Origin of the sequence: Actinoplanes sp. NPDC051411, assembly GCF_040682075.1 — a bacterium.
Classification (GTDB): Bacteria; Actinomycetota; Actinomycetes; order Mycobacteriales; family Micromonosporaceae; genus Actinoplanes.
The window spans coordinates 1-55,897 of the sequence record NZ_JBFBAD010000030.1; the positions used below are offsets into that span (position 1 = coordinate 1).

At 69.9% G+C, this 55,897-nt stretch carries 55 protein-coding genes (1 of these 55 cut by a window edge); 23 read left to right on the forward strand and 32 right to left on the reverse strand.

Annotated elements, in window-relative coordinates:
- From AB0M88_RS18345 to AB0M88_RS18365, 5 genes are all read right to left on the reverse strand, one after another.
- On the reverse strand, positions 1–6,079 hold a 6,079-nt coding region (locus AB0M88_RS18345; protein WP_364102967.1), incomplete at its 3' end, for an RHS repeat-associated core domain-containing protein.
- 42 nt (positions 6,080–6,121) lie between these two features.
- The gene (locus AB0M88_RS18350; RefSeq protein WP_364102969.1) at positions 6,122–10,807 is read right to left on the reverse strand and encodes a LamG-like jellyroll fold domain-containing protein; all 4,686 of its coding nucleotides are present in this window, start codon (positions 10,805–10,807) and stop codon (positions 6,122–6,124) included.
- 116 nt (positions 10,808–10,923) lie between these two features.
- The gene (locus AB0M88_RS18355; RefSeq protein WP_364102972.1) at positions 10,924–12,012 is read right to left on the reverse strand and encodes an alcohol dehydrogenase catalytic domain-containing protein; all 1,089 of its coding nucleotides are present in this window, start codon (positions 12,010–12,012) and stop codon (positions 10,924–10,926) included.
- Positions 12,009–13,415 carry an aldehyde dehydrogenase family protein gene (locus tag AB0M88_RS18360; RefSeq protein ID WP_364102975.1) on the reverse strand — a complete coding sequence of 469 codons (1,407 nt, stop codon included), beginning with the start codon at positions 13,413–13,415 and terminating at the stop codon, positions 12,009–12,011. The genes AB0M88_RS18355 and AB0M88_RS18360 overlap by 4 nt, the downstream gene beginning before the upstream one ends.
- Positions 13,399–14,034, reverse strand: coding sequence for a TetR/AcrR family transcriptional regulator C-terminal domain-containing protein (locus AB0M88_RS18365; protein WP_364103221.1), 636 nt, complete (start codon positions 14,032–14,034; stop codon positions 13,399–13,401). The genes AB0M88_RS18360 and AB0M88_RS18365 overlap by 17 nt, the downstream gene beginning before the upstream one ends.
- 71 nt (positions 14,035–14,105) lie before the next feature.
- Between AB0M88_RS18365 and AB0M88_RS18370 the strand changes: the two genes are divergently transcribed.
- Together AB0M88_RS18370 and AB0M88_RS18375 are read left to right on the forward strand one after the other, a co-directional pair.
- Positions 14,106–15,278: an acyl-CoA dehydrogenase family protein gene (locus tag AB0M88_RS18370; protein WP_364102978.1), complete on the forward strand. Its 1,173-nt coding sequence runs from the start codon at positions 14,106–14,108 to the stop codon at positions 15,276–15,278.
- Positions 15,275–16,822, forward strand: coding sequence for a long-chain fatty acid--CoA ligase (locus tag AB0M88_RS18375; protein ID WP_364102981.1), 1,548 nt, complete (start codon positions 15,275–15,277; stop codon positions 16,820–16,822). The genes AB0M88_RS18370 and AB0M88_RS18375 overlap by 4 nt, the downstream gene beginning before the upstream one ends.
- On the opposite strand, the gene AB0M88_RS18380 is transcribed toward AB0M88_RS18375, so the two are convergent.
- Positions 16,787–17,224 (reverse strand): (deoxy)nucleoside triphosphate pyrophosphohydrolase, encoded by a 438-nt coding sequence (locus tag AB0M88_RS18380; protein WP_364102984.1) that lies wholly within the window; start codon positions 17,222–17,224, stop codon positions 16,787–16,789. The two genes, AB0M88_RS18375 and AB0M88_RS18380, sit on opposite strands and share 36 nt — an antisense overlap.
- A 183-nt stretch (positions 17,225–17,407) precedes the next feature.
- Here AB0M88_RS18380 and AB0M88_RS18385 point away from each other — a divergent pair, with 183 nt between their 5' ends.
- Entirely contained in the window at positions 17,408–17,719 is a 312-nt protein-coding gene (locus tag AB0M88_RS18385) for a pterin dehydratase (RefSeq protein WP_364103224.1), read from the forward strand.
- Between the two features lie 24 nt (positions 17,720–17,743).
- Complete coding sequence (locus tag AB0M88_RS18390) at positions 17,744–18,106, forward strand: PH domain-containing protein (RefSeq protein WP_364102987.1); 363 nt, start codon at positions 17,744–17,746, stop codon at positions 18,104–18,106.
- Here AB0M88_RS18390 and AB0M88_RS18395 read toward each other — a convergent pair.
- From AB0M88_RS18395 to AB0M88_RS18410, 4 genes are all read right to left on the reverse strand, one after another.
- Positions 18,094–18,837: a peptidase E gene (locus AB0M88_RS18395; RefSeq protein WP_364102990.1), complete on the reverse strand. Its 744-nt coding sequence runs from the start codon at positions 18,835–18,837 to the stop codon at positions 18,094–18,096. The two genes, AB0M88_RS18390 and AB0M88_RS18395, sit on opposite strands and share 13 nt — an antisense overlap.
- The gene (locus AB0M88_RS18400; RefSeq protein ID WP_364102993.1) at positions 18,834–19,652 is read right to left on the reverse strand and encodes a nucleotidyltransferase domain-containing protein; all 819 of its coding nucleotides are present in this window, start codon (positions 19,650–19,652) and stop codon (positions 18,834–18,836) included. The genes AB0M88_RS18395 and AB0M88_RS18400 overlap by 4 nt, the downstream gene beginning before the upstream one ends.
- A 71-nt stretch (positions 19,653–19,723) precedes the next feature.
- A complete protein-coding gene (locus AB0M88_RS18405; RefSeq protein WP_364102996.1) occupies positions 19,724–20,545 on the reverse strand; it encodes a G5 domain-containing protein in 822 nt (273 codons plus the stop codon).
- A gap of 409 nt (positions 20,546–20,954) precedes the next feature.
- A complete protein-coding gene (locus AB0M88_RS18410; protein WP_364102999.1) occupies positions 20,955–21,524 on the reverse strand; it encodes an NAD(P)H-dependent oxidoreductase in 570 nt (189 codons plus the stop codon).
- A gap of 86 nt (positions 21,525–21,610) precedes the next feature.
- Between AB0M88_RS18410 and AB0M88_RS18415 the strand changes: the two genes are divergently transcribed.
- Genes AB0M88_RS18415 through AB0M88_RS18425 form a run of 3 tightly spaced genes read left to right on the forward strand, consistent with a single transcriptional unit; the run spans position 21,611 to position 22,949 of the window.
- A complete protein-coding gene (locus AB0M88_RS18415) occupies positions 21,611–22,096 on the forward strand; it encodes a MarR family transcriptional regulator (protein ID WP_364103002.1) in 486 nt (161 codons plus the stop codon).
- Between the two features lie 30 nt (positions 22,097–22,126).
- On the forward strand, positions 22,127–22,471 hold the full coding sequence (locus tag AB0M88_RS18420; RefSeq protein WP_364103005.1) for a metalloregulator ArsR/SmtB family transcription factor: 345 nt from the start codon (positions 22,127–22,129) through the stop codon (positions 22,469–22,471).
- Positions 22,461–22,949, forward strand: coding sequence for an SRPBCC family protein (locus AB0M88_RS18425; protein WP_364103008.1), 489 nt, complete (start codon positions 22,461–22,463; stop codon positions 22,947–22,949). The genes AB0M88_RS18420 and AB0M88_RS18425 overlap by 11 nt, the downstream gene beginning before the upstream one ends.
- A gap of 3 nt (positions 22,950–22,952) precedes the next feature.
- Here the strand turns inward: AB0M88_RS18425 and AB0M88_RS18430 are convergent, their stop codons facing one another.
- The 3 genes from AB0M88_RS18430 to AB0M88_RS18440 all read right to left on the reverse strand — a co-directional run bounded on the left by AB0M88_RS18430 (position 22,953) and on the right by AB0M88_RS18440 (position 25,833).
- Positions 22,953–23,633 carry a hypothetical protein gene (locus AB0M88_RS18430; RefSeq protein WP_364103011.1) on the reverse strand — a complete coding sequence of 227 codons (681 nt, stop codon included), beginning with the start codon at positions 23,631–23,633 and terminating at the stop codon, positions 22,953–22,955.
- Positions 23,634–23,838: 205 nt separating this feature from the next.
- A complete protein-coding gene (locus AB0M88_RS18435) occupies positions 23,839–24,333 on the reverse strand; it encodes a methylated-DNA--[protein]-cysteine S-methyltransferase (RefSeq protein ID WP_364103014.1) in 495 nt (164 codons plus the stop codon).
- Between the two features lie 72 nt (positions 24,334–24,405).
- Positions 24,406–25,833 (reverse strand): AlkA N-terminal domain-containing protein, encoded by a 1,428-nt coding sequence (locus AB0M88_RS18440; protein WP_364103018.1) that lies wholly within the window; start codon positions 25,831–25,833, stop codon positions 24,406–24,408.
- Positions 25,834–25,932: 99 nt separating this feature from the next.
- Between AB0M88_RS18440 and ychF the strand changes: the two genes are divergently transcribed.
- From ychF to AB0M88_RS18455, 3 genes are all read left to right on the forward strand, one after another.
- Positions 25,933–27,036 (forward strand): redox-regulated ATPase YchF, encoded by a 1,104-nt coding sequence (gene ychF, locus AB0M88_RS18445; protein WP_364103021.1) that lies wholly within the window; start codon positions 25,933–25,935, stop codon positions 27,034–27,036.
- 333 nt (positions 27,037–27,369) lie between these two features.
- The gene (locus tag AB0M88_RS18450) at positions 27,370–27,765 is read left to right on the forward strand and encodes a TIGR02391 family protein (RefSeq protein WP_364103024.1); all 396 of its coding nucleotides are present in this window, start codon (positions 27,370–27,372) and stop codon (positions 27,763–27,765) included.
- Between the two features lie 19 nt (positions 27,766–27,784).
- The gene (locus AB0M88_RS18455) at positions 27,785–28,384 is read left to right on the forward strand and encodes a hypothetical protein (RefSeq protein ID WP_364103027.1); all 600 of its coding nucleotides are present in this window, start codon (positions 27,785–27,787) and stop codon (positions 28,382–28,384) included.
- A gap of 41 nt (positions 28,385–28,425) precedes the next feature.
- Here AB0M88_RS18455 and AB0M88_RS18460 read toward each other — a convergent pair whose 3' ends face one another.
- From AB0M88_RS18460 to AB0M88_RS18480, 5 genes are all read right to left on the reverse strand, one after another.
- Entirely contained in the window at positions 28,426–28,656 is a 231-nt protein-coding gene (locus tag AB0M88_RS18460; protein ID WP_364103030.1) for a hypothetical protein, read from the reverse strand.
- Positions 28,653–28,844, reverse strand: a complete 192-nt coding sequence (locus tag AB0M88_RS18465) for a hypothetical protein (protein ID WP_364103033.1) — start codon at positions 28,842–28,844, stop codon at positions 28,653–28,655. Before AB0M88_RS18465 ends, AB0M88_RS18460 begins: the two co-directional genes overlap by 4 nt.
- A 67-nt stretch (positions 28,845–28,911) precedes the next feature.
- Positions 28,912–29,859, reverse strand: coding sequence for a helix-turn-helix transcriptional regulator (locus AB0M88_RS18470; protein ID WP_364103036.1), 948 nt, complete (start codon positions 29,857–29,859; stop codon positions 28,912–28,914).
- A gap of 85 nt (positions 29,860–29,944) precedes the next feature.
- Positions 29,945–30,412: a hypothetical protein gene (locus AB0M88_RS18475; protein ID WP_364103039.1), complete on the reverse strand. Its 468-nt coding sequence runs from the start codon at positions 30,410–30,412 to the stop codon at positions 29,945–29,947.
- A 286-nt stretch (positions 30,413–30,698) separates the two neighbouring features.
- Entirely contained in the window at positions 30,699–31,262 is a 564-nt protein-coding gene (locus tag AB0M88_RS18480; protein WP_364103042.1) for a YbhB/YbcL family Raf kinase inhibitor-like protein, read from the reverse strand.
- A gap of 36 nt (positions 31,263–31,298) precedes the next feature.
- On the opposite strand from AB0M88_RS18480, the gene AB0M88_RS18485 reads away from it, so the two are divergent.
- From AB0M88_RS18485 to AB0M88_RS18495, 3 genes are read left to right on the forward strand one after another with little or no spacing between them, the layout of a single operon-like run.
- Positions 31,299–31,724 carry a MarR family transcriptional regulator gene (locus AB0M88_RS18485; protein WP_364103045.1) on the forward strand — a complete coding sequence of 142 codons (426 nt, stop codon included), beginning with the start codon at positions 31,299–31,301 and terminating at the stop codon, positions 31,722–31,724.
- A gap of 15 nt (positions 31,725–31,739) precedes the next feature.
- Positions 31,740–34,253, forward strand: coding sequence for a valine--tRNA ligase (gene valS, locus AB0M88_RS18490; RefSeq protein WP_364103048.1), 2,514 nt, complete (start codon positions 31,740–31,742; stop codon positions 34,251–34,253).
- A 22-nt stretch (positions 34,254–34,275) separates the two neighbouring features.
- On the forward strand, positions 34,276–34,824 hold the full coding sequence (locus AB0M88_RS18495) for a hypothetical protein (protein ID WP_364103051.1): 549 nt from the start codon (positions 34,276–34,278) through the stop codon (positions 34,822–34,824).
- Here the strand turns inward: AB0M88_RS18495 and AB0M88_RS18500 are convergent.
- On the reverse strand, positions 34,821–35,621 hold the full coding sequence (locus tag AB0M88_RS18500) for a hypothetical protein (RefSeq protein ID WP_364103054.1): 801 nt from the start codon (positions 35,619–35,621) through the stop codon (positions 34,821–34,823). The genes AB0M88_RS18495 and AB0M88_RS18500 overlap by 4 nt on opposite strands.
- 53 nt (positions 35,622–35,674) lie before the next feature.
- Between AB0M88_RS18500 and AB0M88_RS18505 the strand changes: the two genes are divergently transcribed.
- Positions 35,675–36,811, forward strand: a complete 1,137-nt coding sequence (locus tag AB0M88_RS18505; protein ID WP_364103057.1) for a DNA recombination protein RmuC — start codon at positions 35,675–35,677, stop codon at positions 36,809–36,811.
- Here the strand turns inward: AB0M88_RS18505 and AB0M88_RS18510 are convergent.
- Positions 36,804–37,778: a 4-hydroxy-3-methylbut-2-enyl diphosphate reductase gene (locus AB0M88_RS18510; protein WP_364103060.1), complete on the reverse strand. Its 975-nt coding sequence runs from the start codon at positions 37,776–37,778 to the stop codon at positions 36,804–36,806. The genes AB0M88_RS18505 and AB0M88_RS18510 overlap by 8 nt on opposite strands.
- Before the next feature lie 44 nt (positions 37,779–37,822).
- Here AB0M88_RS18510 and AB0M88_RS18515 point away from each other — a divergent pair, with 44 nt between their 5' ends.
- The 4 genes from AB0M88_RS18515 to AB0M88_RS18530 are packed head-to-tail and all read left to right on the forward strand — an operon-like array spanning position 37,823 to position 40,450.
- The gene (locus AB0M88_RS18515; protein ID WP_364103063.1) at positions 37,823–38,338 is read left to right on the forward strand and encodes a hypothetical protein; all 516 of its coding nucleotides are present in this window, start codon (positions 37,823–37,825) and stop codon (positions 38,336–38,338) included.
- Between the two features lie 49 nt (positions 38,339–38,387).
- Positions 38,388–38,987, forward strand: coding sequence for a hypothetical protein (locus tag AB0M88_RS18520; protein ID WP_364103066.1), 600 nt, complete (start codon positions 38,388–38,390; stop codon positions 38,985–38,987).
- Between the two features lie 9 nt (positions 38,988–38,996).
- Positions 38,997–40,244, forward strand: a complete 1,248-nt coding sequence (gene xseA / locus AB0M88_RS18525; protein WP_364103069.1) for an exodeoxyribonuclease VII large subunit — start codon at positions 38,997–38,999, stop codon at positions 40,242–40,244.
- Positions 40,241–40,450, forward strand: coding sequence for an exodeoxyribonuclease VII small subunit (locus AB0M88_RS18530; protein ID WP_364103072.1), 210 nt, complete (start codon positions 40,241–40,243; stop codon positions 40,448–40,450). Before xseA ends, AB0M88_RS18530 begins: the two co-directional genes overlap by 4 nt.
- Positions 40,451–40,457: 7 nt before the next feature.
- Here the strand turns inward: AB0M88_RS18530 and AB0M88_RS18535 are convergent, their stop codons facing one another.
- A complete protein-coding gene (locus AB0M88_RS18535) occupies positions 40,458–41,282 on the reverse strand; it encodes a hypothetical protein (protein WP_364103075.1) in 825 nt (274 codons plus the stop codon).
- A 23-nt stretch (positions 41,283–41,305) separates the two neighbouring features.
- The gene (locus AB0M88_RS18540) at positions 41,306–41,851 is read right to left on the reverse strand and encodes a DUF4245 domain-containing protein (protein WP_364103078.1); all 546 of its coding nucleotides are present in this window, start codon (positions 41,849–41,851) and stop codon (positions 41,306–41,308) included.
- Between the two features lie 95 nt (positions 41,852–41,946).
- On the opposite strand from AB0M88_RS18540, the gene glpX reads away from it, so the two are divergent.
- Positions 41,947–42,990: a class II fructose-bisphosphatase gene (gene glpX, locus AB0M88_RS18545; protein ID WP_364103081.1), complete on the forward strand. Its 1,044-nt coding sequence runs from the start codon at positions 41,947–41,949 to the stop codon at positions 42,988–42,990.
- 79 nt (positions 42,991–43,069) lie between these two features.
- On the opposite strand, the gene AB0M88_RS18550 is transcribed toward glpX, so the two are convergent.
- The 4 genes from AB0M88_RS18550 to AB0M88_RS18565 all read right to left on the reverse strand — a co-directional run bounded on the left by AB0M88_RS18550 (position 43,070) and on the right by AB0M88_RS18565 (position 47,056).
- Positions 43,070–43,741: a rhomboid family intramembrane serine protease gene (locus tag AB0M88_RS18550; RefSeq protein WP_364103084.1), complete on the reverse strand. Its 672-nt coding sequence runs from the start codon at positions 43,739–43,741 to the stop codon at positions 43,070–43,072.
- A 36-nt stretch (positions 43,742–43,777) separates the two neighbouring features.
- Entirely contained in the window at positions 43,778–44,566 is a 789-nt protein-coding gene (locus tag AB0M88_RS18555; RefSeq protein ID WP_364103087.1) for a serine protease, read from the reverse strand.
- A 73-nt stretch (positions 44,567–44,639) separates the two neighbouring features.
- Entirely contained in the window at positions 44,640–45,350 is a 711-nt protein-coding gene (locus tag AB0M88_RS18560) for a lytic transglycosylase domain-containing protein (protein ID WP_364103090.1), read from the reverse strand.
- Positions 45,351–45,631: 281 nt separating this feature from the next.
- Positions 45,632–47,056, reverse strand: a complete 1,425-nt coding sequence (locus AB0M88_RS18565) for a PhoH family protein (protein ID WP_364103093.1) — start codon at positions 47,054–47,056, stop codon at positions 45,632–45,634.
- Positions 47,057–47,297: 241 nt separating this feature from the next.
- Between AB0M88_RS18565 and otsB the strand changes: the two genes are divergently transcribed.
- Positions 47,298–48,107 carry a trehalose-phosphatase gene (otsB, locus tag AB0M88_RS18570; protein WP_364103096.1) on the forward strand — a complete coding sequence of 270 codons (810 nt, stop codon included), beginning with the start codon at positions 47,298–47,300 and terminating at the stop codon, positions 48,105–48,107.
- A gap of 33 nt (positions 48,108–48,140) precedes the next feature.
- On the opposite strand, the gene AB0M88_RS18575 is transcribed toward otsB, so the two are convergent.
- From AB0M88_RS18575 to AB0M88_RS18595, 5 genes are all read right to left on the reverse strand, one after another.
- Positions 48,141–48,911: an isoprenyl transferase gene (locus tag AB0M88_RS18575; protein ID WP_364103099.1), complete on the reverse strand. Its 771-nt coding sequence runs from the start codon at positions 48,909–48,911 to the stop codon at positions 48,141–48,143.
- A gap of 32 nt (positions 48,912–48,943) precedes the next feature.
- Positions 48,944–50,059: a geranylgeranyl reductase family protein gene (locus AB0M88_RS18580; RefSeq protein ID WP_364103102.1), complete on the reverse strand. Its 1,116-nt coding sequence runs from the start codon at positions 50,057–50,059 to the stop codon at positions 48,944–48,946.
- A 78-nt stretch (positions 50,060–50,137) separates the two neighbouring features.
- On the reverse strand, positions 50,138–50,929 hold the full coding sequence (locus AB0M88_RS18585; RefSeq protein ID WP_364103105.1) for a DeoR/GlpR family DNA-binding transcription regulator: 792 nt from the start codon (positions 50,927–50,929) through the stop codon (positions 50,138–50,140).
- Positions 50,929–51,288: a DUF4406 domain-containing protein gene (locus tag AB0M88_RS18590; protein ID WP_364103108.1), complete on the reverse strand. Its 360-nt coding sequence runs from the start codon at positions 51,286–51,288 to the stop codon at positions 50,929–50,931. Before AB0M88_RS18590 ends, AB0M88_RS18585 begins: the two co-directional genes overlap by 1 nt.
- A 124-nt stretch (positions 51,289–51,412) precedes the next feature.
- Positions 51,413–53,206 carry a phosphoenolpyruvate carboxykinase (GTP) gene (locus tag AB0M88_RS18595; protein WP_364103226.1) on the reverse strand — a complete coding sequence of 598 codons (1,794 nt, stop codon included), beginning with the start codon at positions 53,204–53,206 and terminating at the stop codon, positions 51,413–51,415.
- A gap of 300 nt (positions 53,207–53,506) precedes the next feature.
- Here AB0M88_RS18595 and AB0M88_RS18600 point away from each other — a divergent pair, with 300 nt between their 5' ends.
- From AB0M88_RS18600 to AB0M88_RS18610, 3 genes are read left to right on the forward strand one after another with little or no spacing between them, the layout of a single operon-like run.
- Complete coding sequence (locus AB0M88_RS18600; protein ID WP_364103111.1) at positions 53,507–54,271, forward strand: sigma-70 family RNA polymerase sigma factor; 765 nt, start codon at positions 53,507–53,509, stop codon at positions 54,269–54,271.
- Positions 54,272–54,296: 25 nt separating this feature from the next.
- Entirely contained in the window at positions 54,297–54,866 is a 570-nt protein-coding gene (locus tag AB0M88_RS18605; RefSeq protein ID WP_364103114.1) for a GtrA family protein, read from the forward strand.
- 27 nt (positions 54,867–54,893) lie between these two features.
- Positions 54,894–55,445 (forward strand): GtrA family protein, encoded by a 552-nt coding sequence (locus AB0M88_RS18610; RefSeq protein WP_364103117.1) that lies wholly within the window; start codon positions 54,894–54,896, stop codon positions 55,443–55,445.
- Here the strand turns inward: AB0M88_RS18610 and AB0M88_RS18615 are convergent, their stop codons facing one another.
- Positions 55,446–55,897 carry the 3' portion of a PH domain-containing protein gene (locus tag AB0M88_RS18615; RefSeq protein ID WP_364103120.1) on the reverse strand. 115 nt of this gene lie beyond the right edge of the window, so the window shows 452 of its 567 coding nt (coding positions 116–567); its start codon lies beyond the right edge, outside the window; it ends in the stop codon at positions 55,446–55,448. It lies immediately after the preceding gene.

A 55,897-nucleotide genomic window follows, 5' to 3' on the forward strand; every position in this document is an offset into this window, starting at 1 on the left:
CCGCACCCCTACCGAAGGCGCCTCGGGACAGGCCGCTGACGATCGCGCCGGCTTCCTTCTTCGCCGCCGATCTTCCCGCTGCTGCCGCCGCCTTGGCGCCCGCACCCTCCATCAAGGACGAGAAGCCGGCCTTGACCGCCTTGCCGCCGATCGAGCCGAGGCCGCCCATGACTCCGCCGACGACGGCGCCTTCGATGCCGGTGCCCACCAGGCCGCCGAGACTGAAGTTGCCCTTGTGTTCGACTTCCGTCTCGACCGTGTACTGGACCATGTTCGCCGCGGCGCCCGCGATGGCGCCGCAAGCGACCGCGCCCACGCCGGTCACGCCGAGCGCCGCCTCGCAGCCGATGCCGACGACGATGCCGGCGACCGTGCCTGCGATCGCCGCCTTGTGCTCGTCGGCCCAGTTGACCGCCTGGGTGAAGTGGTGCTTGAGGCCGCAGAAGTGGTGGCACGAGCTCTTCTTCTGCGACGACGGCGCATCGGTCTGGGCCGGGTCGCGGACGCTGGTCGAGTTCGGGGTGTACGGGTTCTCCGACTCCGGGGTGCCGCTGGTTTCGCCCTTGGGGAACATCTGGCCCGACGGGTCCGCGTGCACGATCGGGTCGTTGTCCGAGTAGGCGTAGCCCTCCATCGACTGCGGGTCGTTGGCGTCCAGCACCGGGTCGACCGAGATGAAGCGGCCGAGGCCGGGGTCGTACTCGCGGGCGCCGAGATGGGTGAGGCCGGTCGGATCGGCCGTCCCGCCGATGAAGCCCTTGTCGTTCGCCCAGGTCACCGCCGGGCCGCGCGGGGTGCCGAAGGGAGTCTGGCGCCGGATGGTCGCGGTCTGCGTCTTCTCGTCGAGCGAGACGTCCTGGGTGCCCTGGTGGTCGCTGGCCAGCCAGGTAAGCCCGGCGGACGTGCGCTGCGCGACCGTCCCGCCCCCGAAGGAGTAGTAGCGCGTGCAGCTCAGAGCCGACGTGCTGTTGGTGTAGCGCAACTCCTCGTTCGGCAGGTAGAGGGTCTTGCCGGTGGTGTCACGGCTGATCAGGCGGTTGCCGTCGGCGTCGTACAGGTAGCTGACCGAGCCCGAGGTGTCGGTGACGCTGGCCAGGTTGCCCTCGGCGTCCCAGTTCAGGGTCTGGGTGCCGTTCGCGCCCGGCCGGGTCTTGGTGTTGCCACCCTTGTCGTACGTGTACGCCGCGTTGTGCGTGCCCGTGTTGTCGGTGACCGTCGTACCCCGCAGGGCGTGCGGCTGCCCGGTCGTCGCGTCGGCCGGCGTGCTGTCGGTGTACGTGTACTTCGTCGTCACGTCGCCGTTGGGTGTCGCGTGGTCGACCAGCGACGCTCGCGCCCCGCCCGTGGTGTAGGTGTAGCTCTGCCAGTACGGCGCCGGCCCGCCCAGCACGGCCGCCGTCGGCGTCGAGGCACAGTCGTCGGCCGTCGGTGTCCACGCGTCCTGCAACCGCAGGTACCGGTCGTAGTTGAAGCACTGGATGTCGCTGTAGCCGCCGCCGGTCGGGGTGTCGGCGATCTCGGTGACGTTGCCCGCGTCGTCGTACTTGTAGTGCATGTCGCTGACCGTGTTCGGCGAGGCGCCGTCGCGGTGGACGCTGATCTCGTTGAGCCGGCCGGTGGTCGAGTCGGTGTCGTAGTTCAGGTACGCCCGCGACCCCTTGTCGCTGAACATCCCGGTGTACAGCGTGTATTGGGTCGCGTGCGCGAGCGAGTCGTACTGGCTGTCCGAGACGATGCTCGACTCGGCCTCGGTGCCGTACTGGTCGGCCAGGTCGAGCGGCTGGTCGTAGTCGTTATAGCCGTACAGCGCGTCCTCGGACAGCAGGTTGCCGGTCGCCGGGTAGCTGACCCCGCTGACACTCCCGTCCGGGTTGTAGCCGGTGGCGAAGGTGTACGTACCGCCGAGGCCGGTCTCGGCGCTCGGGATCGTCACGGAGGACTGCAGTGGCCGGTAGTCCTGGTCGTACTGGTCGACGGTGGTGACGTACCGGCGGTTGGAGTCGATCCGGCTGGTCTTGTAGAGCTGGCCGATCACCGGGGTCTTGCCGTCGGCGAAGGTCGACTGGTCGTAGTCCCACTGCGCGAGCTGCCCGGCCGACGTGACGCTGGCGCCCTTGTAGAGTCCGGTCTTGCGGTCCAGCGCGTCGTACGTATAGGTCAGCTGGTTGCCGTTGCCGTCCGTGCTGCCGGTCATCCGCCCGGCGACGTCGTACTTGCTGGTGCTGGTGCCCGCATCCGGGTCGCTCGCGCTGGTCTGGCGGCCGCGCAGGTCGTAGCCGTAGGTCCAGGTGCTGCCGTCAGGCGTGCTGACCGAGGCGACCAGACCCTTGCGGTTGTAGGCGTAGTCGGTGTGGTCGTAGTCGGTGCCGGTCGCCGACCGGGTCGGGTACTGCCGCACCTGGACCGTGTGGTCGCGACCGTCGGTCCAGGTCGACGACGCGGTCGCGCCGGCCGGCGGCTCGACGTCGGTGTGGTCGCCGCCGTAGACCGTGGTCGTACGCCACCGCTCGACGCCCTTGGGCTGGAAGATCGAGGAGATCGGCCGGCCGGCACCGTCGTAGACCATGCGGGTCTGATTCGGTACGTCCTGCTGGGTGAGCGGCTGCACCAGCTCGGTGCCGGGCTGCCCGGTCTTGTCGTAGTAGGCGCCGTAGTCGAGCACCTCGCGACCGGCCGCGTCATAGAACGTGTCGGTCAGAATCCGGCCGCCCTTCGGCGACGCCGTCTGCGTCTGCCGCGGCCTCAGGAGGCCGTCATAGAGCGCGTACGACTTGGTGACGCCACCTTTCGGGTTGAGGTGGGTGGTCGTCACCGCGTTCACGCCGTCGGGGCGGATCAGATAGCTGTACGCGACGTCCGCCGCGTCCGAGTTCGGGTCGCGCCCCGGAGACCACTCGCCGGTGAGCCGGCCGAGCCCGTCGTACTTCAGGGTGCTGCGCAGTCCGTTGACGTCGACCGTCGAAGTGGCCAGGCCCCAGGCCGGCTCGGTCACGGTGCTGGTGGTCCAGCCCATCGGATTGGTGTCGACGGTCTGGGTGACCGGGCCCGTGGTGGCCGGCGTGTAAGCGGTCGCCGAGTGGTGGTTGAGCGCGTCCCACGACTCGACCGAGCGGCCGAGCACGTCGTACGCGGTCTTGGTCACCGGGACGAAGGTCGGGTTGCCGTTGTTGTAGGCCGACATCTGGTCGGATTCGGTGATGTCGCCCTTGGTCGGTGCCACCCCGTACGCGTGGCCGTCGTACAGCGTCTCGGCGTCACCGATCACATCGGCTTCGGTGACCGGCTTGGTCGCCTCGTCGCCGCAGGTCATCGCGAACGTCCGGACCCGTTGCGGCATCGTCAGCAGCCAGGCCGAGGTGTTCCGCGGTTCGTAGTCGGTCACCGTGCACTGCTCGTCACCGGTGACCGCGTCGTCGCCGAAGTCGTCCTCCTTCGTGACCATGCCGTACTGGTCGAAGGACATCTTCGTGGAGGTGGTCCGCACCCAGGGGGCGTGGTCGAGGGTGACCCGCGAGTGGGTGCCCTGCGTGTCGACGAAGCGGGCGTACACCGTGGCGCCGGCGATCGTGCGGCTGGCGGTCGGTTCCGATTCCCACGGGTCGTCGATCTCACCCGACACCTCGGCGCCGTTGGGACCGCCGAGCAAGGTACGCGTCTCGCGCGTCATGCCGGAGAACGCGTCGTCGTCGCGTACGGAACCCTGCTGGGAATCGGTGACCGTGACCGACCGCTTGCCGGTCGGCAGGTGGTCGCCGTCCATGCCGCGGAAGAAGGTGGTCTCGGTGTAGGTCTGGGCGCCCGGATCACCGGTGGTCACGCCGACCTTGCCGTAGCCACGCCACTGCGACCAGGTCTTGGCGTCGTCCTGGATCAGGCCGTCGTCGTCGGTGTAGTGCCAGGCCGGCGTCCCGTAATACGTGTACTGGTGCAGGATCCGGGTCGATCCGCCGGTGCGGTCGGTCTCGGTGACCGCGTTGACCACGTACCGGTTGAAGTAGTCGGTCTGCTTCGGGAAGCCGGGCGGGGCCCACTTCACCGGATAGCAGCGCTTGTCGTTGTTCTCCGGTGACGACGGCATGCTCTTGCCGGCGACGCAGTCGGTGTCCAGGTAGTCGATGTGGACGATCGCGCCGGTCTCGGAGTTGATGTCGGTGACCCGCGGCCAGTTCATCGGCGGCGCGTTGTCCACCGCGTCGACCCGGTTCGCCATCGGCTTCCCGGTGAACGTGACGTCCGGCAGCGGGGTGGCCGCCCCGACCAGCCCGGAGTGCCCGACCTTGTCGAGCCAGAGACCGGCCCGGGTGCCGTCCTGCGGATTGGGGAACGACTGGGAGAGCGTCCACTGCTCGACGTTGCGGAACTTGCCGGTGAGCACCTCGTACGTGCTGGTGGTGATCGTGGTCAGCCGCTTGGTGCTGTAGAAGGACGGCATCCGGGCGTCGCACGAGGTGTCACTCGAGCAGGCCAGGTCCCACGGGGTGTCCGGCCAGTGCGTGGCGTCGTGGTTGGTGCAGTCGCTCTTGCACCGGTCGCCGTACGCGAAGTCGACCCGCGCCGCGGCGTGCCCGGTGAAGACGGTGTCCTTGCCGGTCGCCAGGTCGGGCTCCACGCGGGTGCCGTAGCTGACGTGGTCGAGAGTGCCGGCCCGGACGTACGACTTCACCTTGCCGGTGCCGGACTGGTAGCTGTTCGGGTCGGTCTTGTACCAGTACGACATGGTGTTGCCGTGCGGGTCGACGACGTAGTCGAGGTTCCACCGCCAGGCCTGGGTGCACGACGAGGTGGCGAACGTGTCGCCGTGGCAGGGCTCGTTCGGGTTGTTGCCGAAGACCGGAACGGTCCAGGTCGAGTTGGTCGTGTCGCCGCTGGTCCAGCCGGGCAGCTTGTTGCGGCCGAACCAGTACTGGGTGCCGTTGGGCGTGGTGACGACCCACCACTCGCCGCCCTGGGCGCCGTTGTCGGCCCCGGTCTTGTGTTCGACCCGGGAGCCGTCGTCGTTGCGCAGATGCCAGAGGTTCGGGTTCGTGGCGTCCTTGATCAGATCGCCGCCACTGCCGTTGAGGCTCAGCGTGGCGTTGTCGGTCGCCCAGCATTCGTCGTCGAAGTTCTTGTCGGCGTCGCCCGAGTTGTTGCCGCCGTCGGTGTCATCGCTGCAGGTCTTGTACCGCCGCTCGATGTAGCCGCTGGTCGACAGATCGAAGCCCTCACCGACCTCGGACGGCTGGTTGTTCGACGCCTCCATCAGACCATCGACCGACTGCGAGGAGTAGCCGAGTTCGACCGTCGGCGTCGGGCCGCCCATCGCGGGCGGCACGCGCATCGGGTACGAGTAGGAGAAGTTGCCCGACGAACTGCCGGCCGACCACGTGCCGGACGCGTTCAGCGAGGTCGCGCCGTAGCTGCCGGCCGGTCCGCTGGGCGCCGCGGCGAGCGCGAACAGCTGGCTGCCCCCGACCGAAAGGTTCGCGGTGGCCTCCTTCGCGACGACGTTGTTGGTCGTCGGCACGTCGGTGGCCCGGCAGCCGGCCTGCTGCGGTGTGCTCAGCGCACACTCGGGCAGCCGCGTCAGCCGGAGCCGCGTCGACCAGTCCGCGCCGAACGCCGTCGCGAACTTGCTGTAGTCGACGCTCACCCCGACCGGGGCCGCGGTCGTCGAGCTGTCGCCCCGGCGTACGCGAAAGAGCAGGCCGTGCACGTCGGCCCGGGCCGACGTCGCCTGATCCAGGACGTCGACGTGCATCTTGGACGGTCGCGCGGCTCCGGCGAGCGCCGTCTTGGCGGTCGACGCCCGGAAGCTCACCGGCGAGCCGGACGCGGACGCCGACAGCGCCACATCGGTGCTGCTCGCGGCCGGCCAGACCGGCGCCGGCAGGGCCGACGCCTGGGGTGGTTTCGCGACCGCGGCCGGCTTCGCCACCACCTTGCGCACCGGAATGCTCGGCTGCGCCGCCGCGGCGGGCGGGGTGTACGGCTTGGGCTTGGCCGCCCAGGCCGGCTGGTCCTGCATCGTGACGACGAGGGCGGCCGACAGCGCGAGGGCGAGGCCCGCCGAAAGGCGGCGGGACGTGCGGGACTTCACCGATGACCTCCGAGGATCAGGGTGCCGACGAGGGGATGAGCGTCAGGAGGCGGCAGGCGGACGGTAGACAACCGACAGCCCACGAGGAAAGCCGCTGCCATCCTCGTGATAGTCGAAGTCGATCCCGGTCTCGACGTTGTAGAAATAGACGGCAATCGGATACGGCACCACGCTTGGATCCGGGGGCGTCAGGAAGACCGTCTTCAGGGTGCCGTCCTCGTCGTAAATCGTCTCCCAGGTCAAGTGCACGTCGGGCCGCTCAGAAAAGGCGTAGTTGCGCGCCTCAACCACGAACTCTCTATGCGGAGCGGTGCCGACCGTGGCGGTCAACAACTGCGACTGGTCATCTGCCTTCCAGTTCGCTCCCGGCCAGAACTCGAGGTCTCCGCCGGTGAAGAAGTTGTCACCACCGGGCACGGAATCCGGGTCCCGGCGAATGTACAGATTGCCGGGTTCGATCGTGCCATTGGTGTAATTCACACCGAAGAACGGGAACGGGAACGGAAGGTCGATGGCGGTCCCGTTGGACGGCTGGAGGGTTTCACCGGGAATCCAGTCAACCTGCTCGAGATCGCAGGTGTAACCGAACCCGTTCACGAAAGTGCCGACGGGTATGTCCAGGTCGGTGTCGCCCTCGATGTCGACTTCCTGTCGGAAGCCCTCGCAGTTGTGGCGTGTTTCAGCCTCGTAGACACCGGGTTCGACGTAGTTGAACTGGTAATGGCCGTCGGCGTCGGTCGTCGCGGTCAGGTTGTCGAGGGTCACGTCCTGATCGGCCGCGGGCACGCCGTCCTTGGTGACCGTGCCGGCCACCCGGCCGCCGCCGAGATCGTTGGGCTGGTCCGGATAGTGGAACGTGACCGCCGTGCCGGAGACCAGGTTCGGTTCCTCGAACGAGTACTGCAGGGCATAGTTGCCGCCCGGGCTGGTGATGCCGACCGTGCTCGCGCTTCCCTTGCTGACGTCGTCAGTCAAGCCCGAGTAGTTGAAGGTGATATCCCCGTTGGGCGACAGCAGCGCCTCGTAGCTGAAGTACGGCCGTTTGGTCGCCTTGGCCACCCGCCATTCGACGACGAACCGCTGACTCGCGCCGCTGCCGACTGTTCCCGTGTAGATACCGCCGCCGTCGGCCTTGTCCGGATAGGAGCCTCCGAAGAGCGGCAGGATTCCGGCCAGCGGCACGTCCCACCGGTCGGGCAGGCTGGCCGAGTAGTACCAGGCGTAGGGCCCGGAATCGACGAACGACACCGAGCCGTTGTCGGAGATCCAGACCTTGTCGAAGGTCTGACCGTAGTAGGTCATGCTGAAAGGCAGATTCACCGGGCCGGTCACGTCACTGCCGGCGTTCTCAGTGAAGGACAACGCGGTGGTGCCGGAGACAAAGGGTGTGTTCGCGGCCGTCGTGCAGGTATAGCCGAACGCGTCGGACTCGGGCGCCAGGTTGAGGTCGATGACTACCGCCCGGTCGACGTCGACCTCGGTGGTGGCGACCTGGCCGGCGCAGCCGACCCCGCCGAACGAGGCGGTCACGTCGAAGGTGCCCGCGGTGATCCCGGTGAACGAGTACGCACCCGTCGAACCGGTGGTCAGCGTGAGGTCGCCCGGCGACAGCGTCACCGTCGCCCCGCTGATCGGCGACCCGCTGATCGCGTCGACCACCTTGCCGGTCAGGGCCGGCGCCTCGTCGAACTCCAGCGGCGTCGACGCGATCGGCGACTTGTTCCCGGCCGCGTCGATGCCCTGGACGAGCAGGTCCGGGGTGCCGACCGCGGTGCCGGTCAGGTTTACCGTGGTCTGCCCGCCCGCGGCCGGGAGCGTCACCGTGGTCACCGTCCCGGAGACGCCCAGCTGATACTGGATCTTCGTGACCGCCGTGTCCCCACCGGCACTCAGCACCGCCGGCAGCGACCGCCCGACGTAGGACGAGGTGCCACCGGTCATCGTCACGATCGGCGGGTTGGGCAGCCCGACCAGGGTGAACTCGTGTTCGGCGCTACCGACCGCGCGGCCGTACACGCGTACGTCGTCGATCGCGCCGGGGAAGAACCCGGTCGGCGCCCCGGCGGCCCGGCCGCGGCCGACCGTGACGCCTCCAGCGGCGTCGAAGGTCGTCGACGTGGCCGTCGCGGTCTGCAGAGTGCCGTTGACGTACAGCTTCAGCGCGTGGGTCGTGCCGTCGTAGGTGGCGAACAGCCTCGTCCACACGCCGGTGGTGACCGTCGAGTTGGACAGCACCGCGGCCGTGGCCGGCGCGTCGACGTCGGTCGCCGCGACCGCGAACCGCCACTTCTTGTCGGTGACGCTGTAGCTGAGGAGGAACGGCGAGGTGCGCGTTCCGTCCTGCGCCGCGATGACGCGCTGGCCGCTGCCGGCCGCGCTGTCCAGCCGTACGATCGCCGCGACCGTGAAGCTCTTGTTGGAATGCAGCGTGATCGCCGCGCCGGTGCTCGGGTCCTTGGTCACGATCGGCCCGGTGGTCGACGCGTACGCCGAGGTCCCGTCGCCGACGAACGCCTTGCCGTAGCTGCCCCGGCCGGCCGCCCACGTCCCGCCGTTCACGGTCAGCGCGTTGCCGTGCTGGCTGTCGTCGGTGCCGTCCGCCCCGTCGAAGGTCCACCGCGCGTCCGGCCCAGTGCCCGCCCGCACGCTGAACGTGTACGTGTAGGCCGCCGAATAGTTGCCGGCCTTGTCCCGGGCCCAGACGTGCATGTTGTAGGTCTGGTCGGCGACCGGGCTGAGCGAGATCGTCGCGGTGTGGTCGGTCGCGGTCGCGGCGACCTGGGTCGCGGCGGCCGGGCTGACCGCCGGGTCGAGGCTGTACGCGTAGCCGTAGAAGTCGCCCGGCACCGTGGCCGGCGGCTTGAGCACGAAGTTGCCCGGGGTTCCGACGCCACCGTGGAACTGGCCGTCGTTCGGATAGTCGGTCGAGGTCACCGCGCTCGGCGCGCCCGGCGCCGTCACATCGACTTGGAATTCACAAGTGGCTGAATATTGCCCGCTGTCGATTCCGTCGTTGGCGATCGCCTGCACGACGTAGATGCCGCCGTCGGTGAGTTTGCCGGACGGGATGGTCGCGTTGGCGTACTGGCCGGAGACGATCGAGCCCTGCGCGACGGACAGGCTGCCGGTCCGCGCCCCGCCGGAGCTGTTCCACCAGTAGAAGGTGCCCTTGAGCAGCCGGACGGTTCCGTCCGGGTCGGTGAGCCGCGCTTTCAGCGGCGGCGTCAGCGTGCGCATGTACGGCCGGGAAGCCCCCCGAACGCAGGGCTGACCGTTGATGGTCATCGCGTCCGGGGCGTTCGGGTACGAGTTGTAGGTGACGGTGAGCAGCGCCGTGCCCGCGTCGAACTTCTTCCAGTTGGTGATGTCCGTTTCGCTGACCTCGCGCAGGCCCAGGGTCAGCGTGCTCGCGGTCCCGGCCGCCGCCTTCTGCACCGCACCGGTCACGCCCCACTCGGTACGCCGCCGGACCCGGTCGTACGCGTGGCTGTTGGCGGTGGCGACCACCGCGCCCCACGTGCTCGCGTTGTTGGACCAGGTCGTGCTCGAGCTGATGTTGCCGGCGACCCGCACCTGCGTGCCGTGGTCGGTGTTGTTGTACGAGTACACCGTGTCCATCGACAGCTTGGCGTCCTGGATGTGCTTGTGCAGCAGGCCGGAGACGCCGAACGCGAACAACGCCCGATAGATCATCGACTGCGGCGAGTTGGTGTAGCCGACCTTCGCGCACTGGATCGAGCTGTACGGCGACGGGCAGTCCTGCTTGTCGTAGCTCCAGTAGGACTGCGAGGGGAAGGTGCTGTTGATCATCGTCCAGGCGGACTTGCCGAGCGCCGGGTCGATGTAGACCGGGAACTTCGTCGCCTTGTTTCGCAGCATCGTCAGGTCGGGGTGCACCACCAGCTCATTGCCGGCCAACTGGACCGGCATGGCGCGGCGGACCTTGCCCGGCACGGCCAGACGCGAGGAGTGGACGCTCCCGTCGCCGGCCGGCTTGCTGGAATCCCACATGACCGGGTTGCCGGATCCGAACAGCGTCGCGCCCGAGTTGTCGACCGCGGTCAGCGCCCCGCCCGCGTCCTGCCGCAGCCGCAGCCCGGTGGCCGTCGTCGTGAAACGCACCGCGGAGAGCGCCGGGTCGGCCGCCGCTTTCGGGGTCTTCACCACCAGCATCTCGGCGAAGCCCTCGGTCTGCGCGGTCAGCACCAGGTCGACGCCGGGCAGAACGTCGGTGTACGTGGCGTTGGCCCCGGACAGCTTCGGCGCCGGCAGGGCACTGGGCCAGCGCAGCCCGAGCCGCGACTTGCCCTGGCCGATCGTCGCGGCGTCGGCGGCCCCACCGCCCGAGAACGAGAGCTGGAGCGAGGTCGCGGCCGGCACGATCCGGCCCGAGGCGTCGCGGTGCAGGGTCGGGTCGGGCTTGACCCAGCGCCCGGCCGTGTCGTGCACCCGCTGGACGACCGCGGCCGACTGCACGGTGAACGAGCCGTTCACGTTCGCGAAGACCTGGGTCTTCTCGTCCCGGTCGGCCAGCACCTCAACCCGGCCGTGGCAGGTGGCCGCGGCGCGAACGGCCGCGTTCTCGTCGTTCGCGGTAGCTGGACACTTGGCGGCCTTGGGCGCCGCGACAGCCGGCGAGGGGCCGGCGAGGACCACCGCCGATGTGGTCGGCAACAGCGCCGCGGTCAGCAGGGACAGGAAAAAACGCGCACGCCGATGCACCGACACTGCCGACTCCCCCGTGGCTCAGAGTGTTGAGCCGAACCCTAAGAGAGACGGTGATCTCTAGTCAATATCATCTATGTGAACCGGGAATCGCGAGGCGGGCACAAAGCCGCGAGACGCTATAAAAGGATTACCGAGCGGGCGCCCTCGCCGCGGGACATGCGGTCGAAGGCGGCCGGAACGTCGGCCAGGGTGATGCGGTCGGTGATCAGATGGTCGAGCGACAGCGTGCCCGCCAGCACGTCCGCGGCCAGCGCCGGGACCTCCACATCCGGGTCGGACGAGCCGTAGACCGACGACCGCAGGGTGCGCGCCGACGAGAAGATGTCGAGGGCGCTCAGCGACACCATGTCGTCGTTGGCGCCCATGCCGACCACCGTGACCTGGCCGCCGCGGCGGGTCGCCCGCCACGCGGCCCGGATCGTCGCCGAGCGGCCGACGCACTCGAACGCGTGGTCGGCGCCCAACCGGGCGGTGCGGCCCCGGATCTCCTTGGACAGCGAATCCGACGACACCAGGAAGTCGGTCGCGCCGGCCGCCTCGGCCAGCGCCTTCTTGGCGGTGGACACGTCGACCGCGATCACCGCCGAGGCACCGGCCGCCCGGGCCGCCGCGACCACCGACAGGCCGACGGCACCGAGGCCGATCACGACCACCGTCTCGCCCGGCCGCACGCCGGCCGTGTTGCGGACCGCGCCGGCGCCGGTGAGCACCGCGCAGCCGAGCAGGGCGGCCCGCTCGAAGTCGAGAGACGCGGGGACCGGCACGACCGCGTTGGCCGGGGCGACCACCTGCTCGGCGAACGCGCCCAGACCCAGGCCCACGAACACCGGGTCACCGTCCACTGTGATGCCGTTTTCCAGGGCGGCCACCCCGGACGACGTCGAGCAGAGCCACGGCTGGCCGTGGGTGCAGAACCAGCACTCCCGGCACGCCGGCTGCCAGTTGAGCACGACGTGATCACCGACGGAGACCCGTGTGACGTGTTCGCCCGCCTCGACCACCTCGCCGGCCGCCTCGTGACCCAGGACCAGCGGGTAGGGCGGGGTCAGCGTCCCGTTGACCATCGACAGGTCGGAGTGGCAGACGCCGGCCGCCCGCACGCGTACGCGCACCTGGCCCGGCCCGATCTCGGGCAGGCGGAGCTCCTCGACCGCGGGAGCGGAGCCGGCCGACCGGACGACGACGCCCGGGAAGTAAGGATTCACCGTTGAATCGCTTTCGTCTGCTGGAACTCGGCCAGACCGTACTGACCCAGCTCGCGCCCGATCCCGGACTGCTTGTAGCCGCCGAACGGGGCGAACGGGTTGAACGCGCCGCCGTTGACGTCGACCGCGCCGGTCCGCAGCCGCCGGGCCACCGCCAGCGCGCGATCGGGAGAGCCCCACACGCCGCCGGCCAGCCCGTACCGCGAGTTGTTGGCGATCGCGACCGCGTCGTCGTCGGAGTCGAACGGGATGATCGACAGCACCGGGCCGAAGATCTCCTCCTGGGCGAGCTCCGAGGCCGGGTCGACGTCGGCGAACACGGTCGGCGCGACGAAGTGGCCGGCCGAGGGCAGCGGCGCGTCGAGACCGCCGGCCACCAGCCGGGCCGAAGCCCGCTCGACGAAGCCGAGCACCCGGGCCTTCTGCGCCGCCGACACGAGCGGCCCGAGGCGGGTGCCGTCGTCGAACGGGTCGCCGACCGAATAGGAGCCCGCGGTCTTGGCGGCCAGGGAGACAGCCTCGTCGTAGCGCGACCGCGCGACCAGCATCCGCGTCCAGGCCGTGCAGGTCTGACCGGAATTCAGGAAGGCGTTGCCCACCCCGACCTTGACCGCCCGGGTCACGTCGGCGTCGTCGAGGATCACGTTGGCCGACTTGCCGCCCAGCTCGAGCGCGACCCTGGCGATGCGGTCGGCCGCCGCGTGGGTGATCGCGCGGCCGGTCGCGGTCGAGCCGGTGAACGACACCATGTCGACGCCGGGGTGACCGGCGATGGCCGCTCCGACGACCGGGCCGGTGCCGGTGACCAGGTTGAGAACGCCGGCCGGCACGCCCGCCTCGTCGGCGGCGTCGAACAACAGGTATGCCACCAGGGGCGTCAACTCGCTCGGCTTGAGCACGACCGTGCAGCCCGCGGCGAGGGCGGCCGCGACCTTGGCCACCACCTGGTGCAGCGGATAGTTCCACGGGGTGATCGCGCCGACGACGCCGACCGGTTCGTGGACGACCAGCGAGTTGCCCACGGTCTCCTCGGGCACCGGTCGCGCGGCCAGATCCGCGTACCCCCGAAGGACCGTGAGCGGGAGTCCGGCCTGGACCCGCTCGGCGACCTTGCGCGGCGTGCCGAGCTCGAGCCCGACCGTGCGGGCGATGTCGCCCGCCCGGGCGGCGAGCGCGGCATGCAGCCGGTCGAGCACTTCGCCGCGCGCGGCCATCGACGTGCCCGCCCAGCCGTCGAAAGCGGCGCGAGCGGCCGCGACCGCACCGTCCACATCGGAGGCGGTGCCGGCCGGAACGTGGCCGAGCACCTCCTCCGTCGTCGGATTTTCCACCTCGATGGAAGAAGGCGACGAGGACGGAACCCACTCACCACCGACATAGAGCCGGTCACGCTCGAACGTCATCAACAAGCCCCTTCTGTAACCGCAAGCCATTGATCAGCAAATCCAGGCCGAGCTCGAACGCGCCCTCGTCCACCGCCACATGATGCTCCGCCAGCCGGGGCGCCGCCTGCAGGTGTGGATAACTCTCGTAGAGCGCGGGATCGATGTGGAAACCGAGCGCGAACGAACCGAGCGCCGACCCGGTCACCAGATAACGCATCAGGGCACCGATGTGCGTGGCCCGCGCGGGCGGCCAGCCGGCGTCGATCAGAGCGCCATAGACCACGTCGGCCATGGCCAGAGCGGCCGGCCGGCGGCCGGGGCCGTGCGCCAGCACGGGTACGACGTTGGGGTGCGCGACCAGCACGGCGTGGTAGGCGCGCGCCCACGACCGCAGCGCCGATGCCCAGTCCTCGGAATCGAACGCGCTGAGGGAGACCTGCGAGATCAGCGCATCGGCCACCGCGTCCAGAATGTCGGCTTTGGTGGCGAAGTGGTTGTAGAGCGACGGCCCCTGCACACCCAACTCGGTCGCGAGCCGGCGCATCGACAGCGCTTCCAGTCCCTCGGCATCGACCAGCGCCGAGGCCGCATCGACGATGCGTTGCCTGGTCAGCAGCGTCTGCCGGGGCCGGGCCATCACCACTCCCTGAGAAATGCCGAACAAAGAAGCACTGGACGTGTAAAAACTTACGCCGCTAGTTTAAGCCCATGGACTTCTCCCTCAGCGACGAAGAGCGTGCGATTCGCGATACGGCCCGTCAATTCATCACCCGCGACGTCATGCCGCTGGAGCAGGAGGCCCTGCTGCGGGAGCGTCGCCACCAGCCCGGCCTGGAGCGCAGCGAGCTGCGCGAGCTGCAGCTCAAGGCGAAGAAGTTCGGCTTCTGGGGCCTCTCGACCCCCGAGGAGTACGGCGGGATGAACCTCCCGGCCGTCCTCCAGTCGCTCGTCTGGACCGAGGTCGGCCGCACGTTCGTGCAGTTCAAGTTCGGTGGCGAGGCCGACAACATCCTCTACTACGCGAACGAGGACCAGAAGAAGGAGTTCCTGGTCCCCACCATCGAGGGTGAGCGGGTCTCCTGCTTCGCGATCACCGAGCCGGGCGCCGGTTCAGACGCGGCCAACATCAAGCTGCGCGCGGTCCGGGACGGCGACGACTGGGTGCTCAACGGGGAGAAGACGTTCATCACCAACGGCAACGACGCCGACTTCGTGATCGTGGTGGCGGTGACCGACCCGTCCCGCAAGGCCAGCGAAGGGGGCGCGACCGCGTTCCTGGTCGACCGCTCGATGGGCTGGCGCTCGGAGTTCATCCAGACCATGGGCGAGGGCGGCCCGGCGTCGCTGATCTTCGAAGACGTCCGGGTGCCGGCCCGCAACATGCTCGGCGAGCTGGGCCAGGGCTTCGAGCTCGGCATGAAGTGGATCGGCAAGGGCCGCTATCTGATCCCGTCGAACGCGCTGGGCATCGCCGAGCGCGCGCTCGGCATGGCGATCGAGCACGCCAACACCCGCGAGACGTTCGGCAAGAAGATCGGCACCAATCAGGCGATCCAGTGGATGATCGCCGACTCCGAGGTGGAGCTGGAAGCGGCCCGCTGGCTGATCCTGCGCGCTGCCTGGACGGTGGACCAGGGCTGGGATCCACGGCATGCTTCGTCAATGGCGAAGCTCTACGGCGCGGGCATGGTCAACCGGGTCGTCGACCGGGTGATGCAGGTCCACGGCGGCATGGGTTACACCCGGGAGCTTCCGATCGAGCGGTGGTACCGGCAGGTGCGGCTCATGCGCATCTACGAGGGCACCGACGAGATGCAACGGCTCATCATCGCCCGTGACCTGCTCCGCGGGTACACCAAGATCGGAGGGCATCTCAATTGACCACTCTCTCCTTGGCGACCGTCCTCGCCGAGTCCGCCCGCCGCTACCCCGACAAGATCGCCGTGATCGACGGCCCGGCCCGCATCACCTACCGCGACCTCTGGGCCGAGTCCCTCGCCTACGCGGCCGGGCTGCGTGAGCTCGGCATCGGCAAGGGCGACAAGGTCGCCGTCCAGATCCCCAACCTGGCCGACTTCCCGCGCGTCTACTACGCCGCCCTGGCGGTCGGCGCCGCGGTGGTCCCGGTGCATCTTCTGCTCACGCCGGCCGAGATCGCGTACGTGCTGACCGACAGCGGTGCCAAGCTGCTCGTCGCCCACTCATCGCAGTTGGCCAACGGTGCCGCGGCCGCGCGGCTGGCTCAGGTGCCGGTGGCCGTGGTCGGCCCGCTCCCCCCGGACCTTCCGTCGGCGCCCCCGCGCCTGGAAGAGGTGTCGGCCGCGCTCACCCCGCTGCGCACCTACGAGACCGTGGAGGCCGAGGACGTCGCGGTCGTCTTCTATACCAGCGGGACGACCGGCAAGCCCAAGGGCGCGCTGCTCACCCACCTCAACCTGGTGATGAACACGATGGTCAACGTCTTCGACATCCACGAGATGCACGACGACGACGTGGTGATGGGCTGCCTGCCGCTGTTCCACATCTTCGGCCAGACGGTCGGCATGAACGGCACCTTCCGCCTCGGCGGCACCCTGGTGCTGCTCCCCCGGTTCACCGGCGAGGCCGCGATCGACTTGATGGTGAAGGAGAACGTCAAGGTCTTCCACGGCGTCCCGACCATGTACATCGCGCTGCTCGACGCCGCGGCGAAGGCCGACCGGCTGCCCGAGCTGCGACTGTGCGTCTCGGGCGGGGCGGCGCTGCCGGTGGCGGTGCTGGAGAAGTTCAACGAGGTGTTCCACGCCGAGATCTTCGAGGGCTACGGCCTGTCCGAGACCTCGCCGACCGCGACCACCAACCAGCCCGCGTACGGCATCCGGGCCGGCACGGTCGGCCACTCGGTGTGGGGCGTCGACGTCGAGGTGGCCCGGCCCGAGGTCGACGACCGGATCGAGCTGATGGCGCCGGGCGAGCTCGGCGAGATCGTGATCCGCGGGCACAACGTCTTCGCGGGCTACCTCAACAACCCGGAGGCGAGCGCGCAGGCACTGGTCGACGGCTGGTTCCGCACGGGCGACCTGGGCACGAAGGACGCGCACGGCTTCATCACCATCGTCGACCGCAAGAAGGACCTGGTCATCCGGGGCGGCTTCAACGTCTATCCGCGCGAGGTCGAGGAGGCGCTGGCCCGCCACCCGTCGGTGCTGCAGGTGGCGGTGATCGGCGTGCCCGACCCGGTGCACGGCGAGGAGATCTGCGCGGTGATCGTGCCCGATCCGGGCGGGGTGACGGCCGACGAGCTCATCGAGTGGTCGAAGGAGCGGCTCGGCCGGCACAAATACCCGCGGCAGATCCGGTTCGTCGAGACGCTGCCGCTCGGGCCGAGCATGAAGGTGCTCAAGCGGGAGCTACGAAAGACCTTCTCCGAGGAGCAGGCCGGGTAGTTCGGCGACGATCGGCTGGTCCGCGGGCAGCCAGGGCACACTGTCCAGCTCGTCCGCGGCCAGCCAGCGCATGGACCGGTGCTCGAGCGCCCGCGGCTGGTCGCCGCCGAGAAGGCGTACGGCGAAGACGCGCAACACCGCGCGCCCGTGGGCGAGCGGCACGTCGGGGCCGACCCGGTCGCCGACCTCGACGCGTACGCCCAGCTCCTCGACGCACTCGCGGGCCAGCGCCTGCTGGTCGCTCTCGCCCGCTTCGACCTTGCCCCCGGGGAACTCCCAGCGGCCGGCGGCCTCGGGCGGCGACGAGCGCTCGCAGGCCAGCACGCGACCACCAGTGATGATCACAGCCGCCACGATGACCCTGGGTGATCGCGGCTGTTTAACACTGCGTTCCTGCGGCATGAGATCAGAGCTTCCCACAAAACTTAACCGTTCAGCGTGCCCGAGGCGTCCCGATCGTCACGCAAACACGCATATGTGGGCGTGGACATGTTTGACACGGAAGACAAGACTGTCAGGACCGACCATGACGACACGGCGACAGTTTGGCCACAAGCCGGCAACGACGCCGAGGGGGGTGCGGCGATGCGGGCCAGAAGACGGCGCACGAACGGGACCGACTATCTGAGCGACGCCTTGGCTCTGCTGAGCGGCTGGACGCGCGACGGCGTTCAGCTCAAGCGGGAACTCGCGTGCGACGACAGTCAGCATGCCGCATTGACCGAACGGATCAAGGTGGCGGCCGACACACTGCACATTCGGCCCAGCATCCGGCGCCTCGATGGTCACACTCAGATCCTGCTCGGCGATCGAGACGCCGAAGCCATTACCGACGGTGAAGTCACCCTTGCGGCGCGAATCGAAGACTTCTACCGGACCGTCGTGGGGATCCAATAGTCCGAGATCGCTACGCTGCCCGGCATGAGCGATGTCGTCTACGACAAAAAAGAGCAGCTGGAGCAGATCGAAAGCGGTCTGCTGGAGGGCGAGCAGATCGTCGCGGTCTACGACGCGATCGGGGTCGGCAGCGGGTTCCTCGGCCTGACCAACCGGCGGATCATCATCAAGGACAAGTCCTTCGTCGGCAACCGGGTCGCGCTGACCAGCGTTCCGTACTCCAAGGTGAGCAGCGTCAGCGTGGTCAGCAACAAGAACTGGGTCGGCCAGTTCTTCTCCACCGGCACTCTCGCCATCCAGTGCGACGACAAGCTGTACGAGGTGGAGTTCCGCGGCTCCGAGAAGACGCACCACGCCCACAACGTCATCCTGCATTACGCGTCGTAACGCAAGACCCGCGTCGGCAGCGGCGTCTCCGTCACGGAGCCGTCCGCTGCCCGATTCAACGCGTAACCCAGCGGCCCCTCCCGGTCGGCGACCGCCTCGACGAGCTCGGTCCCCCGGTAGAGAAGCCCGGCACCGTCGTCCGTCGCGTACCCGTCGCTCAGCGTGCCGTCGCCGATCAGCTCGTGCATCTTGGGCCGGCGCTGAGCCTCCCCGTCGTAGTGCACGCCATTGCTGTACGGCAGCCAGCCGAGCCCGTCGGTGAAACCGCGCAACTCGGCTCCGAAGCTGTCGGTCGAGCCGCCCCGGTGCCAGCAGATCGAACCGGCCGAGACTCCGGCGAGGACCACTCCGGACTGCCAGGCCTCGTGGAGGATCTCGTCGAGGCCGTGCGCCCGCCAGACCGCGCAGAGATTGGCCACGCTGCCGCCGCCGACCCAGATCACGTCCTGGCTCAGCAGGTGGGCCCGGATGTCGGCGACGTTGGGCATCGGGAACAGCTGCAGGTGCGAGGGCACGAACTCGGTGCCGGCGAACGCGGCGTAGAAGGCGCCGATGCGGGCCTCCGGGTCGCCGGTGGCCTGATAGAGCCCGCAGATGCGGGGTGCCTCCCGTTTGCCGGACAGCTCGGCCGCGAACCGGTGGATCCGGCCCGGCCGGTGGCTGAACAAGCCGTAGGCACCGGGCTCGAAGCTCGCGCTGGTGGCCAGGATGGTGGGGGCGTCAGCAGTCACCTGATCATCTTCGCGCACGCGTCGGCGGTGTCCAGCACGAGATCGGCGGCCTCGTCGATCGCGCTGGTGAGCCGCTCGGGATCGCCCTCGAGATGGCCGAAGACGGCCTCGGCCCGCTCCCGGAACCCGGCCGGCGCACCCGGGATCGCGGCCGTCGCGGCCACCGCGCCCTTCTCGTTGACCAGCCACCGCCGCCCGGCCCCGTGCAGGGCGTGCACGCACACCCCGACCAGCCGGAACAGGCAACCGGCCACATAGGTGCAGTCGCGGCGGGACACCGCTTTTCGGGCGACCGCGACCAGGAAGTCACCCTCCCACAGGCCACCGACCAGAGCCTGGGTCAGCGCGGGCGGATAGACCCGCACCTGCTCCCGCAGCGCGGCCAGTTCACCCGACGGATCGGCGAGGATCCGCCCGAGCGCCAGCTCACCGGGATAGGCGATGTCGACGAACCCGAGCGGATGGCCGGCCTGATGGTGGAACGAATAGCGTCCCTCCCGCGCCGACTCCCAGACGGCGGCGACGCGATCGAGGTCGCGATAGATCCAGTCGACCGGCTCGCCCTCGATCCGCAGCCAGCCACCGCCGTCGACCCACGGGCCCCAGCCGCCCGGCTCGGTGACCGCGGCGGACGGTCCGCCGACCCGCTTGGCCAGGGCGTCCAGCGCCTCGGTGTCGAGCGGGCGGCGATAGTAGAGGCCGAGGTCGGTGTCGGACTCCGCGGTGTGGTCGCGGCGGGCCCGGCTGCCTCCGAGCACGACGCCGATCACCCCGGGCACGGCCGCCAACCGCTCGGCGAGTTCCGTCAGTTCCATCTATGCGCCCTGCTGTGGGAGATGAAATGCCCGGTTGTCCATCCGTGAATTCTGTCGACCGCGGGCCCGCTTCAACAACCGCGCCCGCGTCCGCCGCCCCGCCGGTGTCCGCTTCCGGGGCCCTGTCCGTCTCCCGGGCCGCCGGACAGCAGCCCGAGATCGTTGCCGCTGACGTTGACCTGTCCGCTCTCCTCGACCTCACCGCTCTCGCCCCGCCGGTGATGCCCGCAGGTCGCATCGCGGCCGATCGGCACACAGAAGTCGAGCGCGGCGCCGCACCTGTCCGTTTTGTCGCCCACGGCGATCACTTCCTGCTGCGGCGGCCGGGTCACGGTCGAATCGACCAGACGCCGATCGATCGGCTTGCCGTCGGTCAGCGTCACCAGATAGCGCAACGTCTCTTCGCCGGCCACGCCGGGCGTCCGCACCTGCTGGCTGCCGCTCGGCAGGCCCGGGTCACGCACCGTGCGGGTTCCGAACGGGACCTCGCGGGTCTCCGTCTCGGTCCGAGTGGTGATCACCGACTGGGTGGACGGCGCCGCGGCCACGGCCGCCGTCACCGGACTCGGCTCCGCCTTCGCCGACGACCGGGCATCGAGCGGCACCGGGCCGCGGACCGGGTTCCGGCTTCCCGACCGGTCGGCCTCGGCCGACGTACGCCCGGGGACCGCGACCGGGTTCCGCAGAAGCGGCTCCGGCTGCGGCCCTTGGGGAGTGGCGGCACCGGGCACGGCCGCGTCGCCGACCGCGGTGACGATCCGGGGTTTGGCGCCGTCCTGGGTGAGCGCCGCGATGCCGGCCACCCCGCCGCCGATCGCCATCAGCAGCGCACCGGCGCCGGCCGCCATCCGTACGCCGAACGGCAAGCGGGCCCACCAAGACTTTCGTGGCATTTCGAGCAGTTGCCGCAGTGAGTCACTAGTTGTCTGGTTTTGCACCAAAGTATTGTGCAGTGTCCGGACCGCCGGACAAGGATCGACGGTCCACCCGATCGGATGACCTCGCCCGTCACAGACGGACTTCAGACATCCTTGTTCGGCTGTGTCGCTCGATCCTCGACGGGTTGGACGCGGGTGGGCCGGTGGGCCGCCGGCCCACCCGCGGCGGACGGCCGGCATCCGTGACCGCCCGCTCCCGGAGGACGGGCCGCCACCCCCATCAGACGGCGGGCCGCCTATGCCTGCCCACGACCGCGGCCGGCCGGCCCAGGTGCTGCCGCCTGTCTCAGGCCGCGACCGGCTGGCGCAGGTGCTGCCGCCTCTCTCAAGCCGCGACCGGCTGGCGCAGGTGTTGCCGCCTCTGTCAAGCCGCGACCGGCTGGCGCAGGTGCGCCAGGGCCTCGCTCCAGGTGACGACCTGGTCGAGGACCGTGTCGAGAACCTGCTCGTGCCGCTCAGTGGGCACGAACGTGCTGTAGTTCTCGAAGTCGGTCAGGAGCGAGAGCGCGAGCTGGGCCCGGACGTCGGCCATCATCAGCTCGCCGGCGACCAGGCGCAGGTTCTCGACCGCGCGGGCACCGCCGACCGAGCCGTAGCTCACGAACCCGACCGCCTTGTTGTTCCACTCGGCGAACAGGTAGTCGATGGCGTTCTTCAGCACGCCCGAGGTGGAGTGGTTGTACTCCGGCGTGACGATCACGAAGCCGTCGAACGAGCCGATCTTGGCGGCCCACTCGAGGGTGTGGGGGTTGCTGTACTGCCCCATCGCCGGCGGCAGGGCCTCATCGAGGTGGGGCAGCTTGTAGTCGAGCAGGTCGATCAGTTCGAACTCCGCGTCGGTGCGCTTCGACGCGATGTCCAGCACCCACTTGGCCACCGCCTCGCCGTTACGGCCCGGACGCGTGCTGCCGAGGATGATGCCGATCTTGGTCATGGAGGGCTCCGTTCGGTTTTCCCGTGACGACCTTTGAATGCTTCGTCATGCAAATAATGATTCGCCGAGGTCGTAGTATCAATGTCATGTCCGCCACAGCCCCCGCGCCGCCGCCGCTGCCGGACGGCCTCCGTCCGCTCGACGCCGACGAGGAGGCAGTCATGCGCTCTCTCGGCCGCTTCCTGCGCGTGATGCCGCGCGTCCTCTCGGCCGACCTCGAACGCGAGCAGCGCATGACCTCGAGCGAATACGCGACGCTCCGCCACCTGTCCGAGTCCCGGTGCGGCACGCTGCGCATGAGCGAGCTGGCCCAGGCGTGCGACATGTCGCTGAGCGGCATGACCCGGCTGGCCGACAAGCTCGAGTCGCTGGGCTATCTCCGCCGCATCAAGTGCGCCGACGACGCCCGCGGCTCCAACGCCGTGCTGACCGAGAAGGGCCTCGCCCGCCTCCAGGAGGCCTGGCCGACCCATTTGGCCAGCGTCCGCCGGCACATCTTCGACCACCTCGAGGGCATCGACCTCGCCAAACTGGCCACCGCGTTCAACGAGATCGCCAACGACGCCGGTTGACGCATTCCCTTATGGGTATACGATCGTCGCATGGCACGAGCGGCGACGACGACGGACGCGTTCAACGCGGTGGCCGAGCCCCGGCGCCGGCAGATCCTCGATCTCCTGGCCCAGGGTGAGCGGCCGGTCAACGACCTGGTCGAGATGCTCGGCCTGGCCCAGCCCCAGGTCTCCAAACACCTGCGCGTCCTGCGCGAGGTCGACCTGGTGCACGTCCGCGACGAGGGGCGGCAACGGCTCTATCGGCTGAACGCGTCGCCGCTCCGCGACATCCACGACTGGCTGGCCAAATATCAGCAGATGTGGGCCGAACGGTACGACGCGATGGACGCCGTCCTGGCCGACCTGAAAGAGGAGGAAGATCATGGCGACTAGCGGCACGGCGAAGGTGACACTCCCGGCCGACAACCAGATCCTGATCACCCGCGAGTTCGACGCGCCCCGCCACCTGGTCTGGCGGGCCTACACCGAGCCCGAGCTCATCAAACGCTGGTGGGCCGGCGAGCACGGCCACGTCACCAGCGTCGAGGTCGACCTGCGGGTCGGCGGCCGGTGGCGCTACGTGATGCGGGCCAACGGCGGCTTCGAGGTCGCCTTCCACGGCGAATACCGCGAGATCGTCGCCCCCGAGCGCCTGGTCGACACCGAGGCCTTCGAGGGCATCCCCGACCCGGACGGCAACGCGGCCCTCGTCACCCTGACGCTGGTCGAGAAGGACGGCCGCACCTACAGCGAGATGCTGGTCGAGCACCGCGACCAGGCCGGCCGCGACGCCCACGTCAACTCCGGGATGGAAGCCGGCATGCAGGAGTCGATGGACGCCCTGGAAAGGGTCGCCGCGTCTCTGGCTTGAAACTCAGGGCAGCGGCGACGGCTGGAGGGCCGCGATGACCCGTTCGGCGGCCGCGTTGGTCACCACGTCGGTGTAGCGCTGGTAGGCACCCGCGCTGCTCTTCTCCTTCGGCGTGGTCGTCGAGTCGGGCCTCTCCAGTTGGTAGGCCCAGACCTCCCCCGCCACCTTGGCCACCTCGGCCCGGATGGTGTTGGTGATCCACGTCTTGTCGGCTGCGGTGAGTGCCACGGGGATGTCCTCCAGGTGCCAGGAGGCCGTGCTGGCCTCTCTGCTGCTGTCGTACGAGGCGCTGAAGTGCGCGTGTTCGGTGTGTGCTGAAGCCCCCGTGTAAGCGCGTTGTTTCCAGTTGTTGTCGGCTTCCCAGATGCGCCGGTTGTAGATGATGTAGCGCAGTCGCTTCTCGCTGCCGTTGCGGCAGCGGGCGAGCACGAACTGCACGACGGTTTCCATGGTGAGGCCGGGTTCGCGCAGGTCGACGTCGACGTCGATGGCGTGGACCTCGTTGGTGTGGTCGGCGTCGTGCACCGGCACCGAGCCGGTCTCGTCCGGGTTGTGGTCGGAGACTTCGTGCTGGTGCGCGGCGTCGCCGATGCTGCCGTCCGAAGCGTGGTCACGGCCGGGGGCGATCTGGTTGAACTCGGTGAACAACTGCTTGAGGCAGGCCACCAGAATCCAGTCGGCCATCAGCGGATCAACTCCTCACGTCCACGGCCCGTGCCGGCAACCCTGCCGACATCCAGGCCGTCCGAACCGGACCCGGAGTCCGTGCCCACCGACCGGGCGACAAGACGGCCAAAGCTATTGGACATAGAGCGTGTTATACCCAGAACGATCGATATTGATCCCTGCCAAAGGCATCTTTAAGGTCCCGTAACGCCCGGTCGCCCCGTCAGCTCGCCTCGTAGTCGAGCAGCCAGCGCTTGACCGGCAGCCCCCAGCGGTAGCCGCCGAGCGACCCGTCCCGCCGCAGCACCCGGTGGCAGGGCGTGAAGAACGCGACCGGGTTGTGCGCGCACGCGGCCGCCGCGGCCCGCACCGCCGCCGGGCGCCCGGCCAGCTCGGCGAACTCCGAATAGGTCACCGGGGCGCCCGGCTTGATCTGGCGCATCACCTTCCAGGCGTGGGCCATGAACACCCCGCCCGTCTCCTGCTCGACCGGCACCTCGTCGATCGCCGTCCGGTCGCCGTCGAAATAGGCCCGGATCGCCTCCCCGACCCGGCCGATGTCGCCGGCCGGTTCCGCCGGCTCGCGCAGGGTGGGGTGGACCAGCGACAGCAGAGCGTCGGCCGACCCGGTGAAACCGGCCGCGCGCACCGCGCCGGCCCGGCTCACCACCACGGTCAGCGGGCCGGCCGGGGTGCTCAGGGTGTGGTGCTTCAACATCTCGTCCTCCAGGGGGTTCGGGCCACCAGCCTGGCCTCGAAGACCCGGCCGGCAAAACGGGCCTGTGGATAACTAGCTGGCCCTCCACAGGCGAATCAGCGCGTACGACCGCCAGGGCCGCCACCCCTCGGCGTGCTTCGCCAGCGCGGCCGGAGTGTCGGGCAGTCCGAGCGCCCGCGCGCCCCGCCGAACCGCGATGTCGGTCGGGAGAAACACGTCCGGGTCGCCGATCGCGCGCATCGCGACGTAACCGGCCGTCCACGCGCCGATCCCCGGCAACTCCATGAGCCGGGCCATCGACTCGTCGCGGTCCGCGCCCGGCTCCAGGTCGAGCTTGCCGTCGGCGACCACCGCGGCCAGCGCGCGGACCGTGTCGCGGCGAGCCGCCGGCATGCCGAACGCGGAGTCCGGCAGGTCGGCGACCACGGCCGCGGCCGGAAAGCCGACCAGGTCGCCCTTTTCCTCGAACGAGCCGGCCGCGCGCAGCATGCGGGTCAACGTCGTACGGGCGCCGGCCACGCTGACCTGCTGTCCGACGACCGCCCGCACGGCCACCTCGAAGCCGTCCACGGAACGCGGAACGCGCACGCCCGGCTCGGCCGTGACCGCCGCGCTCAGCGCGGGATCGGCCGCCAGCGTGGCGTCGACCGCGATCGGGTCGGCATCGAGATCGAACAGCCGCCGGCAGCGGGCGACGGCCGGCGCGAGATCACGCACGTCGCTCAGCCGCAGCGTCGCCGAGACCCAGCGGTCGCCCGGGCTCAGTGCGACGGTCGCGCTTCCGTGGGGCAAGGTCAAACCCCTCCGGTACGCGTTCCCGACCCGTTCCTCCACTCCGGGCAGAGCACGCGCCTGAAGGAAGTCGAGAAGTGACGCGGCGTGCAGCGGAGCCCGGTACGCCAGCCGGAGGTTGATCGACCCGGATTCGGCGTGGGCGATGGGGCGGCGTTCGCGCAACTGGCCGGGCGCCTGCGCGTACACCTCTTGAATCGTGTCGTTGAACTGGCGCACGCTGCCGAAACCCGCCGCGAAGGCGATCTCGGCCAGGCCGAGGTCGGTGGTCTCGATCAGTACGCGGGCGGTCTGCGCCCGCTGCGCCCGGGCCAGCGCCAGCGGCCCGGCACCGAGTTCCGCGGTGAGCAGGCGGTTGAGGTGCCGCTCGGTGTAGCCGAGGCGGCTGGCCAGGCCGGGCACGCCGTCGCGGTCGACGACGCCGTCGCCGATCAGCCGCATCGCCCGTCCGACCAGGTCGGCCCGCACGTCCCACTCCGGGGAGCCGGGTGCCGCGTCGGGGCGGCAGCGCTTGCAGGCGCGGAAGCCACCGCGCTGGGCGGCGGCCGCGCTCGGATAGAACGCGACGTTCTCCCGCTTCGGCGTCATCGCCGGGCAGGACGGGCGGCAGTAGATGCCGGTGCTGCGTACGGCGGTGTAGAACCAGCCGTCGAACCGCTGGTCCCGGCTGTCCACTGCTCGGTAGCACCGTTCGAAGTCCAGCTCCATGAAGGTGAGTCTGCTCTTCTATCCCTGGCTCGGCTGGCGGTTTTCGGACATCACCGTGCGTTTTGGCCAGGCTCCGGGCGCTGCGTAGACTCGACGTTCGTGAGCCTCACCATCGGGATCGTCGGCCTGCCCAACGTCGGCAAGAGCACGCTGTTCAACGCCCTGACCAAGAACGACGTGCTCGCGGCGAACTACCCGTTCGCCACGATCGAGCCCAACGTCGGAGTGGTCGGGCTGCCCGACGAGCGCCTGGGCAAACTGGCCGAGCTGTTCAACAGCGAGAAGGTCATCCCGGCGCCGGTGAGCTTCGTCGACATCGCCGGCCTGGTGCGCGGCGCGTCCAAGGGCCAGGGCCGCGGCAACGCGTTCCTCGCCAACATCCGCGACGCCTCGGCGATCTGCCAGGTCGTGCGCGCGTTCTCCGACCCCAACGTGCTCCACGTCGACGGCAAGATCTCCCCGGCCGACGACATCGAGACGATCAACACCGAGCTGATCCTGGCCGACCTGCAGACGGTCGAGAAGGCGCTGCCCCGCCTGCAGAAGGAAGCCAAGCTCAAGAAGGACCGGGCCCCCGTCGTGGCGGCCGCCGAGGCCGCGTTCAAGCTGCTCAACGACGGTGTCACCCTGCACGCCGGCGCCGCCGCGGCCGACATCGACGTCGAGCTGCTGGGCGAGCTACACCTGCTCACCACCAAGCCGTTCATCTACGTCTTCAACGTCGACGAGGCCGAACTGGGCAATGCCGCGTTCCTCGACGAGATGCGCGCCCTGGTCGCCCCGGCCGAGGCCGTCTTCATGGACGCGAAAATCGAGTCCGAGCTGATCGACCTCCCGGCCGACGAGGCGATGGAGCTCCTCGAATCGACCGGCCAGACCGAGCCCGGCCTCAACCAGCTGATCCGGGTCGGCTTCCAGACCCTCGGCCTGCAGACCTACCTGACCGCCGGCCCGAAGGAGGCCCGCGCCTGGGTCGTCCCGGTCGGCGCGACCGCCCCCGAGGCCGCCGGCGTCATCCACAGCGACTTCCAGCGCGGCTTCATCAAGGCCGAAATCGTCTCCTACGACGACCTGATGGCGGCCGGCTCGATGGCGGCGGCCAAGGCGGCCGGCAAGGTCCGCATGGAGGGCAAGGACTACACCATGAAGGACGGCGACGTCGTCGAGTTCCGTAGCGGATTGACCTCTGGCGCGAAGAAGTAGGAGCGCGGGCAACGTGGCGAAGTTGGACACCGAGTGGGCGATCTCCGAGATTGACAGGTTCCTGAACGTGACCGAGATGGTCGTGCCCGAGCACGTCATCGGCCTTGTCATGAGGGGTCCGCAGACGGAGGTGTCTGAGCGGGCACACGTCGTTGAGCAGATCATCGACCGCGTTCTGCCTGGCTGGAGGAGAAGTCGTCCGGCCAACGACGAGGACTATGAGTGGCTGCGTGACCAGGCTTCTCGGGCCAGAGCAGCGTTGCTGCGGTCGGCAGAACTCGCCGAGAAGCTGGGGGACAACGCGCCCGACATGGGTGCGGGCAACCTGCACCCATGGGCCTGGGAGAGCGGGCGATCCTTCTGGAACAACGGTCACTACCACCAGGCCGTCATGCAGCCGCGATTCGCGTCAACTCCGAGACGCAGGCCAACCTCGGCCGGGTGGATGTGTCGGAGACCAAGCTGTTCAACGAGGCGTTCTCGGTGGACGCTCCCAAGCCAGGTGCCCCTCGGCTCCGGTTGATGCCGGACGACGGCAGCGACACCTACAAGAGCCTCCACCGAGGAGCAAGGGCGTTCGCGGAAGGGCTTTACGCGGGAATCCGAAACCCTGGCATGCACACGCCCCCGCCTGCTGGCGGAGGTGTGGAGCAACTCGCCCTTGAGCAGTTGGCAGCATTCAGCCTTCTCGCGCGGTGGGTTGATCAGGCAACCGTCGAGACGGTCTGAACAGCGTGGCGGACGGCCAGTGACTGACTACTTGCCGCAGATCCTCACCGTTATCGGCACTCTCGGTGGTTCGCTCGGCGGCGTGGCGCTGACGCAACGGCATCAGCGCCAGATGGTGCGCATGGAGCGCGCCGAGAAGCGCCGAGCGGAGCTGAGGACGCACGTCGTTGAGTTCCTGACCAACGCCGACGAGTGGGCCTCCCACATGGACATCACCATCGTTGTCGTCTGGAAAGCCAGCGAGCGGGACATGATCGAGCTGGCCAACAGTGAGACGGCGAATCGGGCGGGCGAGCTTCGGTACGCGGTCACGAAAGAGCTGAAGCATCTCATCGGGCTCGCCGGTGATCCACATCTTCAGGAAGCCGTGAACGCCTTCCACGACCTATGGCTGAACGTTTCGGAGCAGATGATCGGTCCGGTCTCCGACAGAGCGCGCAAGTCGGATCCGAATGCCGTGCCGGAAGCACTCCAATACCTGAGCCGCATTCGCCGAGCAACGATCGAGATCCGGAACGCGGCTCTGCCGTTGCTCAGAGTCCCGATCGAAGAATCAGAACCGGTCCGGTGGTGGCACGTCCGTCGCAAGATGGCGGCGCGTCGCGCCCTCTCCGGCTAAGTCTCCGATCGGTGAGCGGCCGACCGAATGGGCTGTTCGGGTCAGCCGGTCCAACGGAGGAAGCGTACGAACAACTCGCTGGGCGGTCCGTCGGGCATGTCCTGAGCGGCCACTTCGAGCCGGGTCCACATCTGCTTGCGCAGCGCGGTGGGCGACATCGCGGCGGCCAGATCCTTCCGAGCCGAGTCGCACGGCCAGGGCCTGCCACGGGCCCGGCAGCTCCAGCCCGGCCGTTCCTCGACATGCTGGACATCCACCACCGGGGAGGTCATCCTCTGCACTCGCGGACGCGGAGCGTGTAGATCGCGGAGGTGCCCTGGCCGTCGTCCAGCTCGGCCACGTGAAGCTCCTCGACCGGCACCAGGAACTCGTGCCCGGTGGTGTTGCCCGAGTCCATCCAGACCATGACCATGCCGCCCGGCGGCAACTCGCGCGGCCCGACGGCCAGGATCGCGTTCATGCTCGCCTCCCCTCGCGCGCCTGTTAGGTGCATCCATCCCAACGGGGTGGCGGGGGTGGCGGGAGGTTCAGCCCGTCTGCGGACTGTCCGCAGGATCAGCGGACAGCAGCTTCCGGTACTGGTCGGTCCAGGCGGCCCCGGCCCTTTCCGGCTCCAGCGCGGCCAGGCCAGCGGCTATCGCCTCGGCGGCGGCCTCGGGGCGGCCGAGGAGGGCGAGTACCAAGCCGCGCTGCATCTCCAGGTAGGCCCGATCGTGGAAGTACATCCATGGGGGGACCTCGGTCACGTGGTCGGCCAGGTGATCGGCCCTTGCCATCGCCCGGTCGGCCTCGGCCACCTGGCCCGCCAGGGCGTGACCCCGGGCGAGCTGCTGCATCGCGACCAGACGCACGGCCGGGCCAACGGCCTGGCGCAGCGCCGCCTCGGTGAGGCTCAGCAGCGGGCCGGGGCGCCGGGCCTGCCACGCCAGGTGACCGCGCATCGAGAGAGCGGTGGCGGCCAGGTCGGGCCGGTTGGCCTCCAGCGCGGCGTTCAGCGCCCGGCCGTAGTGCTCGGTGGCGGCCTGGGGGTCGCCGCTCGCAGCGTGTAGCCACCCCGCGAATTGCTCCCATTGGCCGAGCTGATCGACCACCCCGAGGCGGTCCCGGTCGGGCACCTGATCGGCCAGGGAGCTGACGAGGTCCACGTGGGCGAGCACCGGCGGGAGCACGGCCGCCGCGCTCGTGGTGTCCTCCAGTCGCCGGAGCCCGCCCAGGATCACCGACAGGTGGTCAGCCGCGCCGGGCTCGGGGTGGTCGGGGTGTGCGATGGTCCAGGCCAGCCGGTCGTCCTCCTCGGAGAGGATGAGGTCGGCGCCGAGGGCGACGCCCAGGCGGGCCGCCGTTTCCGGGGTGGGCTTGCGACGGCCCGTTTCCAGGTCGTGAAGGTAGCCGCGCGAATAGTGGACCTGGGCGGCCAGCTCACGCAGCGACAGCCCGGCGGCGCGTCGTGCCGCTCGGAGCCGTTCGTGCCACATGGGACCACCCCGCACGCTTGACACTTAAAGGTCAACGATACGGCGAGCGAGGGCGCGACCGCGCAGCCGGCCTGACTGTGAAGTGTCAATTCTGGACGTTGGCCAGTGCCTCGATGAACGCCTCTGCGGCCTCCTGACCGGCGTCCTTGCCCTGGCCGCTGATGGTGATGTTCACCGTGATCGGCCCCCGGGGCGCCGCCGCGCTGGCCCCGTCCCCGCCGCGCGCCCGCCCGCCGGAGAAGCCCAGCGCGGGGAAGGCAGGGGCGGCCAGGTCGCCAGCGACAGCGGCGACCGCGCGTGCCACGTCGTTACGCCGGTCCCCGACGCCACGCGTCAGGCCATCCATGAGGTGCTGACCGGCATAGCGCATGTCGCCCTTGCCGGACAGCGGCCCGATCTTCGCGGGGGAGAACGGCCAGTGGTCGCGAACGAACTGGGCGGCTCCGTCGAGCGCAGAGCCCAGCGGCCCCAGCTTCGACTTGATGCCGTTGATCAGGCCCTGGATGAGCTTGGCTCCGGCGCTGACCAACCAGGACCCGGCGCCCGCGAACACACCGAGGACCCCGCCCCGCACGGCTCCCAGGGCCGAGGCCGCCTGGCCCGGAAGTTGCTTCAGCCTGGCGACCGATCGACGCCGCGGTTGCCGAGGCTGCGTTGCGCCAGCATCGTCCAGTGGTCATGTTGACCTCCGACATCGACGACATGGCCAAGCTCTGCGGCCATCGTGTCCGGCTTGTGGCGGTCTGAACCCGACCACACCAACGAGGGTCCACGCCATCGACGTCGATACCGACCAGCGCGAACCCGGCCTCACCATGGAAGCCGTCGTGCAATTCCGGTCAGCCTTTCTTGACGCCCTCGAGGAAGCCGTCGGCCAGGACGTGGCCGGCGGCTGCGGACAGGACGTCGGCGATGCCGGTCACCGTCTCGGGGAGGGCGCGGTCCAGGGCGTACAGGTGGAAACCGTAACGGTGGACGCCGTGGCCGGGCAGGGGCCGCGGGCCGAAGTAGCGCTTGTTGCCGCGCTGGGCCGGGACGAAGCTGATCGACGGGCCGTCCTTCAGCTCGCCCTCGGCCAGCGACGAGACGGCCGGGTCGATCAGGGCGATCGTGTGCAGGGCGGGGCGGCTCATCGGGACGTCGATGTCCTCGAGGATGAACAGCAGCTGCGCGGTGCCGGCCGGGACGCCGGTCCAGGCGAGGGGCGGGGAGAGGTTGGGGCCCAGGTCCATCGAGCAGTTGGTGTCGGGGATCGTGCCGCCGTCGGCGAAGGCGGCCGAGGTCAGGGTGATCCCGCGGGGCGCGGCCAGGGCGGGGTGGTGGCGCACGCTGAGGCTCTCGTCGGGGCGCTTGTTGCGGAGCATCCAGCCCAGGGGTGTGACCAGGTGGAGAAGCGGGTTCATCGGAGCCTCCGGATTCGTCAGTAATACTATAGAACCATGAGTGATCCGATCCACGAGCTCGGGGCCGAGCTGCGCACCGCGATCGCGCGGATCTACCGCCGGTTCCGGTCCGAGCGGGCCGAGGGCGAGCTGGGCGACGCCGCGGTCGAGGTGCTGGCCGGGCTGGTCAAGGGCGGCCCGTCGACGCTCACCCAGCTCAGCGAGCGGGGACACGTCACGACCGGGTCGATGAGCCAGACCGTCAACCGGCTGGCCGACGGTGGCTACCTCACTCGCCGTAGGGATCCGGCCGATGGCCGCCGCGTACTGCTGGAAGCGTCCGAATCCGGGAAGCGGATCGGCGCCGCGGCGCGGGCCCACCGGGAAAGCTGGCTCTATGCGCGGCTGTCCGAGCTCAGTGAGGACGAGCGGGCGACCCTCGGGCGGGCGGCGAAACTCATGCAACGGGTCGCCGACCACTGAAATAGCATCGGGCCCATGACTGATACGGAGCAGACCGCGCGCGCCGGTCTCCCCGAGCGACCGTCGCTGGACGGGCTCGAGGACAAGTGGGCGCGCCGCTGGCAGGAGGAGGGCACGTATACGTTCGACCGTTCAAAGGAGCGGGCGGACGTATACGCGATCGACACGCCTCCGCCGACCGTATCGGGCGAGTTGCACATGGGGCACGTCTTCTCCTACACGCACACCGACACGGTCGCGCGGTTCCAGCGGATGCGCGGCAAGCACGTCTTCTATCCGATCGGCTGGGACGACAACGGGCTCCCGACCGAGCGCCGGGTCCAGAACGTGTACGGCGTCCGCCCCGACCCGTCCCTGCCCTATGACCCGGCCTGGACGAAGACGAAGGACCAGGAGCTGGTCTCCCGGCGCAACTTCATCGAGCTGTGCCGCAAGCTGATGGCCGAGGACGAGGAGGCGTTCGAGGCGCTGTGGCGGCGGCTCGGGCTGTCGGTCGACTGGTCGCTGAAGTACGCGACGATCGGCGACCGGGCGCGGGCGATCTCACAGCGGGCGTTCCTCGACAACCTGGCGCGCGGCGAGGCCTACACGGCCGAGGCGCCCACGCTCTGGGACGTCGGTTTCCGCACCGCGGTCGCCCAGGCCGAACTGGAGGACCGGGACCGCCCCGGCGCCTACTACAAGCTGCGGTTCCACGGCCCGGACGGGCCGGTCGAGGTCGACACGACCCGGCCCGAGCTGTTGCCGGCCTGCGTCGCGCTGGTCTATCACCCGGGCGACGAGCGCTATGAAAACCTCAAAGAGGTGCGCACGCCGTTCTTCGACGTCACCGTCCCGGTGTACGCGCATCACCTGGCCGCCCCCGACAAGGGCACCGGCATCGCGATGGTCTGCACGTTCGGTGACATCACCGACGTCGCCTGGTGGCGCGACCTCGACCTCGACACCCGGGTGGTCCTCGGGCGGGACGGCCGTTTCCTGCCCGACCGGCCGGACGGCGTTCCCGACGCGGCCTACGAGCCGTTCGCCGGGCTGAGCGTCAACGCGGCCCGGCGCGAGATCGTGCGCGTCCTGCAGGAGACCGGCGACCTGATCGGGGAACCACGGCCGATCACGCACCCGGTCAAGTTCTACGAGAAGGGCGACTCGCCGCTCGAGATCGTCACGAGCCGGCAGTGGTTCATCCGCAACGGCGGCCGCGACGCCGAGCTGCGGGAGCGGCTGCTGGCCCGGGGCCGCGAGCTGCGCTGGGTGCCGGAGCACATGCGGCACCGCTTCGAGCACTGGGTGAACGGCCTGACCGGCGACTGGCTGATCAGCCGGCAGCGGTTCTCGGGCGTGCAGATCCCGGTTTGGTACCGGCTCGACAACGCTGGCGAACCGGACTACGACCAGCTTCTCATACCGGACATGTCCACCCTGCCGGTGGACCCTTTGTCGGAGTGTCCGCCCGGGTTCGAGGAGTCCCAGCGGGACGCGCCGGGCGGCTTCACCGCCGACCCGGACGTCATGGACACGTGGGCCACGTCGTCTCTCACGCCACAGATCGCGGGCGACGGCGAGCTCTTCGCACGGGTCTTCCCGATGGATCTGCGCCCGCAGGGCCAGGAGATCATCCGCACCTGGCTCTTCTCGACCGTGCTCCGGGCCGAACTGGAATTCGGCGTGCTGCCCTGGCACACCACCGTGCAGTCGGGCTGGATCCTCGACCCCGACCGCAAGAAGATGTCCAAGGCCAAGGGCAACGTGGTCACGCCGATGGCGCTGCTCGAACAGAGCGGCGCCGACGCGGTGCGGTACTGGGCGGCCTCCGGGCGGCCGGGCACCGACATCGCGTACGACCCGGCGCAGATCAAGGTCGGGCGACGGCTGGCGACCAAGCTGCTCAACGCGTCGAAGTTCGCGCTCGGGCTGGGCGCGGCGGAGGCGCTGCGGCAGCCGGTCAGCGAGCCGCTCGACCGGGCGATGCTGGCCCGGCTGGCGAGCGTGGTCACCGAGGCGACGGCGGGGTTCGACGCGTACAACCACACCGACGCGCTGCAGGCGACCGAGGCGTTCTTCTGGACCTTCTGCGACGACTACATCGAGCTGGTCAAGGAACGGGCCTACGCCGACGGCCCGGCCGCCGAGTCGGCCCGGGCGGCGCTGGCCACCGGCTTGTCGGTCCTCTTGCGGTTGTTCGCGCCGTTCCTGCCGTACGTCACGGAAGAGGTCTGGTCGTGGTGGCGCTACGGCTCGGTCCACCAGGCGACCTGGCCCACGCCGTACGAGTTGACCCGGGTCGCCCCGGAGGGTGACCCGGCGCTCCTGGATCTCGCCGGCGAGGCGCTCCGTCAGGTGCGCAAGGCGAAATCCGACCGCAAGCTGTCGATGAAGGCCGAGGTGCCGCTGGCCGAGGCCCTCGGCCCGGCCGAGATGCTGGAGAAGCTGGCCCTGGTCGAGCGGGACGTGAAGGCGGCCGGGCGGATCGCCAAGCTCGACCGGCTTCCAGGCCGGACATCTGAGCTGGTAATCGCCAGCGCGTTCTGAAAAACGCGGGCAGCATGAGGGCATGTCCATCGCGCCCGAGCAGGTCGAGGCGCCGGCCCGGGACGCGGTGCTGTTCCGGTCGTCGCCGCTGCGGACGTTTTTCGCCGTGTTCGTGATCCTGCTGGTGTCCTACCTCGCGGTCTCGCCGCTGGTCGCGCTGATCGGGCGCGGCGGCGGCGACTCCGCCGGATCGACCCTGGTGCAGGCGGTGGTGATCGGCGCCGTGGTCGCCGCCGCCTACGCCTGGTCGTCGCGGGCCGCGCTCACCACGTGGGTGCGGGTGTCGGCGGCCGGACTGGAGCTGGCCGCCCAGGGCAGCGATCCGATCATGCTGGCCTGGGCCGACATCGACAGCGTGGTGGTGCGCCGGGTCGGGCTGCGGACCGTGCTCGACGTCACGCCGGTCGACCTGGACCGGGTGCATCCGGTGCGGGACGAGGGGCCGGGGTGGCCGGCCATGGAGGTCACCGACGACGGTGAGGCGTTCATGGCCGACCTGAGCGAGTTGTGGCCGGGGCCGCGGAAGCTGCGGCGGGAGTTGGCCCGCCGCCTCCACCCCCAGGGCGTCTAGAAGTCGCCGCCGCCGAAATCGCCGCCACCGAAGTCGCCGCCGCCGTCGAAGCCGCCCCCGTCGAAGCCCCCGAAGTCGTTGCCACCGTCGTTGCCACCGTCGAAGCCCTGATCCTGCTGGGCGTCCTGGAAGCCGTCCTGGTAGCCGTCGGAGAAGCCCTGGTCGAAGCCGCCGCCCCCGAACCCGCCGCCCCCGAACCCGCCGCCGTCGAACAGCGCGTCGAAGATCAGCAGGCCGCCGAGCGCACCCGCGCCCGACGCCAGCGCCGTCTTCCAGAGCGGCTGCGAATACCACCCTTGCGGAACCGGACGGCCCTGCACCATGCCACCGGGGTAGTAGTAGGGCGTCGTCGGACCGGGTCGCGGGCCGGCCCGGAACTCCTGGCCCTGCACGGTGACCTCACGCTCCTGGGTCAGCCGCCCGGCTCCCCGGGCGCTGGCCAGCGGCGGCAGGTCGGGGCCGGGGTCGAGGCCCATGGCCTGCCGGGCCGCCCGCACATAGGTCAGGCCCTCCAGCGCCGACTCGCGGGCCAGCTCGAACTGGCGCACCGACTTGGCCTGCTGGAGCTGGCCGCCGGCCGCGTTGTAGCGCTCGCTCGCGTCGGCCAGGGCCTGCCGGGCCGCCGTGTCGTCGCCGTGCAGGGTGGTGAGTTGACCGCCGAGACGCTCGTACCACCTCTGGGCGTCGGCGCGGGCGTCGTCTATCTGCACCTGCTGGTTGCCGGCCCCGTTGCGACGGGTCACGGCGATCACCAGAATGACCACGACGATGATGGCCAGGATCAGCAACACGCTCATGTTTCAAAGGTACCTAAGCAAGGCTTCGCTGACTCGTCTGGCAATGTCTAGATGTGACTGTCTCGACGCTCGCCGTGGTAATCCTCTGTCTGCTCGTCGGCGCGGCCCTGGGATGGCTGGTGGCGCGGGTGCGGGCGGCGACCGACATAGCCCGGCTCGAGGCCACCGTCCAGGCCCAGCGGGACGGCGAGGGACGGCTGGAGCAGTCGCTGCGCTCCCTGTCGTACGAGTCGACCGCCCAGTCCCAGGAGGCGGTCGCCCGGGCGGTCGCCCCGCTCCACGAGACGCTGCGGCGCTACGAGCAGCGGGTGACCGAGCTCGAACACGAGCGCGTCGACGCGTACGCCGAACTGCGCGAGCAGGTGCGGGCCATGGGCGCCGTCTCGGGCGAGCTCCGCACCGAGACGAAACAGCTGGTGGCGGCCCTGCGCGCGCCCCAGGTGCGGGGCCGGTGGGGCGAGCATCAGCTGCGGCGCATCGTCGAGGCGGCCGGGCTGCTCGAACACTGCGATTTCGCCGAACAGGTCACGGCCACGACCGACGACCAGGGCGTACGCCCCGACCTCGTGGTACGGATGCACGGCGGCCGCACGGTGGTCGTCGACGCCAAGGCACCGTTCGAGGCGTACCTGGCCGCGATGGAGGCCCGCGACGAGCGCACCCGCGACGGCGCGCTCGACCAGCACGCCCAGCACCTGCGGCGCCATGTCGACCAGCTGTCGGCCAAGGCGTACTGGACGGCGTTCGACTCGACGCCCGACTTCGTGGTGCTGTTCGTGCCGGCCGACCCGTTCCTCGACGCGGCCCTGCAGCGCGACCCGGGGCTGATGGAGCACGCGTTCCGCCGCGACGTGGTGCTGGCCACACCGGCGACCCTGATCGCGCTGCTGCGGACGGTCGCCTACTCGTGGCGGCAGGAGGCGCTGGCCCGCAACGCGGTCGCGGTGCACAGGCTGGCCCGCGAGCTGTACGGCCGGCTGGCCACGCTCGGCGACCACGTGGGCAAGCTGGGCGGGTCGCTGGCCGGGGCGGTCACGGCGTACAACAAGGCGGTCGGCTCGCTGGAGTCGCGCGTGCTGGTCAGCGCGCGCAAAATGGCCGAGATGGGCGTTTCGGACGACGCGATTCCGGTGCCGCCGCAGGTCGAGGTCGCGCCCCGCCAGCCGCAGGCCCCCGAGCTTCTCAGCTAGCCGCGGCCGCCTTCATGTCGCGGCGCAGCTCCTTGGGCAGCGAGAACGTGAGCCGCTCCTCGGCCGTCGTGTATTCGGTCACCTCGCCGAAGCCCCGGGCGGCCAGGTGCGCGAGCACCTCCATGACCAGATCCTCGGGCACGCTGGCGCCGGACGAGACGCCGACCGTGGTGGCGCCGGAGAGCCACGCGTCCTGGATCTCTCCGGCGTAGTCGACCAGGTGCCCGGCCCGGGAACCGGCCTCGAGCGCGACCTCGACCAGCCGCACCGAGTTGGACGAGTTCTTCGAGCCGACGACGATCACCACGTCGCACTCCGGCGCGATCTCCTTGACGACGTGCTGCCGGTTTTGTGTCGCATAGCAGATGTCGTCGCTGGGCGGCGACTGGAGCAGCGGCAGCCGGGTCTTGAGCCGGGCCACCGTCTCCATGGTCTCGTCGACCGAGAGCGTGGTCTGCGACAGCCAGACGACCTTGGACGGGTCGCGCACGACCACCTTGTCGACCGCGTCGGGCCCGTCGACCAGCTGGATGTGCGACGGCGCCTCGCCCGCGGTGCCGATGACCTCCTCGTGGCCGTCGTGGCCGATGAGCAGGATGTCGTAGTCGTCGGCGGCGAACCGCTTCGCCTCGTGATGGACCTTGGTGACCAGCGGGCAGGTGGCGTCGATCGCCTTGAGGTTGCGCGCGCGGGCCTGCTCGTGCACCTCGGGCGCCACCCCGTGGGCCGAGAAGACGACGGTCGAGCCCTCGGGAACCTCGTCGTTCTCCTCGACGAAGATCGCGCCCAGGCTCTCGAGCGTGCTGACCACGTGCTTGTTGTGCACGATCTGCTTACGCACGTAGACCGGGGCGCCGTAGAGCTTCAGCGCCTCCTCGACCGTCTGAACGGCGCGGTCGACGCCCGCGCAGTAGCCCCGCGGCTTGGCCAGCAACACGCGCTTACGAGTCTCGGTCACGCAGCCCATGGTACTGAGTGCTCCCTTCATCGAGGGTCGGCCATACTCGTGCGATGACCGACGCGAGACGTGTGCCCAGGAAACGGCCATCGCGCTGGAGCCCGGTCGGCAACACGCTGCGCTGGCTGCTCGGCGCCGGCTCGCTGGTGGCCGGCTTCACCTGGATGCTGATCAACCTGAGCAACCCGAGCGCGCTCGTCGACGCCCTGGTCGGATGCGTGCTGGTGGCGGGCGGGGTGATCCTGCTCATGCCGCACCGCATCCGGCTGCCGCGCCGGGCCACCGCGGTCGTGATGACGCTGGCGGCGCTCGTGGGCACGGTGGCCGGGCTGGCCGGTGGGCAGACCACCTGGTCCGGTTACGCGTACATCGCCGACCGGGGCTGGCCGTTCCACTGGGCCCAGCGCGGGGCGATCGCCGACGACGCCGAGACCGCGCGCCGGCTGACCGAGGGCGCGGACTGGCACGTCAACCTGGTGTCGCTCGCGGGGACGCTGCTGTTCTACGCGTACGCCGGTCTGGTGTTGATCGTGATCGCCGTGCAGGTCCGCCGGTCGCGGCGGCCCTGAGGCCGCCGTTTTGCCGGTTTTATTCGGGCCGAGCCGCGATACTCGGGCCATGGGCGATGGTGACCTGCGCACCACCCTCGCGACCGGGGCCCGGCTGCTCTGCGGCTGGGCCTTCGTCGCGATCGCCGTGCTCGACCTGGTGACCGGTTTCCAAACCGGCCCCTACCTGGTCTTTCATCTTGTTCTGCTGGCCGGCGGGCTGCTCCTGCTGCAAAGACCCCAAAAACCTTTCGCGTACGCCGTGAGCACCACGCTCGCCGTTCTCACCACGGTCGTCGCCGCTCTGCCGTCGAATGCGCAGGCGTGTTGTATGCGCGGCCTGGACGTGCGGCACGGTTATCCGCTGACCGTGCTCGGGTGGAATCATCGGCAGCCGGTGCATTTCGCGCCCGCGCACACCATCGCCGACCTGACCTTCTGGTTTCTGGCCTGGATGACCTTGAGTTTCATGATCAGTCGGGTCGGGCGTGGGGGCCGCCGCCTCCCCCACCCTGTTCTGGGTGGGCCGAGTGAACCAGCCGGGTCCGACAATTCCGCCCCGCCGTCCACAACCGCCCCGCCGTCCACAACCGCCCCGCCATCCACAACTACCCCGCCATCCACACCCGCCCCGGTGCCACACGACAAAAGTGTCGGAGGGCTTCCGTAGTCTGGCCGGGTGAGTGAGCCCGAGTCGTCCCCCTCCGGAGACAAGTCGCCGAAGAGCACCAGCGACGACCCGTGGCCCGTCCGCGTCGTCAGCCAAAAGGTCGGCGCCTGGATCGCCAAGCTGGGCTGGGTCTGGGTCGACGGGCAGGTCGCCCAGATCAGCCGCCGTCCCGGCTCATCCGTGGTGTTCCTGACCCTGCGTGACCCGGCGGCCGACCTCAGCCTCACCGTCACCGCCCACCGCGACGTGCTCGACACCGGCGCCCCCGAGCTGTCCGAGGGGGCCCGGGTCACGCTCCACGCCAAGCCCGAGTTCTATCCGGCCCGCGGCACGCTGAGCCTGCGGGCCGACGAGATCCGCCAGGTCGGCCTGGGTGAGCTGCTGGCCCGGCTGGAAAAGCTGAAGCGCATGCTCGGCGCCGAGGGCCTGTTCGCCCGCGAGCGCAAGCGCCGGCTGCCGTTCCTGCCGCACAAGATCGGTCTGATCACCGGCCGGGCCGGCGCGGCCGAGCGCGACGTGCTGATCAACACCCGCCGCCGCTGGCCCGCGGTCGAGTTCCGCGTGCTCAACGTGGCCGTCCAGGGCCCGACCGCGGTCCCCCAGATCATCGACGCGCTCAAGGTGCTCGACCACGACGACACCATCGACGTGATCGTGATCGCCCGGGGCGGTGGCAGCGTCGAAGACCTGCTGCCTTTCTCCGACGAGGCGCTCTGCCGCGCGGTCTTCGCCGCCCGCACCCCGGTGGTCAGCGCGATCGGCCACGAGACCGACACCCCGCTCCTCGACTACGTCGCCGACCTGCGCGCCTCGACGCCGACCGACGCGGCCAAGCGCATCGTGCCCGACCTGGCCGAGGAGCTGCAGCTGATCGACATCGCCCGGCGCCGCATCGAGCGGTCGGTGCTCACGCTGATCGAGCGCGAGGAGCACCGCATCGACTCGTGGCGGTCCCGGCCCTCGATGGCCCGGCCCGAGCTGATGGTCGACCAGCGCGCGGCCGATGTGACCGCGCTGCGCGAGCGGGCGGTGCGCAGCCTCGACCAGCGGGTGCGCCGGGCCGACGACGAGCTTCGGCACACGGTGGCCCGGCTGCGGGCGCTGTCGCCGGCTGCGACTCTTCAGCGGGGCTATGCGATCGTCCAGCGCGACGACGGGCACGTGGTGCGGGCGGCCTCCGAGGTCGCCGCCGACGACCTTCTCCGGGTGCGGCTCGCCGACGGCGAGCTCCGAGCAGTGGTACGGGAGACCGAATGACCGACGAAAAGCTCAGCTACGAGCAGGCGCGCACCGAGTTGGCCGGCGTGGTCGAGCGCCTGGAGCAGGGCGGCAGCTCGCTCGAGGAGTCTCTGGCCCTGTGGGAGCGCGGCGAGAAACTGGCCGACGTCTGCCAGGGCTGGCTCGACGGCGCCCGCGCCCGCATCGACGCCGCCCGGGCGGCGCGCGCGGACGCGGACGGCTGACCTCGCGTCAGTTGCTCAGCATCTCGTAACCGCTGGCCGGCATCTCCTCGACGTTGCCGGCCGGCTTGGTCAGCGGCTGCTGCGTGCCGTAGCCGGTCACGTCGACCGTCCACCGGCCGGCCGGGGTCTCCCCCGCCTGGGGCACGGTGAGCTCGAGGTGGCTGAGCCGGCCCTGGTCGTCGAGCTTCGCGGTGAAGGGCAGCGCCTTCGCGGCCGCGCCCATCGCCTTGACGTCCTCGGAGTCGAACTCGTCGAGGTCGTCGCCGGCCTTGGTCGCGTCGAGCGTGCCGGTGATGTCGTGCGCGTCGCCGTGGGCGGTGACCACGCCGGACAGCAGCTGGCCGGCCCCGGTCACGTCGGCCCGGGACAGGTCGATGTTGAGGTCCTGGGCGTTCTCGGCCTTCGACAGGTCGAGGTGCATCCAGGTCTTGCCGTCGAACGCCTTGAGGCCTTCGAGCAGCGGCTTCATCGCCGGGTCGTTCCGGTCGACGCCCTGCAGCATCGAGTCGAGGTCGAACGACATCCGCACCCAGCGGTCGGGTTCGATCTGCAGCATCTCCAGCTTGCCCGCGCCGTCGGCCGCGTGACTGTCGATCGCGACGCTGGCGCTCTTGCTCGGCACGTGGACCGTGCCCTTGAGCTCGGCGTCCGGCATCGACTCGGAGAAAGCGTAGTTTCCCGCGGTCAGGCCGGAGGTGGAAGCGGCCAGCGCGGCCTTGGGGTCGGACGGCTTGGCCGCCGCCTTGTCGTCGGTGGCGTCCTTGGCGCACCCGGCGACGGCCAGCGCAAGGGTGAGGGCGGCGGTGATAACCGGCCCCCGAAGGTTCTTCATGGCGCCGGAGCCTAGACGCTCTTCTAATTGAGGGACGAGGCGAGGCGCTCGAGGTTCGATACGTCCGTCTTGCCGACCACGATGATCGTGCGGGACGGGTCGGCCAGCACCAGGGCCTGCTCACCCGGCCGGCCGTCGTAGAGCCGCCACACCCCGTTCGACGCCCGGAAGTCGGTCAGCGGTTTGGCCTTGGTGGTCAGCTCGGCCGGCAGCAGCGTGGACGACACCACGCTGCTCTCGACCAGCTGGACCGGGGCCTTGCCGGGCCCGACGTAGCCGATGCGCAGGGTCGCGCCGCCGGACTGCCGGGTGAAAGTGGCGCTGGACACCGACCAGTCGTCGCCGAGCCCGGCCGGAACGGCGACCGGGAACGCCTTGGCCTCCTGCGCCTCCTGGATCTTGGGCCCGGCGTCGACGGTGACCGGGGCGTCGCCGCTGAGCACGACCCGATAGAAGATCAACAGCAGCGCGATCGGCACGATCAGGACCGCGAGCGACAACACCATGTCGCGCGGCGAGCGGCCCTCGCGCTTCGACAGGCGTACGGGAGCTTCGGCGGTTGGTTCCACAGCACCATTGTTAACCATGTCGCTGAAGGGGCGACTTAGCCGTCCGCGCATGTGAGGATCGGTGCACATACCCCGCAACGCCGCGAGGAGGCACCATGCCCGCCCGGGTCCCGCAGGATCTCGACCGCAACATCGCCCTCGATCTGGTCCGCGTCACCGAGGCGGCCGCGATGGCGGCCGGCCGCTGGGTCGGCCGAGGCGACAAGAACGGCGGTGACGGCGCCGCCGTCGACGCCATGCGCAAGCTGATCAACTCGATTCAGATGCGCGGCACCGTGGTGATCGGCGAGGGCGAGAAGGACGAGGCGCCCATGCTCTTCAACGGTGAGCAGGTGGGCGACGGCACCGGCCCCGAGGTCGATGTGGCGGTCGACCCGATCGACGGCACCACGCTGATGAGCAAGGGCATGCCCGGCTCGATCGCGGTGCTGGCGGTCGCCGAGCGGGGCGCGATGTTCGACCCCAGCGCGGTCTTCTACATGGAGAAGATCGCGGTCGGCCCGGACTGCGCCGACGTGATCGACATCAACGCCGGCACGACGGAAAACCTGCGCCGCATCGCCCGGGCCAAGAGGTCGAGCGTCTCCGACGTCACCGTCTGCATCCTCGACCGCCCCCGGCACGCCACGCTGATCGAAGAGGTCCGGCAGGCCGGCGCCAACATCAAATTCATCTCGGACGGCGACATCGCCGGGGCCATCTCGGCCGCCCGCGCGGAGTCCGATGTGGACGTGCTGATGGGCATCGGCGGCACGCCCGAGGGCATCACGGCGGCGTGCGCGCTCAAGTGCCTGGGCGGCATGATCCAGGCCAAGCTCTGGCCCCGCGACGACTCGGAGCGCGAGAAGGCGCTGGCCGGCGGCCACGATCTGGACCGGGTGCTGACCACCGACGACCTGGTCACCGGCGACAACTGCTTCTTCGTCGCCACCGGCGTCACCACCGGCGACCTGCTCAAGGGCGTCCGCTACCGCTCCGGCGGCGCGCACACCCAGTCGATCGTCATGCGCTCCAAGAGCGGCACGATCCGGGTCATCGACTCCTACCACCGGTTGGAGAAGCTGGCGCTCTATTCCGCGGTCGACTTCGACGGCCACCTGCCGACGGTCCCGCTGGGCGAGGGCGAGCCGATCATCTGACTCCCGGCCGATGCGGCCGCGGCCTGGGGCGTACGCCCGCAAGCGCGGCCGCGTCGGCGGCCGCGCCCACCGGGGTGGGTCAGATGTCGGTGAGCGTGGTTGTCGTCGGGTTGAGCAGGGGCGGCTGGGGCTTGGGGCGCCGCCGGCGGAAGAGGAACGCCGCGATGATGCCGCCCGCGAGGCCGAGCAGATGGCCCTGCCAGGAGATCGGCTGGTCGGTCGGCAGGATGTTGTAGATCTGGTACCAGTAGAGGAGGCCGATGAACCCGGCCACCCCGATGTTCCACCAGCTGCGTTCGACCAGGCCGCGCGCGAGCAGCAGGCCCAGATAGCCGAAGATGACGCCGCTGGCGCCGACCACGACCGTGTCGGGGTTGCCCACGAACCAGACGCCGACGCCGCTCACCAGCATGATCACGAAGGTCGACCAGATGAACCGGATCGTGCCACCGGCCAGCGCGAACGTGCCGACCAGGATGAGCGGCACCGCGTTGCCGTAGAGGTGGTCCCACCCGGCGTGCAGGAACGGGCTGAAGAGGATGCCGTCGAGCCCGTCGATGTGGTGCGGGATGATGCCGCCGGCCGAGTCGAGCCGGCCGGCGCCGATGCTGACGTCGATCGCCTCGATGAGGAAGAGCACCGGGATCACGGCGCACATGGTCACGAACGCCCGGCCCAGCGAGGCGTAGAACGCCTCGGTGCCGAACTTGGCCTCGGCGTCGGCCCGCGCGTCGCTCAAGCGGTAGCTCATCCCTCGATGGTTCCAGGCCCGCGCCAGCGATGCCATTCAGCCGAGTTGGCGAATCGCCTGTTCGATCGCGCCGCGGAATGCGGAGATCTGGGTGTAAACCCCTGGATAACCGTCACGGGCGCAGCCGAGGCCCCAGCTGACGATGCCGACCTGGACCCATTCGCCGGTGTTGTCGCGGCCGATCATCGGGCCGCCGGAGTCACCCTGGCAGGTGTCGACCCCGCTCTTGCCGGCGCAGATCGACTCGGCGGCGACCAGCTTGACCCCGGCCTTGCGGTATTCGGCGGCGCACGTCGCGTCGGGCACGGTCGGTACGGTTGCGAAGTGCAGCCGCCGCTCCTGGCGCATCGAGTCCTCGCGGATCTGGCCCCAGCCCATGACCGTGAACACGCCCTCGTCGCCCGGCCCCTGGACGAGCGGGAGGGTCTGCAGCGGCAGCTTCTTGTTGAGCTGGATGACCGCCCAGTCGCGGCCCTTGGTCTCGTCCTCGAACCCGTCCGCCCGGATGACCCGCACCGACTTGGCGGTGAGCGCCTGGGCCGACTTCAGGTCGGTCACGCCGGCGACCGCCTTGATGGTGGTGTTGCGTCCGGTGCCGTCGACGCAGTGCCCGGCGGTGAGGACGACGCGGGGGGCGACCAGCGCACCGCCGCATCCCATGGAGAGCCGGATCATCCACGGGAACCGGCCGGTCGGCGCCAGTTGCCCGCCTACCACCTCGGTGATCGGCTGGACCGCGCGGGTGGGACCGTGCCTCGTGTCGGCGCCGGCCGGCGCGGCCGTGAAGACGACCGCCATCAGCAGTGACGCGACAATTCGGACCATGCAGACATTGGACCATAGCGAAACGGGCCGCGGGCGATTTGCCGCGCGGCCCGTTTTGTGCAGCTTTGTCGGGCTAGTACCAGCCGGTGTTCTGGGAGTGCTCCCAGGCCCCACACGGTGTGTCGTACCGGCCCTCGATGTAGTCGAGACCCCACTTGATCTGGGTCGCCGGGTTGCTCTTCCAGTCGTCGCCGAACTTCGCCATCTTGCTGCCCGGAAGGGCCTGCGGGATGCCGAACGCCCCGCTGCCGGAGTTGGTGGCCTTGTAGTTCCAGCCACTCTCCTTCTTCCACAGCTTGTCGAGGCACGGGAACTGGTCGATCTTGAACCCCGCGTCGAGCATCAGCGCGCAGCCCGTCTTGCGGCTGCCCGTGTATTCGTTGCAGGAGCTCGGGATGTCGCCGGTGTAGGCCACCGGGCCACCGCTGGACGAGCTGGAGCCCGAGGACTCCTTCTTCTTCTGTTCGGTCGCCGCCTTCTTCTGGTCGATGACCTTCTGTTCGAGCTGGTGCGCCTTGCCGGCTGCGTCCTTGGCCTCGGCGGCCGCCTTCTCGGCGGCGTCACCCTCGGCCTGGCGCTGCCACGCGCGGGCGGCCGCGTGCTCGCTCTGACGTTGTTTGAGCAGCTGCATGTCGTCAACATCGACCTGCACGGCGACCTGGGCTTCGGCGCTCCGCTGCTGGACTTCCCGGTCCTGTCCGAGGTAGATGCCGCCGGCCAGACCTGCCGCCAGCAGGCCCACCGAGGTGGCTCGAACTCCGACCCGGCTCCAGAGCCGATTCACGAAGTATCCCTTCGTCGGGGGCAATGACGCGGCCCGTCCGACCAGCCCGAAGGCGGGTGTCCGTGCCGCGAGCACCGCGACCTCGACGGGCCGCCACCTCGATCAGTTTCGATCGAGGCGGTGGCCACAAGTCGATCTTCGACGTTGATGACCACGGTTTGGCGCTCGCCAGACACCATGGCGCAACGTGAAGTGGATGTGAAACGACCGCGCGCCTATGTGACATTGCTCATAGGTCACGAGAGCGTAAACCCGGTCAAATCTCACATCCTCCCGTCACCTCAGAGAGGTACCTCCTCAAGAAGATCGGTGACCACTTCAGCAATGGGTGACCGCTCGGACCGGGTCAGGGTCACGTGGGCGAAGATCGGGTGGCCCTTGAGCGCCTCGATCACCGCGGTGACGCCGTCGTGCCGGCCCACCCGCAGGTTGTCCCGCTGGGCCACGTCGTGGGTCAGCACGACCCGCGAACCCTGGCCGATCCGGGACAGCACGGTCAGCAGCACGTTGCGTTCCAGCGACTGCGCCTCATCGACGATCACGAACGCGTCGTGCAGGCTCCGGCCCCGGATGTGGGTCAGCGGCAGCACCTCGAGCATCCCCCGGGCCATGACCTCCTCCATCACGTTGCCGTGGACGACCGCGCCGAGCGTGTCGAACACCGCCTGCGCCCAGGGCGACATCTTCTCCGCCTCGGAGCCGGGCAGATAACCCAGCTCCTGGCCGCCGACCGCGTAGAGCGGGCGGAAGACGATGACCTTCTTGTGGCGGTTGCGCTCCATCGTCGCCTCGAGGCCCGCGCACAGCGCCAGCGCCGACTTGCCGGTGCCCGCCCGGCCGCCCAGCGAGACGATGCCGATCGACTCGTCCAGCAGCAGGTCGAGTGCCACCCGCTGCTCGGCCGAGCGACCCCGGATGCCGAACGCCTCCCGGTCACCGCGCACCAGCCGCACCGACTTGTCGGGGTTGACCCGGGCCAGCGCCGAGCCCTTCGACGAGTGGATGACCAGCCCGGTGTGGCAGGGCAGGTTTTCCGCCTCCTCGAGCTGCAGTTCCTCACCCGCGTAGAGCGCGCCGACCTGGTCCTCGCCGAGCTTGAGGTCGGACATGCCGGTCCAGGTCGGATCGCTGGCCTGGCCGTGGCGGTATTCGTCGGCGGTGATGCCCACCGCCGCCGCCTTCACCCGCAGCGGCATGTCCTTGCTCACCAGCGTGACGTCGCGGCCCTCGGCGGCCATGCCGAGCGCCACGGAGAGGATGCGCGTGTCGTTGGAGTCGTTGCGGAACCCCAGGGGCAGGACACTCTGGTCGGCGTGATTCAGCTCGACCCGCAGCGTCCCGCCCTCGTCGTTGCACAGCACGGGCTGATCGAGCCGGCCGTACTTGATCCGCAACTCGTCGAGCATGCGCAGCGACTGCCGCGCGAACCAGCCCAGCTCGGGATGGTGACGCTTGCCCTCCAACTCGGAGATCACCACGAGGGGAATCACGACCTCATGGTCGGTGAACCGGCGGAACGCCGCCGGGTCGGACAGCAGGACCGAGGTGTCCAGGACGAAGACGCGGCCCGAAGGGGCCGGCTCCGATTCGGCATGCCGGTCACGGGTCTGGCGACCCGTGGCGGCGCGGCTCCTGGAGACTTTGGCGGCCGGGTCAGCCTTCGCAGCTGGTGAAGCGACCACGGCGTCAGATCGGCGAGATGTCACAGGCCTGCTCCAGCGGGCGTGCAACCCGGAACGCCCGCGGTCCGCCACCTCCGGCACCCTTCGCATGCACGGGGTCGGGATGCGGGCCCCGTGGCGCACTTGTCGCAGGTCCGGGCCGGCCGGTTGGCCCGGGATGACCCCGTGCCATGGCACAAACGCTAGCGGTCAACAAGCAAACCCGGTAGTACCGCGTTGCCGGTGAGCCCCGTGCAGTCGGACTCCGGGCGGGTAATCTGACGACGTGGCAGAGAGCGCGCGCCCCACACATCCCCCGACCACCGCACAGGCGTGGGAGTTCACCGCCGAGCGGGCCTGCGAAAGCACCTTCTTCTTCGACTTCGACGGCGTCCTGTCGCCGGTCACCGACGACCCGGACGCCTCGCAGCCGGTTCCGGCCGTGCCCGGGGTGCTCGAGCAGTTGGCCACGGCCGTCCGGCGGGTGGCGATCGTCTCCGCCCGGCCGGTCAGCTTCCTCCGGTCGCGGTTCGCCTCCCTCGAACGGGTCGACCTCTACGGCCTCTACGGGCTCGAGGTGTGGCACGAGGGCGAGGTCGTCACCGAACCGGCCGCGCTTCCCTGGGTGCCGGCCATGGAGGACCTGGCCGAGCGGGCACGCACCGAGCTGCCATCGGCGACTCTGGTGGAGTTCAAGCGCCTTTCGGTCGCCCTGCACTACCGCACGGCGCCCCAGCTGGCGGCCCAGGTCGAGCAGTGGAGCCACGAGCAGGCCGAACGCCACGGCCTCAAGATCCAGGCGGGCCGGATGGTGGTCGAGCTCAAGCCGCCGGTCGATCAGGACAAGGGCATGGTGATCACCGAGGGCGTGCGGAACGCCGCCTGCGCCTGGTATTTCGGGGATGACATGTCAGACATCAAGGCGTTCGACGCGCTGCGGGCGCGGGAGGCGGTCGATCCGGCGTTCTTCGGCATGGCAGTCGCGGTCGCCAACCCCGAAACCGGGACCGAGGTCTCCAACGCGGCCGACCTGACGCTCGACTCACCCGAGGCGGTGGCCGAGTTCCTGGCGGCTGGTCTGAAGACCTTCCGCTGAGACTGTCGCTGACGCTTCTTTTTCCGTACGCGCTCAGGCGCCGTAGCGCCGTTGCCGGCTGGCATAGGAGCGCAGCGCCCGCAGGAAGTCGACGCGGCGGAAGTCGGGCCAGTTAGCGTCGTGGAAATAGAACTCGGAGTGCGCCGACTGCCAGAGCAGGAAGCCCGACAGCCGCTGTTCGCCGCTGGTGCGGATGACCAGGTCGGGGTCGGGCTGGCCGCGCGTGTAGAGATGCTCGGCGATGTGCTCGACGTCGAGGATCTCGGCCATCTCCTCGATCGTGCGCCCGGCCGCCGCCTGCTCGTGCAGCAGCGAGCGGACCGCGTCGGCGATCTCGCGCCGGCCGCCGTAGCCGACCGCCATGTTGACCTCGACGCCGACCGTGCGGTCGCGGGTCTTCTCCTGGGCCGCCTTGAGCGTCGCCGCGGTCGAGCCGGGCAGCAGGTCGAGCGCGCCGACCATGCGCAGGCGCCACGGGTTGCCGTCCTCGGCCAGCTCGGTCGCCAGGTCCTCGATGATCTGCACCAGCGGGTCGAGCTCGCTCGCCGGGCGGCGCAGGTTGTCGGTGGCCAGAAGGTAGAGCGTGACGTGCTTGATGCCCGCCTGGTCGCACCAGGTCAGCAGCTCCTTGACCCGGGCCGCGCCGACGCGGTGGCCGTCGTTGGGGTCGACGAAGCCCATCTCCCGGGCCCAGCGCCGATTGCCGTCGCACATCACCCCGACATGCCGCGGGACGGGTTTGCCGATCAGCTTGCCGGCGAGGCGACGCTCGTAGATCGAATAAATCAAGGACCACACACTCATCGCCTCAAACCCTAGCCCTCCCCTCCGCGCGCTCAAGGGGTGGCCGGGTGCCGGCGGACCGTCTCGCCGAGGATGCGCCCGATCGTGCGAAGGTCGAAAACCCCGTCACCGAGCCCCAACTCCACCATCCGGCGGAAAACCCTGCCGTCCCGGTCGGCCGCCCGCACCGCCGCGTCGACCACCCGCGGCTCCCGGCTCAGCAGAGCGACCAGCCTGGAGTGGCGAAGGTGCCGGCCGAGACGCCGGCGCAGGGCGATCCGGTAGGCGGCCGGATCCCGCCGGGCGGCCGCCTCCCCCGCGAGCGCCCCGGACAGCACGGCGTAGAAGATGCCCTCGCCGGTGAACGGGTTGATCAGCGACAACGCGTCGCCGGCCAGGAGAACGCGGCCTCTCACCGGCGCCGGACGCCGGGTCGACAACGGCAGGTGGTGCCCACGCAGGCCGGTCGGCTCGGCGCCGGGCAGCATCTCGCGCAGGCGCCGTTCGAGGTACGCCCGGGAGAGCGCCCGCCCGCGCAGCACCTCGCCGTAGCCGACGTTGGCGGTGCCGTCGCCGATCGGGAACTCCCACGCGTACGCCGGCCACTGCTGCCGCGTGGTGACGATCAGCTGCTCGTCCGTGTTCGCCGTCGGCGCGTAGCCGCGAAGCGCGAACGCCAGATGCCCGGGCGGATTCACGGTTTCGCCAACCGCCCGCCGGACGATCGACGTCGCGCCGTCCGCACCTATTAATACGTGCCCGCGAAAACGACCGTCGACGACCACCCCGCCGCCGGTTTCCGCGATCTTTCTCACAGCGTGCCGCCGCAGTTCGGCCCCGGCCGCGACCGCCGCCGCGACCAGCCGCGCGTCGAACACCCGGCGGGGAACGGTGTGAGCCGCCCGTGGCAGTTCGCGAGCGACGGCCGCGCCGCCGGGCCCGACCAGCCGCAGCCGCGGCACAGCGGGGTAGCCGCCGGCCGCATCCGGGACGCCGAGGTCCTTCAGCACGTCGAGCGCCTCGGCCGCGATGCCGTCGCCACACGGCTTGTCCCGCGGAAAGTCGTCCCGGTCGAGCAGGAGAACGGTCGCGCCCTTTCTCCGGGCCGCCAGAGCGGCCGCCGCCCCGGCCGGCCCGGCCCCGATGACCACGACATCGAACTCGTCCATCCGCCAAGTCTGTGCGAACCGGCGCCCGAGGCTGGTACCCGGGCATGGCTCCACAATGGGGCCGAGTTCGGCAGCCGGCTATGACAGCTTCGCGGGGCGGTCCACCGCTGCCGGGTTGCCCGCTCGGAGGATGGTCGTCCGGGTGGCCAGGCGGCGCAGCTGCGGCGACTCCGGGTCGGCGTCGGTGACGAGGCCGGCCAGTTCGTCCAGCGGCAGGACGGTGAAGTCGGAGACGGCGCCGATCTTCTCGTTGCTGGCCAGGACGTACGTGTCGGCGGCGCGGCGGGACAGGGTGCGTTTCATCGCGGCCTCGTCGGGGTCGCCGGTGGTCAGGCCGGCGTCCGGGTGGACGCCGGTGACGCCGAGCAGGAACAGGTCGGCGTTGATGCCGGCCGCCGCCTCGGCCGCGGCGGCGCCGCAGGACACCGCGGAGTGTTTGTAGACGCGGCCGCCGATCAGATAGATGTCTATGGCCGGGTGCGGGACCAGGGCGGCGGCGATGGTCGGGCTGTGGGTGACCACGGTCGCGGCCAGGTCGGGGGGAAGCTGCTGGACCACGGCCAATGTGGTGGTGCCACCGTCGAGGATGACGGTCATGCCGGGGCGGATCAGGTCGGCGGCGCGGCGGGCCACGGCCGATTTGCTGTCGGGTTCGACCCGGCGCCGGGTGGCGTAGTCGGCCTCGGCGCGGGCCGCCGGCAGCGCTCCGCCGTAAACCCGCTGGCAGAGGCCCTCGGCGGCCAGGTCGCGCAGGTCGCGCCGGATGCTGTCCTCGGAGATGCCGAGCTCGGTGGCGAGGTCTTTGGCGACGATGCGGCCCTCGTCGCGCAGCCGGGTCAGCAGCAGGTCGCGGCGCTGGGCGGCGAGCATCAGGCCTCCACTCCCGGGACCTCGGCGAGATCGAAGTAGACCGGGAGGCCGCGCTGCCGGGCCAGGGCGACGTCCTGGTCGGCGCCGGTCGAGGCGCCTTCGAGCCGGAGGACGGCGTCGCAGTGCTCGAGGAGCCGCTCGGCCGTCGGATACATGATTTTGCCGGCGATCGGGTCGGCCACGCTCGTGCCCCCGGCTTCGCGCAGCACCGGCAGCGCGACCCACTCGCCGATCATCGGGACGTGCCCGGCCTGGAAGATCGGCCAGGACGCGCTCTCCAGCCGCCGCAGGTTGCGCTCGAGCAGGGCGGGGTCGTCGCCGGTGCCGGAGCGGTAGGGCCCGGCGATGAGAATCAGCATGCGGTGAAACTAGCAACACTCGGCAAGAACGTGCAAGAACGCGCGTCCGGAATGCGTACAGAAAGAGGTGCCTCGCTCCGCACCGGGGCGCCGATGCGGAGCGAGGCGAGGGGAACAACCAGGGTCAGGCGGAGAGGCGGGCTTTCAGAGCGTCGAGCTCGGCCCAGAGAACGGCCGGGAGCTTGTCGCCGAACTTCTCGAACCACGCGGTGACCTGGGGGATCTCGGCCAGCCACTCGTCGGTGTCGACGCGCAGGACGGCTTCCAGCTCGGCCGGGGTCAGGTCGAGGCCGCTCAGGTCGAGCGCGTCCGGGGTCGGTACGTGGCCGATCGGCGTCTCGACCGCGGCGCCCTTGCCGTCGAGTCGATCGCAGATCCACTTGAGGACGCGGCTGTTCTCGCCGAACCCCGGCCACAGGAAGCCGCCATCGTCACCGCGGCGGAACCAGTTGACGTAGAAGACCTTGGGGAGCCTCGCGGCGTCGCCGGTGGCGCCCTTGGCCATGTCGATCCAGTGCTGGAAGTAGTCGCCGGCGTGGTAGCCGATGAACGGCAGCATCGCCATCGGGTCGCGGCGTACGACACCCACCTGGCCGACCGCGGCGGCCGTCGTCTCCGACGAGAGGGTGGCTCCCATGTAGACGCCGTGCACCCAGTCGCGGGCCTCGGTGACCAGCGGCACCGTGGTCTTGCGGCGACCACCGAACAGGATCGCGTCGATCGGCACGCCGCGCGGGTCGTGGTATTCGTCGGCGAGGATCGGGCATTGCTCGATCGGGGTGCAGAAGCGGCTGTTCGGGTGGCTCGACGGGCCGTCCGAGTCGGGGGTCCAGTCTTTGCCCTTCCAGTCGGTGAGGTGCGCGGGCGGCTCGCCCATACCCTCCCACCAGATGTCACCGTCGTCGGTGAGGGCGACGTTGGTGAAGACCGAGTTGCCGCGGGCGAGCGTGCGCATCGCGTTGGGGTTGGTGTGGAAATCCGTGCCCGGGGCGACGCCGAACAGCCCGAACTCGGGGTTGGTGGCCCACAGCCGGCCGTCCTCGCCGAACCGCATCCAGGCGATGTCGTCCCCGACCGTCTCGACCTTCCAGCCGGGGATCGTCGGCTCGAGCATGGCCAGGTTGGTCTTGCCACAGGCCGACGGGAACGCGCCCGCGATGTAGCGGACCTGCCCCTCGGGCGACGTCAGCTTCATGATCAGCATGTGCTCGGCGAGCCAGCCCTCGTCGCGGGCGGCCACGCTGGCGATGCGCAGCGCGTAGCACTTCTTGCCGAGCAGCGAGTTGCCGCCGTAGCCGGAGCCGAACGACCAGATCTCGCGGGTCTCCGGGAAGTGCGAGATGTACTTCGTCTTGTTGCAGGGCCAGGGCACGTCCTTCTCCCCCGGCGACAGCGGTGCACCGACGGAGTGCAGCGCGGGCACGAAGTCGGCGTCGTCGCCCATCGCCGCCAGGACGTCGGCGCCCATCCGGGTCATGATCCGCATGCTGGCCACCACGTACGGGCTGTCGGTCAGCTCGACGCCGAACATCGGCTCCGGCGCGTCGAGCGGGCCCATGCAGAACGGGACGACGTACATCGTCCGGCCGCGCATGCAGCCCCGGTAGAAGACGGTCATGGTCGCCTTCATCTCGGCCGGCGCCATCCAGTTGTTGGTCGGGCCGGCGTCGGCCTCGTCGACCGAGCAGATGAAGGTGCGTTCTTCCACCCGGGCGACGTCCCCGGGGTCGGTGCGGGCCCAGAACGAGTTGGGCTTCTTGGCCGGGTCGAGCCGGACCAGCGCGCCGGATTCGACGAGGGCGTCGGTGAGGCCGGTCCACTCGGCTTCCGATCCGTCGCACCAGACGATCCGGTCGGGAGTGGTCAGAGCGGCGACTTCTTCGATCCACTTCAGAAGGCGGGCGTGGGGCACGGTGATCTCCTTCGGTCGTCACTGACCAATGACCGATCGGGCCGCACGGGCGGCCGGGTCACGGGAGTCACGTCAGACTAAGGCGGATTCTGGTCTTATTCATCGGCAGTTCTTGTGGACAACCGCACAATCTATGGTCGCCGTGCGCGTAGACGTTCGATTCGTCGCTCCCATGCGCAGTAGTGAGCGTGTGACGACAAACGGTCAGTCCGCGACCGGCCGATCGGCGCCTTTCGCAAAACGGGCATAAGGACCTAAGCTGCGCGTAATCGGGTTTTCCTCCCATCCCGCCCGCAGGAGGCAGGAATGACGATCCCGGGCAGCGAGCAGGACTCCGACACCGCTCTCCTGACCGCCGTCCGCGCCGGCGATACCGGCGCGTTCGGCACGCTTTACGAACGGCACCGGGGATCGGCGCGGCAACTGGCGTACGGGTTGGCCCGCGACCCGGCCGACGCCGACGATCTGGTCGCCGAGACGTTCGCCAAGGTGTTCGCCTCGCTGCGGGCCGGACGGGGACCACTGGTCGCGTTCCGGGCCTACCTGCACACGACCATGCGGCACGTCTGCTACCACCGGGCCCGCCGCGACCGGCGGCTCGAGTTCACCGACGACCTGACCCGGTACGACGAGGGCCTGCCGTTCACCGACCCGGCCCTCGACCGGCTCGAACGGTCGTACGCCGCGGCCGCCTTCCGCAAACTCCCGCCCCGCTGGCAGGACGTCCTCTGGCAGACCGAGGTCGAGGGCAACACCCCGGCCGAGGTCGCGGGCGTACTCGGGATGACGCCGAACGCCGTCGCCGTGCTCGCCCACCGCGCCCGCGAGGGCCTGCGCAGCCTCTACCTCCAGCAGCACGTCGCCGCGGCCGAGCACCCCGAGTGCCGCTGGGCCGGCGACCGGCTGGGCGGCCAGCTCCGAGGCCGGCTCGCGGCCCGGGACGCCGGCCGGATGAGCGCCCACCTCGGCTGGTGCGCCGAATGCCGGGGGAGACTGGCCGAGCTGAGCGAGATCGACGGGTTCCGCCACCGTCCGTACCGGCAGCGTCACCATGCCGGGAGCAGTGGTTAAGACTCGCGAACGAAAACTGCGTTCCGTGACAGCCGCCGGTACTCTCGGGTCCGTGCCCGACACCCCGCCCACCGGCCTGCGCGCCAAGCTTCGCGGGCTGGTGCGGGAGCTCGGCAAGTTCGGCACGGTGGGCGCGATCTCGTTCACGATCGACACCGTCATCTTCAATCTGATGCTCGGCGCGGGCGCCGAGACCCTGGTCGCCAAGCTGATCTCGACCGTGGTGGCGACCACCGTCGCGTTCCTCGGCAACCGCTTCTGGACCTGGCGGCACCGGGCCCACACCCACATGGCCCGGCAATACACCATGTTCTTCGTGCTCAACGCGATCGGCCTGGGCATCGGGCTCGGCTGCCTCGCGATCAGCCACTACGGCCTCGGCGCGATCTGGCCGGCCTTCCAGAGCCGCCTCGCCGACAACCTCTCGGCGCAGATCGTCGGCACCGCCGCCGGCACACTGTTCCGGTTCTGGTCCTATCGACGCTTTGTGTTCCCCGACACGGCCGGCCCGGCAGACGACGGCCATGACCTGCGGGACGACACGCGTGCGGCTACTGTGACGCCGCCTTCTTCACCCCTTAGTGACTCGGCGTGATCGTCGACCCTCCCGTAAGGTAGCCCAATGCCCTCAGGCACCTCGCTGATCGAACGCATACGCCATTTCGCCCCGGAAGCCATCGCGTTCGGCGTCATCGGCGCCGGCAACACGCTGCTCTACATGGCGATCACGTGGGCGGCACTGCCGATCGGCGCGGTCAAGGCCAGTGTCGTCGCCACGGTGATCACGACCACGCTGGCGTACATCGCCAACCGCTACTGGACCTACCGCAACCACACCCGCACCGCGCTCCGGCGCGAATACGTCCTGTTCTTCGGGTTCAACCTGGTCGGCATGGTCATCCAGTCCGGCGCGGTGGCGATCGGGAAGTACGGCTTCGGCCTCACCGAGGACAAGGACAAGTTCGCCTTCATGGGCGTCACCGTGATCGGCATCCTGATCGCCACGGTGTTCCGGTTCTGGGCCTACCGCACGTTCGTGTTCCTCAAGCCGCCGGTCGACGGGCACGAGGCCGCGATCGCCGACCTGGACGCCACGGCCGGTTTCGCCGAGCTGAGCGCGGAAGACGAGGCGGGCAGTGTGGCCGCGCTCGACCTGCAGTTCGACCCCCGCTAGTCATCTGGGCGTGCGCCGGCCGAACCGGCCGCGGCGCTGGGCCGGCACCTCGGGCTCCGGCTCATCCTCTTCTTCCTCGTCCTCGGGAAGACTCTCGATCAGCTCGTAGAGCAGGGTCTGCAACTCGTACGCGCGGGGGACGGCGGCCAGCACCGCGGGCTCGTCGCCGATCGAGGTGACGGTCAGCGTCCCGGCGCCGGTCATCCGGTCGACCAGGGACTGGCTCACCGCATGGTCGTTGATCCGGTTGAGCGGCAGGTCACGCCGCTCCCGGGCGATCACGCCGTCCTGCAGCACGATGCGCTCGTCGGTCACCACGTAATGGGTGCAGCGCCACTCGGCGAGCGGGCGGACGCCGTATCGAACGGCGTAATAAAGCATGATCAGCGCGACCACGCCGAAGGCCAGCAGCCCGCCCTGATTCTGCGGAAGCATCACCCACGTGACGATCA

Coding starts and splice junctions, on each gene's coding strand:
- AB0M88_RS18360 (WP_364102975.1), bottom strand. CDS start 13,415: ATGACGTTCGAGCGTGACCGGCTCTATGTCGGTGGTGAGTGGGTTCCG.
- AB0M88_RS18365 (WP_364103221.1), bottom strand. CDS start 14,034: ATGGCCCGGCCCCGGCAGACGCTGCTGACCAGGCAACGCATCGTCGAT.
- AB0M88_RS18370 (WP_364102978.1), top strand. CDS start 14,106: ATGGACTTCTCCCTCAGCGACGAAGAGCGTGCGATTCGCGATACGGCC.
- AB0M88_RS18380 (WP_364102984.1), bottom strand. CDS start 17,224: ATGCCGCAGGAACGCAGTGTTAAACAGCCGCGATCACCCAGGGTCATC.
- AB0M88_RS18385 (WP_364103224.1), top strand. CDS start 17,408: ATGCGGGCCAGAAGACGGCGCACGAACGGGACCGACTATCTGAGCGAC.
- AB0M88_RS18390 (WP_364102987.1), top strand. CDS start 17,744: ATGAGCGATGTCGTCTACGACAAAAAAGAGCAGCTGGAGCAGATCGAA.
- AB0M88_RS18400 (WP_364102993.1), bottom strand. CDS start 19,652: ATGGAACTGACGGAACTCGCCGAGCGGTTGGCGGCCGTGCCCGGGGTG.
- AB0M88_RS18405 (WP_364102996.1), bottom strand. CDS start 20,545: ATGCCACGAAAGTCTTGGTGGGCCCGCTTGCCGTTCGGCGTACGGATG.
- AB0M88_RS18410 (WP_364102999.1), bottom strand. CDS start 21,524: ATGACCAAGATCGGCATCATCCTCGGCAGCACGCGTCCGGGCCGTAAC.
- AB0M88_RS18415 (WP_364103002.1), top strand. CDS start 21,611: ATGTCCGCCACAGCCCCCGCGCCGCCGCCGCTGCCGGACGGCCTCCGT.
- AB0M88_RS18420 (WP_364103005.1), top strand. CDS start 22,127: ATGGCACGAGCGGCGACGACGACGGACGCGTTCAACGCGGTGGCCGAG.
- AB0M88_RS18425 (WP_364103008.1), top strand. CDS start 22,461: ATGGCGACTAGCGGCACGGCGAAGGTGACACTCCCGGCCGACAACCAG.
- AB0M88_RS18430 (WP_364103011.1), bottom strand. CDS start 23,633: ATGGCCGACTGGATTCTGGTGGCCTGCCTCAAGCAGTTGTTCACCGAG.
- AB0M88_RS18435 (WP_364103014.1), bottom strand. CDS start 24,333: ATGTTGAAGCACCACACCCTGAGCACCCCGGCCGGCCCGCTGACCGTG.
- AB0M88_RS18440 (WP_364103018.1), bottom strand. CDS start 25,833: ATGGAGCTGGACTTCGAACGGTGCTACCGAGCAGTGGACAGCCGGGAC.
- AB0M88_RS18450 (WP_364103024.1), top strand. CDS start 27,370: ATGGGCCTGGGAGAGCGGGCGATCCTTCTGGAACAACGGTCACTACCA.
- AB0M88_RS18460 (WP_364103030.1), bottom strand. CDS start 28,656: ATGACCTCCCCGGTGGTGGATGTCCAGCATGTCGAGGAACGGCCGGGC.
- AB0M88_RS18465 (WP_364103033.1), bottom strand. CDS start 28,844: ATGAACGCGATCCTGGCCGTCGGGCCGCGCGAGTTGCCGCCGGGCGGC.
- AB0M88_RS18470 (WP_364103036.1), bottom strand. CDS start 29,859: ATGTGGCACGAACGGCTCCGAGCGGCACGACGCGCCGCCGGGCTGTCG.
- AB0M88_RS18480 (WP_364103042.1), bottom strand. CDS start 31,262: ATGAACCCGCTTCTCCACCTGGTCACACCCCTGGGCTGGATGCTCCGC.
- AB0M88_RS18485 (WP_364103045.1), top strand. CDS start 31,299: ATGAGTGATCCGATCCACGAGCTCGGGGCCGAGCTGCGCACCGCGATC.
- valS (WP_364103048.1), top strand. CDS start 31,740: ATGACTGATACGGAGCAGACCGCGCGCGCCGGTCTCCCCGAGCGACCG.
- AB0M88_RS18495 (WP_364103051.1), top strand. CDS start 34,276: ATGTCCATCGCGCCCGAGCAGGTCGAGGCGCCGGCCCGGGACGCGGTG.
- AB0M88_RS18500 (WP_364103054.1), bottom strand. CDS start 35,621: ATGAGCGTGTTGCTGATCCTGGCCATCATCGTCGTGGTCATTCTGGTG.
- AB0M88_RS18510 (WP_364103060.1), bottom strand. CDS start 37,778: ATGGGCTGCGTGACCGAGACTCGTAAGCGCGTGTTGCTGGCCAAGCCG.
- AB0M88_RS18515 (WP_364103063.1), top strand. CDS start 37,823: ATGACCGACGCGAGACGTGTGCCCAGGAAACGGCCATCGCGCTGGAGC.
- AB0M88_RS18520 (WP_364103066.1), top strand. CDS start 38,388: ATGGGCGATGGTGACCTGCGCACCACCCTCGCGACCGGGGCCCGGCTG.
- AB0M88_RS18530 (WP_364103072.1), top strand. CDS start 40,241: ATGACCGACGAAAAGCTCAGCTACGAGCAGGCGCGCACCGAGTTGGCC.
- AB0M88_RS18535 (WP_364103075.1), bottom strand. CDS start 41,282: ATGAAGAACCTTCGGGGGCCGGTTATCACCGCCGCCCTCACCCTTGCG.
- glpX (WP_364103081.1), top strand. CDS start 41,947: ATGCCCGCCCGGGTCCCGCAGGATCTCGACCGCAACATCGCCCTCGAT.
- AB0M88_RS18550 (WP_364103084.1), bottom strand. CDS start 43,741: ATGAGCTACCGCTTGAGCGACGCGCGGGCCGACGCCGAGGCCAAGTTC.
- AB0M88_RS18555 (WP_364103087.1), bottom strand. CDS start 44,566: ATGGTCCGAATTGTCGCGTCACTGCTGATGGCGGTCGTCTTCACGGCC.
- AB0M88_RS18575 (WP_364103099.1), bottom strand. CDS start 48,911: ATGAGTGTGTGGTCCTTGATTTATTCGATCTACGAGCGTCGCCTCGCC.
- AB0M88_RS18580 (WP_364103102.1), bottom strand. CDS start 50,059: ATGGACGAGTTCGATGTCGTGGTCATCGGGGCCGGGCCGGCCGGGGCG.
- AB0M88_RS18585 (WP_364103105.1), bottom strand. CDS start 50,929: ATGCTCGCCGCCCAGCGCCGCGACCTGCTGCTGACCCGGCTGCGCGAC.
- AB0M88_RS18590 (WP_364103108.1), bottom strand. CDS start 51,288: ATGCTGATTCTCATCGCCGGGCCCTACCGCTCCGGCACCGGCGACGAC.
- AB0M88_RS18600 (WP_364103111.1), top strand. CDS start 53,507: ATGACGATCCCGGGCAGCGAGCAGGACTCCGACACCGCTCTCCTGACC.
- AB0M88_RS18610 (WP_364103117.1), top strand. CDS start 54,894: ATGCCCTCAGGCACCTCGCTGATCGAACGCATACGCCATTTCGCCCCG.